Raw genomic sequence first — 57671 nt, 5'->3', positions numbered from 1 at the left:
CTGGCCGAGGCCCGCAAGCAGCGCAACACCGCGGCGGAGACCGCCCGCACCTCGGTGGCGGCCGCGCGGGACGCCGCACCTCAGAAGCCCAAGTACGCCGAGCAGGCATTGGACGGCCTCGCCGAGTACCAGGTGATGAACACCCACTTCGGCGGCGGCATCGCCAAGGGCACTGCGGGACTCCTCAACTTCGCGCGCAGCGTCAACCCGATGGACCCTTACAACCTCACCCACCCCGCCGAGTACGCCCTCTCACTCAACAACACCGCCGCCGGACTGGTCCAGGTCGCCAACGACCCCTGGGGCACCGGCAAACAGATGGTCACCACCTTCATGAAGGACCCCGCCGAAGGGTTCGGCCGCCTCATCCCCGACCTGGTCCTCACCGCCGCCACCGGCGGCGCCGGAGCCGGAATCAAGGGCGCCCGTACCGCCAAGGAGCTCGCGGACCTCGCAGGCGACGCGAACAAGGCCCGCCGCCTCGTGGACGACGCCCCCGAAGGCACCCACAACCGGCCCGACGGGGACCGCGCCACCCAGGGCACCGACCCCGTCGACCTCGCATCGGGACGCATGTTCCTGCCCCAGACCGACGTCGTGCTGCCCGGAGTGCTGCCCCTCGTCTTCACACGTCGAGTGGAGTCGGGCTACGCGGCCGGGCGATTCTTCGGCCCCTCCTGGGCCTCGACGGTCGACGAACACCTGGAGATCGACGCCAACGGCGTCGTCCACGTCACCGACGACGGGCTGCTGATCACCTATCCGCACCCGGCACCCGGCTCGCCGACCCGCCCGGAATCCGGCACATCACGCAGTGTCCTCAGCCGCGACGAGAGCGGTGACTACACGGTCACCGACCCCGACAACGGTCTCGTAAGACATTTCGACGCACCGTCCGGAGCGGAGCCGGGGGGTGACGGCGACGCCTGGCTCGGGCAGATCGGTGACCGAAACGGCAACTCCATCACCTTCGACCGTGCTGAGGACGGCGCGCCCAGGGCCCTGGTCCACTCAGCCGGTTACCACCTGGCGCTGGCGCTGGCGGGAGGACTCGTGACGGGCCTGGCGCTGCTCACCCCCGCGGCCCGCGGAGAGGCACCCAGGGCCGCCGACCGAAGGGCGGCCCTCCCACTGCGCACATACGGCTACACGGACGGCAACCTCACCAGCGTCACCAAACCGTCCGGCGCCGCCCTCACCTTCGCCTACGACGACCGCCGCCGGGTGACAGCCTGGACGGATTCCAACAACAGCCAATACAGCTATACCTACGACGAACTGGACCGCGTCGTCGCGGAGGGCGGTGAGGCGGGCCACTTCCAACTCACCCTGGCATACGGCGAAACCGATCCGTCCACGGGCAACCGAACCACTACCCTCACCACCGCCGACGGTCGCTCCACACGCCATCTCGTCGACGGCAGGTGCCGGGTCCTGGCCACCACCGACCCATTGGGCAACGCCACCCGCGACGCCTTCGACGCTGACGGGAACCGGCTGACGCACACCGACGCGCTGGGACACACCACCACGTTCGCGTACGACGCGCAGGGCAGAGCCTCCGGGGTCACCCAGGCGGACGGCACCCGACTGCGCGTCGCGCGGAACCGGCTGGGGCTCGTGACCGAGCTCGTGGAGCCGGACGGCTCCCGCCGCCTGCAGGAGTTCGACGACCACGGCAACCGCACAGCGGTCACCGAACCCGGCGGCAGCACCACCCGCTACACCTACGACGCGGCGGGCCGGGTCACCTCGGTCACCGACGCACTGGGGAACGTGACCAGGGTCCGCTGCGACCCTGCCGGATTGCCCGTGGAGATCACCGACCCGCTCGGGAACACCACCCGCTACGACCGGGACCCGCTGGGCCGCCCCGTGCGCGCCACCGATGCGCTGGGAGCGGTCACTCTCCTGCGCTGGTCCGTCGACGGTGAACTCGCGGAGCGCACCGGCCCGGACGGCGGCACGGATTCGTGGGCCTATGACGGTGAGGGCAACCGGCTCACCCATACCGATCCAGTCGGCGGAACAAGCCGTTTCGAGTACACCCACTTCGACCTGCTGGCGGCCCGGACCGATCCCGACGGATCCCGGTACGAGTTCACGCACGACGCGGACCTGCGCCTCACCCGGGTCACCAACCCGCAGGGCCTCACCTGGTCGTACGCCTACGACCGGGCCGGCCGGTTGGTCTCCGAGACCGATTTCGACGGTCGCACCGTGGGCTACACCGTCGACGCGGCCGGAAAGATGACAGCCTCCGTCACCCCTCTCGGGGAGACCGTCTCCTACGCTCACGACGCCCTCGGCCGCGTGATCCGCAAGGACGCCGTCGGCCGGATGACCACGTTCGCGTACGACCCCGCAGGACGGCTGGTGCAGGCGCGCGGCACCGACACCGAGCTGATCTACCAATACGACCGCGCCGGGCGCGTGAAGACGGAACTTGTGGACGGCCGTGCCACCACGTACGCGTACGACGCCCTGGGCCGACGCACCCGCCGGGTCACTCCCACCGGCCAGCGCACCACCTACGGATACGACGCGGCCGGCCGGCCAACTGAACTGACCGCCGGTGAACGGCGCATCACCTTCGCCCACGACTCTGTCGGCCGTGAACGGGAACGCACCTTCGGTGACGCCCTCACCCTCACCTCCACCTGGGACGCGGCGGGCCGCCTCAGCACCCAGCACCTAGTCGGCCGCGACCGCACCACCCTGAACGCGCGCGCCTACACCTACCGCGCCGACGGATACCTCACCGGCCTGGACGACACCCTGAACGGGGCCCACCGCTTCGACCTGGACGGCGCCGGCCGCGTCACCGGGGTCACGGCCGCCAACTGGAACGAGTCGTACGCCTACGACTCCGCCGGCAACCAGACCGCGGCCACGTGGCCCTCCTCCCACCCGGGACACGACGCCACCGGCCCCCGTTCGTACACCGGCACCACCATCACCCGTGCTGGAAACGCACGGTACGAGCACGACGACGCCGGCCGCATCACTCTGCGCCAAAAGACCAGGCTCTCCCGCAAGCCCGACACCTGGCGCTACGAGTGGGACGCGGAAGACCGCCTGGCCGCGGTCACCACCCCGGACGGCACCCGGTGGCGGTACCGCTACGACCCGCTGGGCCGCCGGGTCGCCAAGGAGCGCCTCGGTGACGACCACCGGACCGTGGTCGAGGAGACCCTCTTCACGTGGGACGGCACCACCCTCTGCGAACAGACCACCACCGCGACCGGACTGCCCCGGCCCATCGTCCTCACCTGGGACCACCAAGGGCTCCGGCCCCTGGCCCAGACCGAACGAATCCTCTCCGCCGATGCCTCCCAACACACGGTGGACGAACGCTTCTTCGCCATCGTCACCAACCTGGTCGGCGCGCCCACGGAACTCGTCGACGAATCGGGCTCCTTGGCCTGGCACACCAGAACCACCCTCTGGGGTACCACCACCTGGGCCAGGCGCAGCACCGCGTACACACCTCTCCGCTTCCCCGGCCAGTACTACGACCCCGAAACCGGCCTCCACCACAACCACCACCGTCATTACGACCCGGAGACCGCCCGCTACCTGACACCGGACCCACTGGGCCTGGCCCCGGCACCCAACCCGTCGGCATACGTACACAATCCGCACACCTGGTCCGACCCCCTGGGCCTGGCCCCTCGCTGCCTGAACGACACAGGCCGGGAGGGCAAGGACGTCAACGAGAACTTCGTGCCGGGCTCGGCCGAAGGACAGCGGCTCGCAGAACAACTGCGCAGGGAGTCGGGTGGCTCGATCTTCAATGAGAACGGCTGGCTCACGCCCGAGGCCATCGCCGACTCGCGGCGGGTGATCGATGGAGAAAAGATCGGCAACCCCGCGGTGCGTGAGGCCATGACGTCGGACGGAAGCAATCTCAGCGACTGGGGCAAATACACGACCAGGACGCACCAGTCACCTTACGGAGACTTCCAGGTGCACTATTATTACAATCCCGAAACGGGGCGAGTTTTGAACTACGATTACAAGGCAATCATGAACAGAAGGTAATTTGACATGCGTGTCCGCGTGAAAACCAGCAACACCACGGACCCCAAAGCTTTGCAAGGGATAACCGCCCTCACCGAGGGGCATGAGTACGTGGTGCTCGAAATTTCCGCACGTTTCAAAATGACCACCTCCTTTCGTGTCGAATTCAACGAGAGCGGGCTGAGGCAGTCCGCCCTCTTCGACACCCGAGTTTTCACCGTCACTTCCCACTCCCTGCCGCCGACCTGGCGATATTTTCAGCTCGAATCCGGCTCCTTCTCCCTGTGTCCGGAATCGTGGAACGAGTCCGGTTTTTGGGAGGCCTACTACGACGGGGATCCACGAGCAATCGCGTTGTACGAACACGAGCGGGCGGCGATCCTGTCCCATTCGTAGAAGTACGGTCGCGGGGCGGACGGTGACCCCGGGCAGGTCGGCCGGCGGTGACGGTGGGCCGGCACGCAGAGCCCCGATCTCGTCAAAACGATCAGTGATTCCCAAGCTCAGAGCGCGAGTTCGACTCTCGTGACTCGATCCATGACGAAGGCCATCGTCACTCACCAGGGCCTTGTTTTGTCATCCAGACCTCGGAGTTTTCAGGGGTTCCGCCCGCCCGAAGGCCGGGACATCAACGGCACCCTGCGCCGGACAAGCGTGGTGGTGTTGCCCGTTGCCCGCCTGTACTCAGGTTCCTTCGGTCCAGTACTGGTGGAGCCGAGCCACCGCGTCTTCCTTGGTCAGCTCGGCCACCATCTCCTCTGCAAGGCCGACCCGATGGATCAGCAAATACACCAGGTCCGCGGGCAGCGCTTCCTTCGGCACCGCTGGGGCCCCCGGACCGGGAGCCGGCCATCAAGCACGCAGCCCCAGAATTCGTCCTCGGCGACGTCGAGCTGGTCGCGCAGGATGTGACCCCCCATCCCCGCGCCGCAGACCGTACGGTCCACCGGGTGAGAGATCCTCGTGCGCAGGATCCGCGCGTCGTGCAGCGTCAGTTCGTAGGTGACGTGATGAGTACCAGTGCGCCCGCGCGCATCTCGAACCCGCTCCCATTTCTCAACGCCACAGAACTTCTCATGACGCTCACGGTCCGGCTGCGGTCGGTTCACCGGCCTGTTCCGACCAGCCAGTCGGCAAGCTGCTGGTCGTCGCTCAGAGCGATCAGCTGCACCAGACCCCAGTTGTCATGATGGTTGGGGGCTGTGCGCAGACGGTCCTGCCAATCCTCGGCATATTCACGTAGAGCGTCGACCATTTCACTGATGGCCTCGTCGAAGGATGCACCGTCCGCTGCTACCGGGAGCCCCGGGATGAAGATCGACCAGCCTCCGGACTCCGCGACTGCCTGCGCCTTCGCCGAGCAGACCAATGACAGATGATGACGCAGTCGCTCGACATCCACGACCGCCGCGCGGCCAGTATCCCGACGCACTGTCGCCACCCGGCCCTCACCAGCCGCGTCGAGGAGATCCTTGAGGTGCGTGCGCGCCTCGGTGTAGCTCTCGTACTGCACTGCGGACATAGTGCCCTCCTCCGGGTCCATGTCAGGATGCCTTCTCAGTAAGTACGTCAAGTACGTCACGTACTCACGACGCCTTGGGCTCGGCCGAGTCAACCGAGTACGCGACAGCCATCCGCTCGCCCGCGCCAGGCGCGAAGGTCCTCAAAGGCGGACTCCGATCGTTGCCGGATCATCGCCAGAGAAAATCGCTTCCACAGCCCTCACCCACAACCTGCCCGTGGCGGAGACCGATCCGCGCGGCACCAGCACTCCGTGCCACTACGTGCCACTACGTGCCACTCATAGGGGTATGCAGCGGTCACTACGGGCACCGTCCGGCCGCCGACCAGGAGCTCATCTGTACAGGCTTTCGCAGGTCAGGGGCCTTTCGGCAATAAAGTGCCGGGTGATTCCCAAGCTCAGAGCGCGAGTTCGATTCTCGTCACCCGCTCCACAGAAAGCCCAGGTCAGAGACCTGGGCTTGTTGCTATCCAGACCAGTTACTCCTCGCGAGCATTGAATTGCCCTTTACGTACCGTGCAGATGGGGCACGCGGAGGGCATGGATTCTTCGTTTGCAGGCGCGGGGAGATGCCCTCCCCTTTTGTGACCTCCCCGTTGGCGCCGGGTCTCTGTCTCAACGCTGGGTGCGGCCATGAGCACCAGCCGCTCCCTGGGACTGCGCCTGTGCCCACGGGGCAGGCGCAGAACGGGCAGGCGCAGAAGCGGGGGGTGCTCGGGGCCATTGGAACACTGGTTTATCAGCGGGGCGGGGACCGCCCAGCCGTAGAGTTCGTCGAGGCCGATGAGCAGGACACGGTCGTCGCCACGTGCCGCTTCGGTTCCCGGAAGAGCGCCGCCGTCCGCGACCCGCACACCCACTCGCCGACCGGCACCGCACCGGCGAGGACCGAGCGGCGTCGTGGCGGTCCCTGCCCGGCCCATACTGGCGCATCCTCGGGTGCTCACCTCCCTCCGCCTGTCGGGCCGTCCTCCACGCTGTCGCCGAGACTGTCCATCTCAGCGCGACAGGGGATGACAACCGGTGGCCAGCGGGGTTCTGGAGGACGTGATTGAGTGCCGGCGGGGCCCCGTACCCAATCGTTATGCGGGACTAATGGGGCGAGCAATGCGCTATATGGCATAAGCGTTTTGAGGTGCCTTGACGGGCTCCTGGGGGCGCAGGAAGCTGAGCCGCACCGCCCCCCACGGCAACCTTCCTCTTCCCCTATGGAATGCCCATGCGCCCGCTTGTTTCCGCAGGCACGCTCACGGCCGCCGTGGCTGCGGCCCTGCTGCTTCCCCCTTCCGCTTACGCCACCACCCCCGGCGACAACGGCACCGTGAAGATCCACGATGCCAAGACCGGTGAGGAGCTCCACAAGAACGAGCCCCACGTGTGCACCTTCTACGTCGACGCCTTCGGTTTCGATGGCGGTCAGCAGGTCGACTGGCACATCGAAGCCTGGGCCCCGACGGCCGACGTCAAGGGCGAGACCGTGAAGACCGGTTCCCTGACACTCGACGGCGAGGGACACGGCCGTACGCAGGACCTGTCCATACCCGACGGTCACTACAAGCTGTTCTGGAACTTTGACGGCGAGCACGGCCGGGCCAAGCACAAGGTTTTCTGGACCAACTGCGAGGACGACACCCAGCCGAGCGGCGGGGACCCGTCGGCGTCTGCCACTCCGTCCGGCCCAGCGCAACCAGGCGCTGCGCCCACGGCCTCCGCCCCCGCTGACACCGCCCCGACGTCCTCGCCCTCGTCGTCCCCGTCCCCGTCCGCACAAGGTGGTGACCTCGCCGAAACCGGCAACGGCGCGCCCGTCGGCCTGTTGTCCACGGCAGCTGCCGTGCTCGTCGCAGCCGGCGGATACCTGGTGTTCCGCCGCCGCAAGGCCCAGCAGAACTGAGCACCAGTGACCCTTCTGGATGTGCCCTCGGAGGCACATCCAGGCACAGCGCAACGGAGAACCCTGCGGACCAGTGAAACTACCGAGCGTAGTTTTCACTGGTCCGCAGTGATTTCGCGGTGAAGCCGCAGGTCAGGCCGCATTCCGCGCCATTTGACGCTCAGATGGAGAGAGGACGCGCCACAGAAGGCGTCCTGATCGGGGCGCGAGCGTGGCCACCAGCGCTCCTGACCATCTGTCGCGCCAGAGCGGGCTGGTCACTGGGAGGCGGGCGAGTTCCTACGGTGACCCAGAGCCGACGCCCAGCTCCACAGCTACGCAGCCAGCTCCGCCAGCACCTGCGCGACGCCGCCAGGCACCACAGTCGGAACACGACCGTTCCTGAGCAGGGAAACCTTGGTCCAGCAGGCTTGAGTAGAGCCCGCGAGCAGTACGACACGAGCGTTCGTCCCGCCTCCCACAGATCAAGTGCAACAGCCGCCCGTCCGGGGCCTTCACCGAACGGCCAGACGCCCTGCGGCACCTTCACCACGGCGTTCGCCTCCCGTCGAGCCACGGGGCGGAGCGCCAGCTTCCGCATCGCGCGGACCGCGTCATCCTTGTGCAGGTAGACCTCAACCCGGCCGAGATCCACAATGTTCTGCCCGGGTGCGGAAGCGCCTGCGGGCACTACCCCGTCGCAATGAATGAGTCAGCTTCCTCCGCCCTGCGGAGGCCGCGATCAACCCGCTCCGCTGACAGGCCGGGACATGGCGGTGGCGGCGGTAGTCGAGGGTGTCCCCGGAAGTTCGCCGTACCGGTAAGCATCATGGCCGGAATCCCCGCATTCCAGAAGGCCGCGTGGTCGCTGCGGCCTAGGTGGTTCACCGGTGGCAGTCCGAGTCCGACGAGGGCGCCCAGCAGACCGCCCGGACGCGGGTCGCGCAGTGTGATGCCTATCAGCGGGGGCTCCGCGGCCAGCGCTGCCCGGCGCCACAGCGAGGCCGCCGCCTCCGTCGAGCGCCGGTGGACCACAAGGGTGAAGTCGCCCCGTTTTCCGGCCGAGCGGACCGCGGAGGCCACGCCGGGGAAGGCCGCGCCGAACTCTGGGGGCAACAGCTGAGTTTCGCGCTCGGTCGCGAAGAAGCCGTTCGCGCCGGTCAGCCGCCGGTGCAGGCGGAGTTTGCTCCTTGACGCAGACTTGGCCCCTGCCGACCCGGGGAATGGCTCCCGATCGAGCAAGGTGCGCCGATACAGCCTGTGGTCGGCCAGACCTCGATGCCGCCGGACCTCGTGCCCCTTCCGTGCCCTTCAGTGCGGTCAACACCGGTCAGGAGAGGTGCGGCAAAGCACCTCCACTTGGACCCTTCCGCTGCTGTTTTCCCAGCTCAGATGCCATATCGGTCTTCTAGGCGCGTTGACTCCCAAGCTCAGAGCGCGAGTTCGATTCTCGTCACCCGCTCCATGAAAAAGCCCCAGGCCAGCGGCCGGGGGCTTTTTTGTTTGCAGCGCCTTGTCACCGGCCGGCCAGGTACCGGGCGGCCTCTTCCTGGATAATCGTCATATGGCATCACAGCCCAGTCTTTCCGATCTCCGCCGTGCCAGGTTCGCCCGGCGCGTGCCCGCAGCGCTCTCGGAGCTTGCCGGCCCCGAGCACGGCACGGTGAGCCTGCCGCTCCACCTGGCGTGGTCGGGACTGACCGCCTTCGACCTCGATCAACCCCGGCTGCGGATGAGCTACTACCGCATCGTCCTGGCCGAGGGCATGCACGACGATCTGGTCCGGTACCTCAACCGCGGCCTTCTCATCGCGCTGTGGCCCACACTGCGCACACTGATCAGCCCGGATGTCCGCGAAGTCTGGGAACGCTCCTTCGACGAGCTGGCTCACAGCGCACAGGCCGCTGCGTGAACCTCACGGATCTGCACCGCCGCTTGCTTACAGACGTGCTCGACGTAGGCGGTGCATACCCTCTGGCACTTACCGGTGGGTACGCAGTCCAGGCACACGGCCTGGTCGACCGGCTCAGCCAGGACCTCGACGTCGCGACCGAGAACCCCGACCGCATGGAGGACATTGCTGCTGCTGTGCGCACCGGCCTGGAGCAACGCGGGTGGCAGGTCAGCGCCCTGGAGACAGACCCGCTGTCCGCGCGCCTGATCGTCACCGATCCCGCCAGCCGTGAAGAGTGCGAGGTCGACATCCTCAAGGAAGCACTCTGGCGACCACCCGTGCACACCGAGCACGGCCTGGTCCTGTCCCTCGAAGATGTCGTCGGCACGAAGGTTCGCGCGCTGGCCGACCGCGGACTCGCCAGGGATCTGATCGATGTACAGGCTGCCGCGGACCGCTGGAGCCACATCGAACTCGAAGAGCTCGGTAGGCGCCATGCCCGCGACTCCTTCGACCTGAGCGAGCTACAAGCGCGACTGGGCGGAGCCGACTGGATCGACGACACGGAATTCGCCGCGTACGGGCTCGACGACCAAGCAATCACCGTACTGCGGCAGTGGGCACAGACTTGGGCCGACGACATCGGGGAACGGCTTCAGGAGCTTGAGGCTCCGCACGAAGACTGATGGCCTCACGATGCCGAACGCTCGACAAGGATGTGGCTGCCCACCTCCCGGTTGCCGTGCCCTTCCCGTGCCCTTCGGAGCGGACAACAGCGGTCAAGTACGGCCCACCGAGACCGCGCCAACCTCTTTCCTGCAAGGCAAACAAGCAGGTCAGAGGCATTTCAGTCGACCAGGCGCCGGTGATTCCCAAGCTCAGAGCGCGAGTTCGATTCTCGTCACCCGCTCCATGAAAAAGCCCCAGGCCAGCGGCCCGGGGCTTCTTTATTGTCCAGACCTCTTAGGGCTCGCATCCCAGACACTCACGTTCGCCGTGTTTTCCGTTCCGTTGACGTCCGGGTGTCACCGTGGTGCCGCTCGCGGTGACGCGCCACGGCGTCGTTGTTGGCGCAGCGCACCGAGCAGTAGGCGCGTCGGCCGTTGCGGGAGGTGTCGACGAATGCCAGACCGAAGTCGTGGCGCGCGCAGCGCCCCAGCCGTTCGGCTCCGGCGGAGCACACGACGTAGGCGAGTCCGGCTGCGGTGACGGCGGGGATGTGGGTTGCTGCGTCGGCGCCGGTGGCGCTGTAGTGCAGGTGAGGCCGGCCGTCGTGCAGCGAGATGCGGGGGCTGCTCGAGGCGTCGGCGAGCAGCATGTTGACCGTCTGGCACCGCTCTTCGAGGTCTTGTCGTCCGAAGCACGCGGCCAGGCGCCGGTTCCATGTCCAGATGGCCTCGGCCTGCGCGGCGGTGAGTGCGCGGTGCACCACGCCGTGCGTGGCAAGCAGCGGTTCCAGGTGCTCGGGTCGTGGTGGCGCGGTCAGGTTGACCAGGTCCGCGGCCAGCCGGGCGGCCTCTCCGCCGTAAGTCCGAGCCCGCTGAGGGCAAGCGCCTGAAGTCCGAGCTCGGCCACGGCCGCTGACCGGCTGTCCCGACCGGGCGTTCGCTGCGCATTTCGACGAATGCGCCGTGCCGTTCGGGTGACAACCGTTCGCGCCGCCCGTATCCGGCGCCCATGGGGTCCATACCTGACCCCATGGACAGGAAACTGCCGAGACGAACGGTGCGTGTTGCTGTGCGAGGAGAGAATTCCGGATCTTTTCGGCGTCGCGTTGTCGCCGGATGCTGTGCCCTGCTGCTCCTGGCCCTGACGTCGGGCGCGGCAGCCCAGGCGCCCTCGTTGCCCGACGGCGGCGGTCCCGACCGGCTCGACCCGCGGATCACGGAGATCATGCGGAAGCCGGACTACCCCAACGCCCAGTGGGGCCTGCTCCAGCGCGACCCGGACAGCGGGAGGGTGATCCACAGCCGGTTCGCCGAGCAGTTCTTCATCCCCGGGTCGGTGGCCAAGCTGTTCGGTGTGTCCGGGGCGTGGAACACCCTCGGCGGCGACCACCTCTTCCGGACCCCGGTCTACGCGGTCGGCGAGCGCCGCGGAAGCACACTCGACGGCGATCTCGACCTGGTCGCCCAGGGCGACCTCACCATGGGCGGAAGGACCCGCCCCGACGGCACGGTGGACTACACCGACCTCGACCACACGTACGCCAATTCCTTTCCCGGAGCCACGCTCACCCCGGAGAACCCGCTCGCCGGGATCAACCAGATCGCCCAGCAGGTACGGCGTTCCGGCATCACCCGCGTCGACGGCAACGTGATCGTCGACAACCGGCTCTTCCAGCCCGAGCCGGTCTTCGACCCGGTCCCGACCCCGCTGATCATCAACGACAATCTCATCGATTTGCTGACCACCCCCGGCCCTCGGCCCGGCGCGCCCGCGCGGCTGGACTGGCGGCCCAAGGTCGCCCCGTACCGCGTCACGTCGACGGTGCGGACCGTGGCAGCGGGCGAGCCGACCGACATCGAGGTGACGACCTCCGAGAACGGCACCCGGATCCAGCTGTCCGGCACCATCGCAGCCGACTCCGAACCGGCGCTGAAGGTCTCCGACATCGCCGACCCGGCGGCCTTCGGACGCACCGCGCTGATCGAGGCGCTCGGACGGGCCGGGGTGGAGGTCACCGCCAACCCGACGGGAGCCAACCCGGTCGACCGGCTGCCCGACGGGTACGAGGGCCGGCCGCGCGTGGCCCAGTACACATCCCCGCCCTACACCCAGTACGCCAAACTCATCTTCAAGGTCAGCCACAACCTTGGCGCCAACCTCGCCCTCTGCCTGATGGCCGTCGCGAAGGGCAGCCAGGACTGCATGGACGGCTTCCCGGTGCTGGCCGACTTCCTGGACCGCGCGGGCGTCGACCGCAAGCAGATCCAGCTCCTGGACGGCCGGGGCGGCAACCCCGTCGACCGGACCACGCCGAAGGCCGTGGTGCAGATGCTGACGTACTGGCATCGCACCCCCGAGGCGGAGGTCTTCCGGAACGCGCTGCCCATCCTCGGCGTCGACGGCCTGCTGGCCGACAACTGCACCGACTGCCCCGCGCGCGGAAAGGTGTTCGCCAAGACCGGCGCCGCCGTCGGTCTTGATGCCCTCAACAACCGCCTGGCCGTCGGCGCGATCACGATCGCCGGGTATCTCGACAAGGGCAACGGCAGCTTCGACGTCTTCTTCGCCGGCGTCAACGGCGCCTCCACCCCGACAACCGACGTCAACGGCGTACTGAGCATCGCCAACGACCTCGCCATGATCTCCGCGTACCTGCAGGAGGCAGCGGCGCGGCGAGAAGACTGAGAGCACTGCATCGCGGCCGATTGAGGGGATCCGCACACCGCGCGGTACAAGCGGCTGTAACACCCGCAAGACGGTGTTACAGCCGCTCGGCTTGCCAACCTCGGCAGCCGCAGGCCCATCCGGCGTCCTTCGGGATCGCCACGGTGATCTCGACGCTGTCCATCGGACCGTTCGCAATTCGCGTATCAGGGGCGCTCAAAGCACTGAAGCACCCCTCCGACGGAGAAACAGAGTGCTCCCGTGAGGGCGCCCCAGTTGGCGATTTCGGCGTTCACGATGCTTTACGTCGCAGGACGGGTGAAGTCGGCCAGTGCTGAATCCAGGAAGAGCACGGATCCGAGTTGATAGGCATTCGTCGCGTCGCCCGTGCCGAACTGGTCCACTGCGGCCCCGGAGGCGAATAGGCCCCCACCTACCGCAAACGCACCCGCCGCAATGGCGTTCAGCCTGCGGAGACGGCCAACCGATTCGCTGTCAGCTCTTCGGGAGCGGGGCTCGGTCTCGCCTGCGGCCCGCACGGGCAGCGGGCGACGCTTGTCCCGGACCGCGGTGCCCCCGTCGCTGAGGCGCCAGGTCAGCCGGGTCGTGAACGGCCCCACACCCTCTGGTGCACATTCATCCCATGCGCGGCTCGAGCCCCCACCGGTGGGCCGGTGCCGGGGTCAAGCTCTGGATGTCAGTGCAGGCGAGCCTCACTCATCGCACGGGGAAGCCGAAGGAGTACCCCTGCTGCTTCAGCCAGGGCAGCACCTCGCGCAGAGCGGCCAAGGTCTGAGAGCGATCCCCTCCCGCGTCGTGGAAGAGGACTGTCGGCCCGTTGGAGATCTCGCTCTTGACGGTGGCGACCATGGTGTCCACACCGGGATGCTCGAAGTCTTTGGTGTCGACGTTCCAGCCCAACGGTCGCATCCCCCGGGACGCGGCGAGCTGTCGGCTGTACGGGGTGAAAGCACCGCCCGGGGCCCGGTAATACTGCGAACGGACACCTCCGGACGCCTTGATGATCATGCGTTCGGCATCCAGGATCTGCTGGGACTGGTAAGCCTCGGACTGGGTGTCCATGGTGGTGTCGTGCGAGACAGTGTGGTTGCACAGCCGGTGCCCGTCTGCCACGACCGCCTTGACCAGGTCCGGGTACGCCTGGGCCTGCGTGCCCACCATGCAGAACGTAGCCTTCACCCCGCTGTCCTTCAGCAGTTGCAACACCTGCGGCGTCCAGACCGGGTCCGGACCGTCGTCGATGGTGATGTTGACGCCCCGCGCGCCGCGATCCGAGGCATGCGCGATGTCCGCCGCCACCTTGGCCACGGGCGGGGCGACACGCGCTTGCGGCTGCCGCCCTCCGGCGGGGTCGGCCTGCGCGGTCCACACCGAGGTGGCAGCGGCCACCGCCGTCACCCCGAGCGCCGCCGCGAGAAGCCGGCCGTGCCATCCCCTTCCCTTGTGCTTTGCCATGTCCGCCCGCCCCTTTGCTACCGCCGCCGATGCCGTGCCCCCATGAAGTCATACGAACGCCCGTACGCGATCTCTCTGTTACCGACCGCAGACGAATCCGCAGAGGGCCGGCGACAAACGCAGGAGTTCCGCGACAGATGAGGGGGCCCAACGGCCTCGAAACCGTACCGGCGAGGGCGGCAGGCGCTGATCCGCACGGATTCCGGCGGAGGCACCCACTCATTCGTCGAATGGCCCGCGAAGCAGATCCGATGGCCGTCCCACTCGGTCGGCATGACCATCACCGAGCCGATTCACCAGTCCGTGCCGGCAGTCCCGCCCTCCGCCTGGACGCCCGCTGTCGAACCCGGCTGCGAGATCCGCGACGGCGCCCAGGTCGCCAAGCTCGGCGGAGACTGCCTGACCGGCCGGCCGAAGGGCATGCCGCGGATCGTCCGCGAGGAACGGCGGCACCTCGGAAACCAGTTGCACGTCACCGACGCCGACGGCCTGCGACACACCCACTTCGCCACCAACACGAAAAGGAGCCCGTCAACAAGCTGACGGGCTCCCGCGAAAGATCAAGGCTCATCCTGCCATCAGGTCAGATCGTCGGTGTGTCGTCGACGATCTCCTTGTGCGGTTCGACAACGAACCTCCAGCCATCGCTGGGCTCCAGGAACCGCACTCGGGTCGGGAAGATGTCCAGGGCGCGGCGGTCGCGGTTCTGGCTGTTCGTGTTCTTCCGCCCCCGGGCCGGCTCCTCGTACAGGTCGACCTTGACGTCCGGCACCGCGACGGTTTCCTCGCTCCAGCGCTGAACGATCCCGGCGCCGAACGCCTCCCGTGCGGCGGAGTAGAGCGACTCCAGGGATTCCCTCTTCCCGTCGGGCACAAAGAGGGCGAGGTTCAGGAGGACGCCCGCACTCTGGAGAACCTCGATCTCTTCCCCCGCCTTGTCGGCAATCCAGATCCCGCGCTCTTCGACATTATCCGGAAGGACATGAATTTCCTCACCGAAGATCGTCATCGCGGTGAAGGACCCTCCCTCGAAATTCTTCCCCGGCTTCGTAAGGAAAGCCGGAGCGCAGCAGTCGAGAGGAAGGCCATCCATCTCCGCCGAGACGAAGATGGCGTCCTGGAGGCCCAATTCTGAGGCCTCTCCGGCCGTAAGACGTCGAGCCGCAACCTTCTCGGTATTCACGCCATTCCCCTTTTTTCGTGGCGTCCTGTAAATTCATTGGACTATATCACGAAAACGAACAGCCAGTCCCTTTACGCACACCTCCGCGCTCACAATTGCAAAATCAACCCTCCGAGAATTTTCCTCCGAAGAGCAGCAGTCAAATCCTCTCGCATCGCCGACGAAAACGCAGCCCCGTAGGGAAATATGGTGAGGCCCAAGGGGTGACTCACTGTTTCGGTGGTTTTCGGAACCAAGCCGGCCTCCAAGTGAAATGTGAGCGGCCTTGGCCGAATGGCAACCCAGCGACCCAATCGAGCGAACCACGGAGGTCGCCTCTCCGATCGGACATTTCACACCTCGCCCCGACGGTCGCCTTCACGGGGCCGCCATCTTTTGCCGCACCAGAAGGGCACCGGACGGAGCGGGGAACAGCGGTCAACAGCAGCCCGTCTCATGAGCCCATCGGGGGGTCCCTCAGGGGCATCCCGCCCGGTCAGGTCACCGAAGTACCTCAAACCCCCTTGATTCCCAAGCTGAGGCGCTGGTCCAGGATCTGACGGGCCTGACCCGCCCCCTGTGACGTTTCTTGATCCGGTTGCGCTCTTGTACTGGGGGCCGGAAGCGCCGGCTGCCCCAGGAGGGCTCAAGTGCTTTTCAAACGCGCCGTGCTGGCCGTAGGGATCGTCGTCGCTGCTGGTCTGCCGGTAGCAGGGACCGCCGCGGCGGAGCAGGGGACGGCGGCCGGCCGGATCACTGCCACTGACTATTCCTCCGGCTCTCCCGCTCTGGTCTCGCTCGACCCCGTGAGCGGCGACGTCATCGGGACCTTCGCGCAGAACGCCGAGGACGGCGTCCTCTCTCCGAAGGGCTCCACCGTGGCGTACATCCAGCGCGACGACACCTGCATTCCCCAGACCGAGGGCTGTATGTACGCCCGGAACCTGGTGGTCGCCGACGGCGACGGCAGTGACCAGCACGTTCTGGTCCGGGGTATCGCGCCCGAGACCAATGAGGCCCCGTACGTCGGGCACCCCGACTGGTCCCCGGACGGCAAGCGGATCGTCTACGACAGCCCGCGCGGTATGGAGTGGATCAAGAGCGACGGCACGGGACAAGAGGTGCTCACGACAACCGGCGGCGCAGGCACCTTCTCGCCCGACGGCCAGAGCATCGCCTTCGTGAGGACCACCACGTACGAGACGGCCGACGGCTGGGAGAACGGCAGGGACGTCTGGGTCATGGACATCGCCACCCGGCAGGTGCACCAGATCAGCACCGCTCGCAACGCGCTGTCCACGCCCGTCGACTGGTCCCCCGACGGGCAGCGCATCGTCTACGCCACCGAGAACGGCCTGAGCGCCGTCCACGTAGCAACCGGCACCGTCACCGAGCTGCAGAGCAGCTGGACGACCCCCCTCAGCAGCATCCAGGGCGGCCCCGTCTTCTCGCCCGACGGCACCCGGATCGCCTTCTCCGCCATGGACGACTTCGACCACACCCACAGCACCTACGTCGTCGACGCCGCCGACGGAAAGAACCTCCAGGTCCTCACGGACCAGGCTGTGACCCCCACCGACTGGCTGAACAGGTAGCCGGAACGCCGGCCGCGGGCCCGGGTGGTGCCTGCGGCCGGCCGTCCCGTGGTCGGCGGCCCAAGGGGTGCACAGTGGGCGCGACGGACGGCTGCGACAGCAGGAGCCCATGGACGCGTTGCTGCCGACCGCCCAACAACTACCGTGTCCGCGTGGATGAAGAACCGGTGGTCATCAAGCTCACGCGCGATCAAGCGTTCGTCCTGTCTGACTGGCTCTACGAGGCCATGTTCAAGTCCGACGACTTGAGCGCCATTGTGAACGACCGCTCGGTCTGGTCTGCGATCTACGCCATCTCCGGGACACTCGACACGACGCTCAGCGAGATCTTCACGCCCGACTACAGCGAACGCCTAGCTGCGGCGAAGCAGCGCCTTCGCGAGGCCATGGGCGGCGAGGAAGAGGAAGCGCCGGCCCAAGCCGTGTCGGAAAACTGACCCGGCCCACCAGGGGCGCACCGCAGCGCACCAGAACAGCCGGTCAACAGCGGTCCCTGCGAGATAGACCGAGGAGGTTCAGTAGAGCCAAGGAGGCACGGTTGTCGCAGATCAGCCCCTCGCGCACCCTCAAACGATCAGTGATTCCCAAGCTCAGAGCGCGAGTTCGATTCTCGTCACCGACTCAGACTCGTCTTCAGTGACTCGCGTCACCATCGGTGGCGACAGGGTAAATCTGGTGCCCCAGAACAACGAGACCGCCGAGGCCGCGAACGGCCTCGGCAGCGGACCGGGGCTGTGTCGGCTCTGGGACGCGGATCAGGCCGGGGCGGGCTCGCTCACGTGACTGGCCAGTCCTCGGTTGTACTGGCGCAGGAGCAGTACGGCGGTGGTGGCCAGGCCGGTGAGGAGGCCGAGCCAGATGCCGAGGGTGTCGAGGCCCAGAGGGTAGGCGAGGAGCCAAGAGGCGGGGAGGCCGACGGCCCAGTAGCCGATGAGGGTGATGCGGAAGCCGCTCTTGGTGTCGTCGAGGCCCCGTAGGAGTCCGACACCGATGTTCTGCGCGCAGTCGAAGAACTGGAGGAACGCGGTGACCATCAGCAGGTGGGTGGCGATGGTGAGCGCCTTGTCGGAGCCGGAGTCGAGGAACGGGGCGAGTACGAGCTGCGGCAGGGCGAGGTAGATGATGCCGACGACGGTCATGACGGCTGCCGCGCAGGCGAGTGCGGTGTTCTTGACCCGGCGAGCGTCGTCGGTGCGGCCGAGCGCCAGTTCGCGGCTGACGTGGATGGACGCGGCGTGGGAGAGGCCGACGGCCACCTGGAAGACGATGTAGACGAGCTGATTGACGGCGGTGTGCGCGGCGAGGGCGGCGGGGCCGAAGGATCCGGCCATCAGCGCGGTGAGGGAGAAGAAACCGGCTTCCGAGCCGTAGGTCGCCGCGATCGGCACGCCGAGGCCGATGAGCTGCTTGACGGTGGCCGGGTCGGCCTTGGCCACGTTCAGGGAGAGCAGGGGCGCCAGCTCGCTGTCCTTCTTCGCTGATATGTACAGCGCGAGGCAGGACAGCAGGTAGACGGTGGAGGTGGCGACGCCGATGCCGGTCAGGCCGAGGCGGGGCAGGCCCCACGTGCCGTGTATGAGGACCCAGTTCAGGCCGGCGTTGACGGCGATGGAGGCGATGGTTATCCGGAGCAGGGCCTGGGGGCGGCGCATTCCGACAGTGAACTGACGTATGACCTGGAACCACAGGCAGGGCAGCAGGCCGGGGGCCAGCGCCAGCAGCATGGTCTGGGTGCGTTCGACGACGGCGGCGTCCTGGCCGAGCCAGATCAGAGCCTGGCCTATGAGAATCATGAGGACCGCTCCGGCGATACCGGCGAGCGTGGCGACGGCCATACTCGCGCGGACGATCCCACGTACTTCCTCGTGCTCCCCTCCTTGTTCTTCGCCCTTGCCTGCGGTGGCTGCGGTCTGCTCGGCGCGGGCCGCAGCCGCGGCTATTCGGTTGCCGACGGAGGTGACCAGGCCGACGCCCATGGTGCGCAGCTGGTTGAAGATGACGATGGCCAGACCGCCCGCCGCCAGCTCCTGGGTGCCGAGGAGCCCCATCATCACCGTGTCGGTGGTGGTCAGGGCGACCTGGGCGAGCTGGGTGAGGACGAGCGGGACGGCGAGTGTGGCCAGGGCGCGGCTGTCGCGGAGGAGAGTGGTCAGCATGGGGACTATCGGTTCCTGCGGAGTTTGGTGAGGAGCTCGTCGATTTCCCGTTCCGCCTCGGGGTCGAGCAGGTCGCGGGCTTGCATCCATTCGTCGTTGAAGACGGTGTCCATGTACTTCTCTCCGCCGTCGTTGACGAGCGCGACCATAGTCGTGCCGGGGGGCAGGGAGGACAGGCGGGTCAGGGCCTCGTAGACGACGCCGCCTGCCGAGCCGCCGATGAGCAGTCCGGTGCGGGCGACCGCGCGGCAGGTGGCGAAGGCTTCGATGTCGCCGACCTTGACGCCTTCGTCGATGAGGTCGAAGTCGACCAGGGCACCGATCTCGGCTCCCTCGGGGGTACCGGTGCCGGACTGGTAGTAGTCGTGGGCCGGGCCGCCGAACGCGATGGACCCCTTGGGCTCGACGCCGATGGTGGTGAAGCGGGGTATGAGCTTGCGCAGTTCACGGGTTGTGCCGCACAGACAACCGCCGGTGCCGACTGCTCCGACGAGGACGTCGACGTCGCCCTCGAGAGCTTCGTTGAGTTCGTGGGCGACGGGGAAGTAGCCGACGCCGTTGCTGGGGTTGTTGTGCTGCTCGGTGAAGACGGTGTTGTCCTGGCCGCGAGCCATGTCCTCGGCGAGCTCTTCGCGGGCGGCTGTGGCCAGTTCTTCGGCGCCGTCGTCGACGACGTAGACGAGCTCGGTGCCCAGCGCCTTCATGCCGCGCAGCTTGTCGACGCAGGCGTGGTTGTCCACGACGGCAGTGAATGTGTAACCGCGTTCGGCGGCGATGACGGCGAGCCCGAGGCCGGTGTTGCCGGAGGTGGACTCGATGATCCGGCCGCCTGGCCGCAGCTCGCCGCGTTTTTCCGCGTCGACAACCATCTGGCGCGCCATGCGGATCTTCGCGGTGCCGGTGGGGTTGAACATCTCCAGCTTCAGCAGCAGGCGGCTGCCGGTTTCGGTTCCGGCGAGTTCGAGGAGGGGGGTGTAGCCGATCAGGTCGGATACGCGGGAGACCACGGCGGGGCGCTGGAGTGCTCCGGGCATCGAATGCTCCTGTGAGGGTTGGTCTGAAAGGCCGGGCGGGCGAGGGGCGGCAGCCCGCAGTCAGGTGAAGTGACGGTCCAGCCGCCAGCGGGGGCGCGGGCGTTCGGTGTGGTCGACGACGACCTTCGGCGGCAGGGCCAGGTCGTGGAAGGGGGACTCGTTGGAGTCCATCTGGTAGCCGGCCGTGTTGGGGTAGACCAGCAGGTCACCGGTGCGCGGCCGACTGGGGAAGGAAATCTTCCGCCAGGTGAGCATGTCCGACTCCAGGCAGGTCGCCGCCCCGATACTGGCGGGCCACGTACCGACCGGTGCGCCCGAGCCCTGCGAGAGCAGGTACGGGTCGGGCAGGTACTCGCTGTTGAACCACTGCTCCGACAGGCTCAGGCTGGTGCCGTCGACGGTCAACAGCTGGTAGCCCTCGCGGTCCTTGACGCCCTGGATCCGGAACACGGTCGCGCCGGCCCGGTCGAGCAGCGCGCGCCCGGGCTCCATCAGAAGTACGACGCCGGAGTTCTTCAGGAGCTCGGCGAGGCTCCGGCCGTGGCCGTCCGGTTGGGCTGCGAGCAGGGCCCGCAGCGCTCCGGATCCGGCTGCCGGGGAGTGATACGGGTAGAAGTCGCCGGTGTTGAACGACCTGCCCGCGTGGTAGTGGCTGCTCTTCTGCTCGCTGAGGAAGGTGTGCCAGCTGTCGGCGTCGGTGTAGCTGACGGCCAGACCGCCGCCGATGCTGATCCGGTCGGCTTCCAGGCCCAGGACGCGTGCCTTGAGGCACAGGTCGACGAGGTGGCCGGAGAGGTCGGCGCGCGGCTGGATGGCGTAGCCGGACAGGTGGAAGCTGAAGCCTTCCATGCGTACGGCGTCGCCCACCTGCACACAGCGGTCCATTGCGGTGCTCAACTCGGCGTCGTTCATGCCGAAGCGACTGTGCGGCTGGGACGGCGGCAGGCAGCGCAGCAGCAGCCGGGCGGGGCGCGCCGTTCCGGTCAGTACCGTCGTGATGAGTACGTCGAGCTCGTCGAGCGCGTCAACGGCGATCAGCGCGCCGTGCCGCACCGCGAGCTGCAGCAGATCCGTGCCCTTGGCCGGGCCGGTCACCACGATGTTCTCTCCGCGTACGCCGTGCCCCAGCGCCTCACGCAGCTCACCGACGGAGGCGGCATCGACGCCCGCGCCGTTCACGGCACAGCGCTCGATCCACACCGCCGCCTTGTTGGCCTTCTTCGCGAAGTACACGAAGCCGTCCACGCCCGCCTCTTCCAGGGCGGACCGCATCCCGTGAAGATTGGCGTCGAAAGCGTCGGGCAGCAGGAAGTGGAAGGGGCCGCCGAGGGCGTAGGACAGTTCCTCGATCAGTCCGCTCGCCAGGACCGCGTCTGTGGGCGGGTCGGGCAGGACGGGCAGCGTCGGCCAGGTGGGCCCGCTCACTGCCACAGCGGCACCTCGGTTCCCAGGCCCTGGGCGAGGGCAAGCTGCGCGAAGCGGTGGCCGAGGGCGATGTCGGTGACGACGAGCCCACTGTTGTAGGCGAAGATCCGCTCCTTGGGCGAGCGGCGTCCGGCGGCGACGCCCGCGATTACGGGCGGGAACTCGGCGTCGACAGCGGGGAGTTTGCCGTCGGCGTCGGCCATGTCGGTGCCTGTGACGTTCATCTGCGCTTCGCTCGTGGCGATGACGCGGTCGGCCTGGTGCAGGGTCGAGGGGGCGAGCCCGTGGCCGACGAGGATGGACAGCGCGCCGGGCTTCAGCCAACCCGCTTCGACTGCGGCCGGCGTATGGGCCCCGGCGGTGGCGACGATGACATCGGCGTCCGAGGCCGCTTCCCGCACACCGGTGACGATTTCGACGTCCCGGTCGGGAAAGTGGGCGCGCAGCTGCGCGCGGACGGCTCCGATGCCCTCGGCGTGGGTGCCGAACAGCATCAGCCTGTCGAGATCCGGCAGGGTGGTGAGCAGGAACGGCAGTGCAAGCCGGCCCTGGGTTCCCGTGCCGATGACCAGGGCGCTGCGGGCGCCGGGCGCCGCGCACTCGCGGGCCAGCAGCGCAGAGACGGCCGGGGTACGCAGCGAACCGATGCGCGAGCAGTCCATCATCGCCACCGGAAGGCCGGTGACATCGTCGTAGATGGTCAGCGCCGTGTAGTAGTGCTGCTCCTCGCGGCCCTTGTCCAGGCCGTGCTTGTACGAGGTCTTGATCGCGACGACGTTGCGGGAGCCGTCCCGACCGAGCATCGCGTACGAGACCGAGTGCCCGTCCTGCGGCTTGACGGTCAGTTTGCGGGGGTTGTCCGACTGGCCTGCCTGGAGGGTGCGGTAGGCGCCTTCCACGGTGGCGACCACGTCGGACAGGGATATCTCGATCCCGGCCAGGTCTGTTTTCGACAGTATGCGCAGGTGCTTGTCGTCGCCGGATGCGGCGGTGTCGGCGGGGGTGATCGAGGTTTCGGTCATGACGTGTCCTCCGGTCCGTGGGCGGGCGTTCAGGCGGCGTGGGCTTGGAGAGCGGCCTGACCGTAGCCGTGCTCGCCGGCCTCGGCCAGAGGGCGGGTGGGCCGCCCGGGGACGCGTACGGAGGCGCGCTTGAGCCAGCGGTCGGTGCCGTCGTAGCGGGCCTGGAAGGGCACTCGGCCGTGGACTACCAAGTCGTTGTCGACGACGAGGACTTCGCCGGGGTTGAGGCTGACGGAGACGGAGACGCGGGCGAGTTCGGCCTCCAGGCGCTGGTAGGCGGCCCGGTAGGTCTCGTCAGCTTCCTCCACCGGCGTGTACGCCGGGTCGAAGCGCAGCGTCATGCCGTCCTCGGAGGCGAACAGGGCGGGCACCGCTGGAGGCGCTTCGTCGGCGTAGCCCTGGGCTTCGGCGTAGGCGTCGTCGGGGAGGATCGGCAGCGCGGGCCGCGACAGGATCTCGATGTCCTCGTCCGCGAGCTGGACCTTACGGATGCTGGCGGCGGTGGTGGCGATGTTGTCGTGGTTGCGCATGCAGCCGAGCATCAGCAGGTGGGCGCGGCCGGGGTGGAAGGCGTCCTCGGTGTGGGGACTGAGGAGCACCGTGCTGCTGGCGCCGGTCTGCTCGGTCTCGTGCCCCGGCGAGGGCACGATGTTGTGGACGAAACGGCCGTTCTGCTGGCCTTCCCAGGCGATGGGGTTGCCCATCGCGGTGGCGAGCAGCAGCAGCGTGATGTCGTAGACGGCCCCACTGTCCCCGGCACCGGCCCAGCTCGCGGGCGTTGACCCGACGGCTCGGTCGTCGACATCAAGGCCACGCAGGACGAACAGACCGTCGGCGGTGTCGACGGGCCGGCAGTGGCGGCGCAGGGTGACACTGAACTCGTCGGCCGTCTGAGCAACCCGCTCCAGGAGCTCGGGAGATGTGGCCGAAGTGCCGAACTCGTCGAGTATCTTCTCGGCGGCTCGGCGGAGTTCACCCACCGTATGGGCATCCAGCTGGCGGACAGGTGCGGCTGCCATGCTCATGGCAAGAATCCGTTTCCGTCGGGCGACAAAGGGTGCATCAGATCTGCTGGGTGCCGGGCCATCACGCGCATGGGGGGCGCGGATCCGCAACGGGCAGGCCAGGACAGCCGCATGCGCGGCTGCAGGGGGACTGTCGCTGGCGAACGACCACACGCTATCAGGGAACTAAGGTAAGGCAAACCTTACTAATGGGTGTGCGATACACCCGATGGTGCATCAAGGAGGGGCACGGGGCGCACAGTTCAGGCCGGTGACGCGCTGGTCACCGTTGAGCCATCGGTTCGGGCGGGGCGCAGGGTCTTGCGGAAATGGTTGTCATTAGGGTAGGCAAACCTAAGCACCCCCAGTTGCCCTGAAGTGGATCGAGGACGTACGTGAATATCAACAGGCGCCAAGTTCTGTGGGCCGGCGGAGCGATAGGCACTGCGGCACTGCTTGCCGCTTGCTCCGGGGGCGATGACACTTCGGCCAGGTCCGCTGCCGCGGGCGCAAAGCCCAGGAAGGGCGGCACGCTGCGGGTCGGCGCACTCGGCCGCGCCTCGGCCATCACCCGCGACCCGCACGGCACTCAGGCCAACGAGAGCGACTACCTCGTCATCGCGCTGGTCCACGACACCCTCACAGCCCCCGGCGCCGAGACCAACACCGTCCCCCGCTTGGCTTCCAAGTGGCAGGCGTCCGACGATCTGAAGACCTGGCGCTTCACCGTCGCCAAGGGTGCGAAGTTCCACGACGGCACCCCGGTCACCGCCGACGACGTCGTCTGGTCCCTGAAGCGGCTGCGCAACACCCCCTCCGGCGCCTCCCGCCTGCCGGGCATCAAGGCCGACAACATCAAGGCCGAAGGCGCCGACACCGTCGTCCTCGTCTCCGACTACGCCAACGCCGAACTGCCCCTGCTCACTCGCCTGACGACCTTCGTGCTCAAGAAGGGCACCAAGGACAAGGAGCTCGACAAGGCGCCCGGCACCGGCCCGTTCAAGCTGGAGTGGTTCCGCTCCGGCAACGCCCGGCTCGTACGCAACGAGGACTGGCACGGCGGCGAGGTCCTCCTCGACGCCATCGAGGTCAAGATCTTCGAATCCCCGCAGGCGATGTCCAACGCCCTGCTCGCCGGACAGATCGACGTCGCCTCCAACGTCGGCGCGGTCGCGGCCCGTACGGCCGAGAAGCGCAAGGACATCCAGATCGTGCGCCGCCCCAACGACATGGCCATGCCGATCGTCATGCGTACCGCGTCCGGCCCCTTCGCGGACGCGAAGGTCCGCGAGGCGCTGCGCCTGGCGGTGGATCGGGAGGCCATGGTCAAGCAGGTCCTGTCCGGCTACGGGACCGTCGCCAACGACATCCTCGGCACCGGCGATCCCGCATACGCCAAGGACATCGTGCAGCGCACCCGCGACCTGACCAAGGCGAAGAAGCTGCTCAAGGAGGCGGGTTTCGACACCTCCAAGACGTACAAGCTCATGACCACCGAGGACATCTCCGGACTGGCCGAGTCCGCGACCCTGTTCGCCACCCAGGTCCGCGAGGCCGGCGTGAAGATCGAAGTGGTCAAGCAGGAGTCCGGCACCTTCTGGGACAAGACCTGGCTCAAGGGCGACCTCTACACCACCTACTGGGGCACCAACGACTCCGTCGTCTTCTTCGCGAGCAAGACGATGGTCTCCGACTCCGGGCAGAACGAGTCCGGTTGGAAGAGCCCCGCGTTCGACGCGGCGTACCGCAAGGCCATCGGCACCAAGGACCCGGCCGCACGCGCAAAGGTGCTGCACGACCTGCAGCAGATCGAGCACGACACATCGGGCTACGTGCTCTGGGGCATGGCCGACGGCATCGACCTGGCCGCCGCCCCGGTGCGCGGCCTGCCCACTCTGCCCGGCTACGGACGCGTGCAGCTCGAGCAGGCATGGCTGGCCCGCTGAGCCGTGTGGCGACACAGCCGACCCGTCCGGCCGGAGATATGCGTCTCCCGCCGGACCGGCCCATGCTGTCCCGGGTCGTGCGGCTGGGCGGACTCTTCGCCCTGCTCGCCCGCCGGGCGCTGCTGCTCGCCGTGCTGCTCGCCACCGTCTTCGCCGCCGTCGAACTGCTGCCGGGCGACGCCGCCACCGCCACCTCTGAACGCGGCGAGAGCGCCGCCGACCTCGACCGGCGCCGCGAACTGCTCGGCCTCGACCGCCCCGTCCTGACCCGTTTCACCGACTGGATGACCGGCCTGCCCACCGGCGACCTCGGCACCTCCGCCCACGGCGAGCCCGTCGCCGACCTGCTCTCCCGCCCCTTCCCCAACACACTGCTCCTCGGCGGCCTGGCGCTGCTCGTCACGCTCCTCGTCTCGCTCGCCCTCGGCTGCTGGGCGGCGCTCAAGCCTGACGGTAAGACCGACCGGACCGTCTCCTCGACAGCCACTGGCGTCCTGGCGCTACCCGAATTCGTCGTCGCGGTCGCCCTCGTTCTCGTCTTCGCCCTCTGGACCGACTGGCTGCCCGCCGTCACCCTCACCGACGCCGACGGCGAGCCCGCTTCCTGGCGGATGCTCGTCCTGCCCGTACTGGCCCTGGCGATCCCGCAGACCGGCTGGAACACGCGCATCGTGCGCGCCGCCCTCGCGGACGAGGCCAAGGCCCCGCACGTGGAGACCGCGGTGATCGACGGACTGCCGCGCCACCGCATCCTCACCCACCACTTGCTGCCCGGCGCGATGCCCACGATCGCGGCAGGCATCGCCACGTCGACCGGCATGCTGCTGGGCGGCGCCGTCGTGGTGGAGACCATCTTCAACTACCCCGGCATCGGCTCGGTGCTGGCCGGAGCCGTCACAGACCGGGACAGTCCCGTCATCGCCGGCGTCGTCGCCGTCACCGGAGCCGTCATCACCGGCGTACTCCTGCTCGCCGACCTCGTACGTGCCTGGGCTTCAGGAGGCCGTATATGACCGCCCTGGATACGACCGCTCCGAAGCAGCCCGTACGCCGCCGCCCCAGGCGAAGCGTCGTCCTGCGCATCCTGCCCGCACTGCTGCTGGTCGTCCTGGCCGTCGTCGGGCCGTGGCTCGCCCCGCACGCCATCGACGCACCGATCACCGCTCCGTACGCCGAACCGGGCGGCGGCGCACCGCTCGGCGGCGACCAGCTGGGCCGCGACGTGTTCACCCGCCTCCTCGCCGGTGGCCGCGAACTCATCGTCACGTCGCTGCTCGTGGCCGTCCTGGTCACTGCGGCAGCCGCCGTGCTCGGCGCGGTCAGCGCGCTGCGGCCGACGGTCGGGCGGATCGTCGAGCGGTCCGCCGACGTCCTCATGCTGCTGCCCCCCGTACTCGGCATCCTCCTTGTCGCCCTGTCCTGGCCGGGCGGCGGCCGGTTCGCTGTGATCGCCGCCGCCGTCGTGATGGGCGTGCCGTACGCGGTGCGTCTCGTCGCGGGCGCCGCGGCGCCCGTCGCGGCCTCCGGCTACATCGAGGCGGCAGCGGTCGGCGGCGAGCGGCTGTGGCATCTCGTCGTACGGGATGTCCTGCCAAACCTGCGAGCCACGCTGCTCGCCCTGTTCGGACTGCGCTTCGTCGCCGCCGTCTACGTCGTCGCCACCGCGGGATTCCTCCAGGTCGGCCCACAACCCCCTGCCGCTGACTGGGCGTTGATGATCCGCGAGAACGCCGCCGGCATTGTCCTCAACCCCTGGTCCGTCCTGGCCCCCAGCATCGCCATCGGCCTCCTCGCCATGAGCGTCAACCTGGCGGCCTCGGCACTCGTCCCACAAACCGGCCGGAAGGCGGTGAGCGCGCTGTGAACCACATGCCCGACTGGTACCCCGAGGGCCAAGTCCCCGCCTCCGAAATGGCGGTGCGTGTCACGGATCTGACCATCGCCGCCCCGGACGGCCGTCTGCTCCTGGACAGCGGAAACCTGGAGGTCCGACCCGGCCGCGTCACCGCCCTCACCGGCCCTTCCGGCTGTGGCAAGACCACGCTGCTACGGGCCGTGGCCGGCGTCCTGCCGCCCGGAACCCGGCGCACGTCCGGCCGCGTCGAGGTCCTCGGCCAGGACGTACTGACACTCAGCGCACCCGACCTGCGCGCTCTGCGCCGCCACCGACTCGCCTACGTCGGCCAGGACCCCGGCTCCGGCCTCAACCCCCGGATGAAGATACGCCGCCTACTGGCCGAAGTCGCCGTGGACCGCAGCCCCGAGGCACTGCACGCGCTGCTTGCCGAGGTCCAACTGCCCACGGACGACGGACTACCCGACCGTCGAACCGGAGAACTGTCCGGCGGCCAGCAGCGGCGCGTATCCCTGGCCAGGGCACTGGCCCGCCGCCCGGCCGTACTGCTCCTCGACGAACCCACCGCCGGACTCGACCCGGCGCTGCGCGACGAGATCGCCGAGCTCCTGCGCCATCTCGCCGCGAACCACCGGCTCGCCGTCGCCCTGTCCTGCCACGACACCGACCTGGTCTCCCGACTGGCCGACGACGTCGTGGACCTGTCCAACCTGTCCCAAGGCGCCGCCACACCGCTGCCGCCTGCCTCGCGTAACGCCGACCGGCCGCTCCCTGCCGGTAAACCGACGCTGGCAGTGTCCGGCCTTCACGCGGCCTTCGTACGACGCGGCCGACGCACACCCGTACTCCAGGACATCGACCTCACGGTCGCCCCCGGATCCAGCACAGGCATCGTAGGAGCCTCCGGCTCGGGCAAGACGACCCTGGTGCGCGCCATCGTCGGCCTCCACCGCCCCACCAGCGGAGCCGTCATTCTCGACGGAATACGCCTCGCCCCCTCGGCCCACGGCCGTACGCGCGAACAGCGCCGACGCCTCCAACTCGTACCGCAGAACCCCCTGGGCACCCTCAACCCGAGCCGCACCGTCGGTGCGACGATCGGCCGTCCCCTGCGCCTGCACCGACGCACCGACCGCGATCAAGCCCCCGCCCGTGTCCTGGAACTTCTGGAAAGCGTCGGCCTTCCCGCCGACTTCGCGGACCGCTACCCCCACGAACTCTCCGGCGGCCAGCGCCAACGCGCCTCCATAGCTCGCGCGCTGGCAGCAGACCCCGACGTACTGGTCTGCGACGAAGTCACCTCCGCCCTTGACGACGGGACAGCCACCGCGATCATGGACCTGCTCGAAGAGCTACGGATCAGCCGCGGCCTTGCCCAGATCCTCATCAGTCACGACCTCCGCCTCATCGCGAATCGGACCGACACCCTCCTCGTCCTGTCAGCCGGTGAAGCCGTCGAATCGGGCCTCACCGCGCAAATGTTCACATCCCCGGCTCACCCAGTGACCGCAGCGCTGGTGGCGGGAGCTGTTCAGACGGCCTGAGCCTCGCCGAAGGCCCATGTGGGCTGATTGCCAGCACAGACCTGGGCCCTCCACGAGCGGCACCCCGGAGCCGACGCCCGCGATGGTCAAGGCGCCGTGCCACTGCAGAGCGCGAGTTCGACTCTCGTCACCCGCTCCATGAAAGAGCCCCAGGCCAGCGGCCCGGGGCTTCTTTGTTGCCTGGACCATTAAGGGGTGTCGTGCCCAAGGCCCTAAGTCGCCTTGGAGGGCTGGTCAGAAACGGTGCGGCGGTATTCGGCGTTGATGCGCTGGGCTTCTTCGAGCTGGTCTTCGAGGATGACGATGCGGCAGGCGGCCTCGATGGGGGTGCCCTGGTCGACGAGTTCCCGGGCGCGGGCGGCGATGCGCAGCTGGTAGCGGGAGTAGCGGCGGTGTCCGCCCGCGGAGCGAAGCGGGGTGATCAGGCGGGCTTCACCGATGGCACGGAGAAATCCCTGGGTGGTGCCGAGCATCTCGGCGGCCCGGCCCATCGTGTAGGCGGGGTAGTCGTCGTCATCAAGACGACCGAACGAGTCGTCTGCTGTCATTGCACCTCTCTATGGAACGCGTGGAGGGGCCCTGGTGCCAATGGCACCAGGGCCCCGAAGGAACTGCTACACCATCTGCCGGCCCTGATACTGCGCCGGCCCTCTGTTTCCGCAGACCCGACCAAGATGCTGTCGGGTGTGCGGGGATCGCGGTTGCTTGACCGGAGACCACCTCACTATCGATGTCCTGCGGTACCCGGGCCCAGTCATTCCGCCCGGGCGATCCTGATGGCGCGGGGATCCTCCGTTCTTTCCCTCTGGATGAACTACTTACCGAACAGGACCTGCGTACTCCTGGTACTGCTCGTACTCCTGGTGATGCGAACTGCTGGTGACCTGAGTAAGCGCCACTCTCCGGCAGCCAGCCCCGTCGCCCGTCCTGCATCTGCTCTGGCTTAGAACCCCACTGCCGAACCTCCCGGCACGCGCGCCCGCAGCCGACGCCTTTACCGAGGAACCACTGACAACCGCACTGCTGGTACTGCGAACTGCACTTACTGAACTGCTACTGCGTGAACTGCGGTCCTGCTCACGGCGGCCCCTGATCACTGCGGGCCACCCAGTCCGGTCGTCAGTCCCGTCGCCGTCCTACAACAACCCTGGCTTCAGAACTCCACCACCGCACCGTCCTGCGAACTGCAACTGCGTGTACTGCTGCCTGGCAGTTCATCTCTGCCGGGCCTTGCTCGATCTCGGCTACGAGAGAAACCATAATCACCACACCACCCAATGTCTACTCTGGCCGCCATAGATTTCCATGCGCTAGGCAGAGAGACAGTCGACCTCGACCGCCGAAGGGGCGCGGGCGGACCATTCCAGCCGAGGACACGGCCTCCGACCAGCGCCGTTACGCCCGACTCGATGCCGCGAACAGCGCAACCTCCCCGCCTGACTGCATGGATGATCGGCCGGACACACTCCACAGCCGAAGCTTCGTACGATCCGCACGCCCCAGGCCGGGGCACAAGCACCGGGCAGACAGAACCGGGCGTGATCCAGAGACCGGGGTGACCTGATGGACACGATGAGCGTCAACGTCGCAACCGTCCGCTCCACGACATCAGTCGCCGGCGCACGCGAGAGCGCCCGGGATTTACCTCGAAGGGCTCGCACAGCCCGCGATCGCAACCGAGGCTGCCGACACACCGGCCGCACGAACCGCACACGTCGCCGGACCGATCAGCGAAGTCACCGAGCCCAGCGGGTCACGTGCGCCACCTCGTGCCCCAGCCGTGCCCACCAGACCGGAAAACTCCGGTCGACAGCGGTGCAATCAGGCTCCCCCAGGAGTCGCTTCGGCCTAAGTTTCTGCAGGTCAACGTACGTCACAGCTCCCAGGACCCATTGATTCTCCGCGTACCGATCAAGATGGCGGCGCGGCATCGGCCACTACTCGCCGATGCCGATCACCACGAGCGTGATGTTGTCAGGACCTCCCGCTTCGATGGCGGCCTTCCACAGCTCGAAAGCGGCCCTGCCGTCGCCATGGACCCGCAGCAAGTCACAGAGTGCGTCCTCCGGCACGGGGTCGGTCAGACCGTCGGTGCATACCAAGTAACGATCGCCGGCAGAGAGCGGCGACGTCGTGACGTGTGGCGTGATGGTGCTGAACCGGGGAGCGCCGCCGAGCGCCTGCGTGACGAGTGACGTGGTGCGCTGTCCCCACGGCAGCGGCGGACTGTCGTCCACGCTCACCTGGCGAAGTCCGTCCTGAGTCGCATCAAACACTCTGCTGTCGCCGACGTTGAATACCAACAGTGACTCGGCCAGCACGACGGCACCCGCGACCGTAGTGCCCATGGTGATCAGCGCCGGATCACGGTCGGCGGCCGCGTACACCGCGCGATTGCAGATGTTCAGAGCGTCACGGACAGCTTCCTCGCTGTCCAGTGAAGGGCCGAACGACGCCAGGTGCCGGACGATCAGTGAACTGGCCACCTCGCCGGCCGGCTGCCCGCCGATGCCGTCGGCGACCGCGACGACCAGCGGTTTGCCGAGAGGGAACACAAGCGTCTGCGGGTTCTCGGTCACGGTGCCGCACAGCGTCCACGGACCGGCCACAAGGCTGTCCTCATTATGATCACGAACCAGCCCGGTATGACTCAGGGCGGTCACCTTTATGTACGGCATCAAAGTGTCCCGCCTCTCCGCAACGACGGCGCGTCCCACACCACCCATTGTGGCGCCGCGAGCATGCGGATGTCGCGCACCCGCCGCATGAGGGACAAGAAGCGACAACACCACTGTTTCTCGTGCTCAGTTGGGCCCTTTGCCCCCCAGTGTGTGCCGCTGCATCAGCCGGGAGATGTCCTTCGCGGTGACGATCCCCACCAGATGCCCCGCGTCCGCGACGAGGATGTACATGCCGGTACGCAGGCTGAGCCTGTCGATGGCCTCACTCAGAAGATCGCCCGGAGCGGCAACCGCGCACTGGGACAGCGGGGTCGCCACCTCGCGCACGCGCAGCGTCTCCCGGCGCCCTCCCGGTATCGCTGCAAGCCTGCGTACCTGCACGATTCCGCTGGGACGGCCTTCGAAGTCGAGCAGCGGCAGAACGGAATGATGAGACTTCACTGCCACCTCGTCGATGAAGCGCTGGGCGGTCAGCCAGTCGGCACCGGTTGCCACCGGGCTCGACATGGCATCGGCCACTCGCACCCCCCGCACTGCGGTGTGGAGAGCGGCGCGCCGCCGTTCCGCCCCGGCGACGACCATGATGAAGAGGCCGACGAAGGCGAGCCACAGCCCGCCCGGCGCCCCGCGCAGGAGGGAGATCCAGCCGACAGCCACCAGCAGCATTCCCATGACCTGGCCGCTCCGGGAGGACGCCAGCTCCGCACGTTCCTGGTCTCCGGTGCGCCACCACAGCAGAGCCTGCAGCACCCTTCCGCCATCGAGCGGCGCGGCGGGCAGCAGATTGAAGACGCCCAGGAACAGATTCGCCCAGCCGAGCCACACCAGGACGGCGGCGGGCACTGCCCAGCCGGACAGGGCATGAAGCCCGATTCCCGCTCCGAGCGCTGCGCCTCCAACGGCCAGGCTGATGAGCGGCCCACTGACCGCCACCGCGAAAGCCGACGCGGCGGTCTGCGGTCGTCCCATCCGCGTCATGCCGCCCAGCGCCCACAGCGTCACGTCCTGGACCGAGATCTTCTTCCTTCGGGCAGTCGCGGCGTGTGCCGTCTCGTGAAGCAGCAGGCTGCCCATGAACAGTCCGGCTCCTACGACGCCGGCGAAGGCGTATACGGCATCCGAGCGCCCTGGAGTCCATACGGGGAGGGTCTGGCTGCCAAGTCCGTACGCGAACAGCGCCACCAGCAGCGGCACACTCCAGTGCATCCGCAGCGGTACCCCGACAACACGTCCGACACGGACCGAGCCGTTCATCGTCGTCTCCTGCCGGCTCAGCACCCGGTCCATCCGAGCAGGACCTCGCGACCTGCACTCCGTGACCGACCAGCGCGGCACTCACCACCATTGTCACTCTCGGAATCTCCCGCAGTCGGCCAGCGGGTCCAGGGGATGGATGTGCTGACCGGCGAACTGCCCGAGCAGCCGCCCGTCTATTCCGAGTACTGGTGCGTCCTATTCCGAGCACTTGTGCGTCAGCCGCGCCTCGTCCCGTCCCGGCCCAGATACACGCTGGAGCTGGACGCAGCGTGGACGCGGCGACCGGTCGCGACGCCGCTCACCGACCGGCCTCGTGGCCCGCAGGTGCGGGAGGACCCGCTGCCTGTGTCCTGCGGCCGGTCGCCGCCACCAGGGCGATCAGCGCCAGCACCGCCAGGAAGACGAGCACCAGCAGCAGCACCGTCAGGGCTGTGGGGTGGTTCCACAGGGCGAACAACAAGGCGAGTACCAGCAGGACGCCGATCGTGAGCCACCGCCGGTAGTCCGCCGTCCACGTACCCGCACGACCGGTGTGGATGCCGTGGGTGTCCGCCCATCGGGCCGCGGAGTCGGCGGTGCGTTCGGAGGTGGCCCGTACGGCGCGCGCCAATCCGCCCGGCCCGACGAGATAGGCACCGAGAGCGACGATCACGCCGAGGACGATCACGGTGCGCAGCGTGACCCGCAGGAAGTGCAGGAGGTGGTCGAAGACCGCTGCGGCGGCCGCTTCGGACTGCACCTGCGGAGGCAGATGGTCCAGGTAGTAGCGGCGGGCGACGACAAGACCGATGGCGACGATCAGGCAGGCCAGTGCGGCACCCAGGGCGGTCTTCGCCAGGGCACGTCTGCGCCGGAAGGCGAGGAGGACGCCCGCTGCCGCGATCAGAACCGTCAGCACCGGCATCCAGGTGCCGAGTACGTCGAGGGCGTGCGCAGCACCCTGCATGCGCTCCAGCTTGTCGGACTGGAAGAGCACCATCTGCTTGTCGACGTCCGGGATCTTCTCGGCCGGTGTCACGCCGGCGTCGACGAGCTCTTCCTTGACACGGTCGACAGCAGCACCGACATCGAGGGTCACGGTGCCTTCCTTCACGCCGACCGCGCCGCGTCCCTCTCCGGTCAGGGCGTGCACAACTGTCGTATGGGCGGCCCGGTTGGCGGTGGTCCACACCTTCTCGAACCTGTCGCTCTCGACGAAGCGCGTCGCCACCTTGTCCGCGGCGCCGGTCACGGCCGCGTCCAGCTGCGGGGCCAGCCCCTTCACCGCTTGGGCGGCGCGGGGCGGCAAGCCCTGCGACTGCAGCCAGGCCGCGAGCTCGGCGGTGACTTGCTTGGCATCGACCCGTACGTCGACGGCCCGGACGATCCGGTTGTGCGCGGCCTCCTCGATCGCGGGATCGGAGGCGAGCGGTTCCATCGTCTCGACGTAGCGGTCCGTGTCGAGGGCGATGTCGTGCACCCACACGGTCAGTACCGACACGGGGACCAGGATGCAGGCGAGGACGATCAGAACCGCCGAGGCCACCTTCCGCGCGATTCTGCCCGGGCCGGCCACGTGCGACTTGCCGCCCGACGGCGACGACCCCTGGGCAGGGTCATGCGAGGGTTCCATCGGGCTGGTCATCCGTCCTCCAGGATTGATGCACGGCCTGTCGTGACTGCCGTTGGTACCCATTCCTCCCGATCGCCACGGATACGGCATCCCGGGGGGCGCCATCCGGAGCGGGAACCCGGCGTCGGCGGGGCCGGGTCGGGCACGTGGCCCTGACCGCTTCAGAGCTCAGGCGACGCCTCGTGATGACTGGCTCCCCGCTCGGACCGGGCGACATGGGCGTCGCGCACACCGTGTTGATGTCGGGGACGGCGGAATCGGAGCCCGATCATGAGCAGATTGGCGCCCGGGTCGGTGAACAGGGGCACCGAGAGACCGTGCCGGGAGCACGCCGGAGCGCCCGTGCTTACGGTCCTGCTGATGGTGGTCATCCTCCTCGCCGTGCCGGCCGTACTCACGTTGCCGGCAGGAACGGCGAGCCGACCGGCCATGCCGGCAAGCCGTAGCTGCCGTTGGCCCTCGCGGTGTCACCCGGGCAGTTGTCGCATTTCGAGCACGCGCAGGCCCAGGGACTGAAAGCGCATGAGCAGCCCGTACAGGTGGGCCTCGTCGGTCACCGGACCGAGGAACAGGGTCTGTTCGGGCACGTGAACATGGTCGAGCTCGGGAAAGGTTTCGGCGAGCGTGCCGGGCACGACACCGTCGATGCGGAATTCGTAGCGCATGCGAGCACTTCCCTCGGAGCCGAGGTACGGGGTCGGGCCTCCCCTGCCATGATCGGCCCGCGCTCACCCTCGCGGCATCGCCCGGTTCGGGCGATGCTCCGTCCCCACTGCACACCGGGGCGGGTCACAGGACGTGAAGGTCCTGGGCCCGGTGGACCGCCTCGCTGCGCCGGGTGACGGAGAGTTTGCGGTAGATGCTCTTCAGGTGGGTCTTGACCGTGTTCGCTGAGACGTACAGTTCCGCCGCGATCTCCTCGGTCGACAGCATGCGCGCGGCCTCGCGCAGCACCTCGGTCTCCCGCCTGCTCAGCGGCTCCACCATCGCGGGCAGTTGCTCGTACGTTCCCGGGTGCGCGTACCCCAGGACGTGGGCGGCGGGCAACCAGCTGTGTGCTTGCGCAAGCTGCGGGTCGTGGCGGAGCAGTCTGCGTACCCAGGGACCGCTTTCGACGAACACCCGCCGCAGTTCCTCGGGCCGGGCGAACCCGAGCGCCTCACTCAGGAGGCCGCGTGCCTCCTCGGTGGAACCGTCCGCGGCGGCGACCTGCGCACGGAGCAGGCAGGACTGCGCCCGGATCGACCTCGTGGCGGATTCGTCGGCCGACAGGCCGGCCAGCGACTCCATCGCCTGGTCGCCGCGTCCTGCTGCCAGGAGCGCACGGTCCCTGGCCATGGTGTGCTCCGGCCGGTCGGAGGCCACGGCATCCAGGGCGACCAAGGCGGCACCGGTGTCACCGTGTGCCAGGTGCGCGGAGGATGCGGCGATCGCCAACTCGTCCAAGGCCCATTCGGACAGGGGAGCCGCGGCCGAGCCGACGGCGTGCACTGCGGCGAGCGCACCCTCCCAGTCGCCCTCGGCCGTCGCCAGCCTGGCGCCGATGACGGCGGCCTCGACCGCGGCGACGGGTTCCGTGAGCGATCCTGCGGGCAAAGTCATCCGGTCGAGATGGGTGCGGCCTGCCTTGAGATCGTCGTGCTCGACCGAGACGCCCGCCAGAACGAGGTGCTCCAGACCGGTGCGCCGCTCCGGCGGAAGCGCGGACCGCTCAACAGCGGCGAGAGATCCGCGAGCGTGCGCGTCCGCCTGCCGCAGGTCCCCTCGAAGCAGCTCGACCAGAGCCAGCGACCCCGCCGAGTCACAGAGCGGGTACTCCAGCCCCGGCCGGCCGCACGCCTCGACGGCGGCGGTGAGACTGGCCTCGGCTCGGTCGAGGTGTCCGGAGTCGAGCTCGACCGCGCCGAGACCGCCCAGCACCATCGCACGGATCTCGGGGTGCCGTCCCAGCACGGGCGGTGGAATCTCGTGCAGCAGACGCTCGGCGTCCGCCACCGCCTGCTCCGTGGCCGCCAGGTCGTGGGCCATCCGACCGGCGAGTACCCCGAGAAAGGCCCGGCTGAGCCGCTGCGCCGGGCCCGAAGCATCGGTCAGGTCCTCGTCGGCGCGTCGCAGCGCGGCTGAACATCCGAGGAGTTCCTGGTCGGCCAGCCCGCAGGCAGCCTCTACCAGTGCCGGGGCCGCCCCGGTGATGCCGGTCGGCATGGCGGCGAACGTACGGCGCAGCCGATCCGACTCCAATCCGGTGAAAAGCCGACCGATCGCCAGGTTGTCGACCACCTGCCCCGCCGCAAACCGCCAGTCACCGGCGGCAGCGGCCTGCGCCACGGCCTCGGTGAGGCGCCCGGTCCCGGCGAGCCAGCGTGCCGCCCGCCTGCGCAACTGCGGCTCGAGGCCCGGGCACCGCTGCCGCAGATGCGCGTGCAGGACTTCGGCGAACAGGGGATGCAGCCGGTACCAGTCGGATGTGCCGATCCGATCCAGGAACGCGTTGTCGCGGGCAAGTCCGGCGAGCGTCCGTTCGGCATCGCCGCGGCCGGTCAGCACGTCGGTGAGCTCGGGGTGGATGCGGTCGGTAATGCCGGCCCGCAGCAGCAGGTCCTGTGTATCCGGTGGCTGGGCGTCGAGCACTTCGGCGAGCAGGTAGTCGGCGATGGTGGTGTGGTCGGCGGCGAACTCGCGGACGAACCGCTCGGGGTCGTCGCTGCGCTGCATCGCCAGTGCGCACAGGCGCAGGCCGGCCGCCCAGCCCTCGGTCCGCTCGACCAGAAGCCGGATTCCCGCATCGGAGATCTCCAGCCTGTGCTCGCGCAGCAGTGCCTCGACGTCCTGGCGCGTGAACCTGAGGTCCGCGTGGCGGATCTCGGTGATCTCGCCGGCCGCCCGGTGCCGATGCAGCGGCAACACCGAGTCCGTTCGGCCGGTGAGCACGAGGCGCAGACCGTCGGCGGCGTGCCCGAGCACGAAGTGCAGCCCCTCGGCGATCTCGGGCGCGCGGGCCGCGTCGAACTGGTCCAGCACCAGAACCACCGGCTCCGTATGCGCGGCCAGCCCGTCTGCCAGACGCACCAGCAGAGACTGGCTCACTCCCTCGGGGCGCGTGGGTCCGCCGATCTCGGCCGGCAGCCGCACTCCCCGCCGTTGGAATGCCTCCAGCACGTACGCCCAGAAGGCGCCAGGAGCGTCCCCGGACTCCACGGTCAGCCACACAGCGTTACGCGGCGCCATGCCCTCGGTCACCCACTGGGCCGCGAGCACCGTCTTGCCGGCGCCGGCCGGGCCGTTGACGAGCGTGAGCGGCCCCCGTGCCCCGGCCGTCAGACGCTCCAGCAGCACAGGCCGGTCAACGAGGAGCTTCGGCACCAGTGGGACGGCGAACCTGGCGGTGAGCAGCGGGTCACGGGCGGGGTGATCAGGCTCTGCGGGGTTCTGCATAGGGCCACCGATGTTCACGGGATTCAAATCTGTGATCGGCCGACACCTTCCACTCAACCGCCGATCGGCGTTGATCACCAATCGCGGTCACCTGGTCCGGGTGGTGCAGCCGGCCACGTGATGCGCCGACGCTGAAGGGGGAACCGCTGTCACGGGCGGTGGAGGAGGCGGGATGAACGCTCTCGCGGCAGCCGGATGGGGTGCTCTCGCGGCGTTCTCACTGGTCATCGGCGCATGGCTGGCCTTGCGCTACCGCCCGTCGCCCCGGACGACCGGCCGGATTCTGGGCTTCGGAGCGGGAGCGCTGATCGCCGCCGTGGCGTACGAACTGGTCCCCAAGGGCCACGTGGAGAGCGCGTGGGACTTCCTTTTCGTCGGCATCGGCGCCGTTGTCTTCTTCGGTATCGACGGGGCCGTAGCCCGCAAGGACACCGCCCAGCGCACGGCCGGGACCCCGCACAGCGCGAACCGCTCCATCGTGCTCGGCGCGCTGCTCGACGGCATACCCGAGTCCCTGGTTCTGGGAATGGGCCTGTCCGTCGGCGGCACGATCAGCATCCCCTTCCTGGCCGCGGTGTTCCTCTCCAACCTCCCCGAGAGCCTCGGCGCCACCGCCGGTATGCGGGAGGAGGGGCAGCAACCGCGCGCGGTGTACCGGACCTGGTGGGGCATCACCGCCGTCGCGGCCGCGTGCGCCGCGCTCGGTTACAGCCTGGTGCAGCTGTTCCCCACGTCCGAGGGACGGTACGTGGAGGCGTTCGCGGCGGGGGCGGTCCTGACGATGCTGACGAACTCGATGATGCCGGAGTCCTTCAAGCTGGGCGGCAGAGTCACGGGACTGTGCACCGTGCTCGGCTTCGCGGCCGCCGGCGCGCTGTCGCTGCTGGAGTGACGATGACCGCCTCCGTGGACCGCTCCGTCCTGCGCTCCGTCCTGCGCCGACGGCGACGCCTGCGCGCGGGCCTCACCCAGCTGCTGTTCGTACTCGTCGGTCTGGGCCTCGGCCTCGCAGTACCGGGAATCACCCGCGGACCGGAAACACCGGCCCGGCCGGTGGTCGACATGCTGCTGGCGACCGGCCTCGGGGTACTGGGCGGGATTGCCGTCATCTTCTCGCTGCTGTTCCTGGTGGTGCAGTGGGCGGCCACCACCTTCACACCGCGTCTGACACTGTTCCGGGACGCGCCGATCGTATGGCGGACCTTCGCCTTCGCGGTCGGTCAGGCCGCCTTCTGCCTCACGGCGACCCTCGCCATCGGCAGTCGTCCCGAGGTCTCGGTGGCCGTCCCGGTCATCGCCGGACTTCTGCTGTTCACGATGCTGGCGCTGCTGCGGCAACTCCAGCTGCGGGCCTTCGCCGCGATCCAACTGGCACCGGTCCTCAACTCGATCACCGAACGCGGCCGCGCCATCCTCGATGCCCTCTACCCCCGAGTGGCCGACCCGACGACTCCACCCACCATGACCCCCTTGCCCCCACTGCGCTCGACGGTCACCTGGCCGAAGGCGCCGGCCGTGCTGCAACAGATCGACATGAACCTGCTGCTCACCACGGCACAGGCCGCGAACGCGGTCATCGTCCTGCGGGAGATCCCGGGCACCACTCTGCAGCACGGCACCGCCCTCGCCGACGTGCACGACGGGGAGTTGCCAGCCTCCGCTGTCCTCGACTGCCTGGTCACCGGGGACGAGCGCACCTTCGACCAGGACCCGGTGCTCGCCTTCCGGCTGCTGGCCGACATCGCCCTGAGGGCGCTCTCCCCGGCGGTCAACGATCCCGCCACAGCCGTCCAGGCGCTGGACAGCATGGAGGATCTGCTCAACCGGTCCTCAGGTGCGCGAACCGGGCTACGACACGTCACCGACCGCGCCGGCGCCGTGCGCGTCGTGATCCGGCTCCCCGGCTGGGAGGACTTCCTGCGGACCGGCCTGGACGATGTCATCCCTGCCGCCATGAATTCCCCGATGGCACTCATCCGCACCCGGACGCTGCTGGAGCACCTGCGGTCCCGGGGCGACGCCCACAGTCACCCACTGCTCACCCGTCGGCTGGCCTGGGTGGAGGAAGAACTGGCCGGCCGCTTCCCCCAGCTGTGGCAGGAAACGGCCGAGGACCCTCCCGCCTCCGGATGAGCCGATCTTCACCCGTGCAGGGTGAGGCGGCAGGGCGAGCGCAACCGCACTCTGGTCACAGGACTGGCATGGGCGCTCACGAACACGAGCGTTCGCGGCTGTCCCTGACTGAGCCCCGAGCAGGGCGGAATCCGCGAGAGAAGGCACCGCTCATGACTGACATCCAGCGCCAGCTCCTGCCGATCCCGGACGTGCCGCACTCGGGGCCTGTCACGTACGACGCGAAGGACCCCGATACGTCCTTCGAGCCCATCCGGCAGTTGCGCCCCCCGGAGGGCGCGCCGAACATCATGCTGATCATGCTCGACGACGTCGGCTTCGGCGCGCCCAGCGCCTTCGGCGGACCCTGCGCGACCCCCGTCTTCGAGCGCCTGGCCGAGGGCGGCCTGCGCTTCACCCGCTTCCACACCACCGCGCTGTGCTCACCGACCCGCCAGGCGCTGCTGACCGGCCGCAACCACCACTCCGTGGGGATGGGCGGCATCACCGAGATCGCCACCTCGGCCCCCGGCTACAACTCGCTGCGCCCCAACACCAAGGCGCCGGTCGCCGAGATACTCCGGCTCAACGGGTACTCCACGGCGCAGTTCGGCAAGTGCCACGAGGTGCCGGTGTGGCAGACCAGCCCGGCCGGACCTTTCGACGCGTGGCCGACCGGCGGCGGCGGGTTCGAGCACTTCTACGGCTTCGTCGGAGGCGAGACCAACCAGTACGACCCCGCGCTGTACGACGGAACGAGCCCGATCGACCCGCCGAAGACCGCCGAGGAGGGCTACCACCTCACCGAGGACCTCACCGACCGGGCCATCGCCTGGCTACGCCAGCAGAAGACCCTGATGCCCGACAGGCCCTTCTTCTGCTACTTCGTTCCCGGCGCCACGCACGCCCCGCATCATGTGCCCAAGGAGTGGTCAGACCGCTACCGGGGCCGCTTCGACCAGGGCTGGGACGCGATCCGCGAGGAGATCCTCGCCCGCCAGAAGGAGCTCGGAGTCGTAACGCAGAACACCGAGCTGACCACGCGCCATGCGGAGATCCCGGCCTGGGACGAGATCGAACCCGCGCTGCGGCCCGTGCTGGCGCGGCAGATGGAGGTCTACGCCGGCTTCCTCGAACACACCGACCACCACGTCGGCCGGCTCCTGGCCGCACTGGAGGAACTGGGCATCTTCGACGACACCCTCGTGTACGTGATCACCGGTGACAACGGCGCCTCCGCCGAGGGCGGTCTGCGCGGCAGCTTCAACGAGTTGCTCGCCTTCAACGGCATGGCCGCCATCGAGACGCCGGAGTTCATGACCTCCCGCATCGACAAATTCGGCACCCCGGAGGCGTTCAACCACTACGCGGTCGGCTGGGCGCACGCCATGGACACGCCGTACCAGTGGACCAAGCAGGTCGCCTCGCACTGGGGCGGCACCCGTAACGGCACCATCGTTCACTGGCCGGGCAGGAACCGGTCCAGTGGCGAGGTCCGCAGCCAGTTCTGCCATGTCATCGACGTCGCCCCGACAATCCTCGAAGCCGCGGGGATCCCCGAGCCGACCATGGTCAACGGCGTGCAGCAGTCGCCGATGGAGGGCACCTCGATGCTCTACGCCTTCGACGACGCCGACGCCGACGAGCGTCACGACCAGCAGTACTTCGAAATGTTCGGCAACCGGGGCATCTACCACAAGGGCTGGTCCGCCGTCACCAAGCATCGCACCCCGTGGGTGGTCGGCGGAGAGACGGTGGCCTTCGACGACGATGTGTGGGAGCTGTACGACGGCTCCACCGACCCGTCGCAGGCCCACGACCTGGCCGCCGAAATGCCGGACAAGCTGCACGAACTGCAGCGGCTCTGGCTGATCGAGGCCACGAGGTACAACGTCCTGCCCCTGGACGATCGTACGGCCGAGCGGTTCAACTCCGAGATCGCCGGACGGCCCCAACTCGTCACGGGCGACTCGCAGCTGCTGTACGGGGGTATGGGCCGGCTGTCCGAGAACAGTCTGGTCAACGTCAAGAACAAATCGTTCTCGGTCACCGCCGAGATCGCGTCCGCCGACGGTCCTGTCTCGGGCGTCATCCTCGCCCAGGGCGGAAAGTTCGGCGGCTGGAGCCTGTACGCCAAGCAGGGCCGGGCGAAGCTCGCGTACAACCTCTGCGCCGTGGAGACGGCCGAGATCGAGGCCGACCGGCAGCTGCCCGCCGGCGAACATCAGGTGCGGATGGAGTTCGACTACGACGGCGGCGGCCTCGGCAAGGGCGGCACCGTCTCGCTGTTCTACGACGGCGACAAGGTGGGCGAGGGGCACGTCGAGCACACCGTTCCGTTCATCTTCTCGGGGGACGAGACAGCCGACGTCGGACAGGACAGCGGCACCCCGGTCGCCCCCGACTACGACAGCGCCAACGGCGCCTTTACCGGCGACATCCACTGGGCCCAGGTCGATACCGGCCCGAACGACGCCGACCACTTCATCAAGCCCGAAGAGCGCATCCGTATCGCCATGGCGCGTCAATGACCTTGGCAGCCTCGGGCGTACGACACAGCCGACAGGAGAGCAGACATGAACGACGCGACGCTGAACCTGGCAGCGGACTACCCCCTGCTGAACGTGTTCTGGACCACGATGTGGATCTTCCTCTGGGTCCTCTGGCTCATGCTGCTCTTCCGCGTCATCGGCGACATCTTCCGCGACGACGCGATGAGCGGATGGGTCAAGTGCGGCTGGACGGTCTTCGTCGTCCTGCTGCCCTTCCTCGGCGTCTTCGTGTACCTGATCGCGCGTGGCCGCGCGATGGGTGAGCGCGAGCGGAAGCACGCCCAGCGCAGCGAGCAGGAGTTCCAGTCCTACATACGCGAGGCCGCCGGGCCCGCCGGCCATGCCGAGGAGCTGTCACGGCTCGCCGAACTGAAGAACCACGGCGACATCACAGCCGCGGAGTACGAGCAGGCCAAGGCCAAGGTTCTCGCAGCCTGACGGCCGCCCGATGAAGGGGCGAGGGAAATGGAGGCGGGACCTTGTCGCATACGTCGTCACAGCCTTCCCGGGCAACCGGTTCCGCGTGGCCGGAGATGCGGTCCGGGCACGGTGGTGACTCCTCCCGAGGAACGGCCTTCCATGAGAAGAATGATGGAGCGGCATGAATCCGGCATTTCCGGAGGAACACTGTGACGACCGACCGACCCCGCTGCTGCACCCCCGGCCGCGCCGCCGACCCGCCCCACTCCCATCGCGCCATCCCATCGCGGACCGGTCCCGCCGACGCGGCGACGCGGCTGGTCCAGCTGGAGGGCGGCTGGTTCCGGATGGGCAGCGACGACACCTACGCCTATCCGGAGGACGGTGAAGGGCCGGTGCGACGGGTCCGCGTCAGCCACTTCCGTCTGGACCCCCGCTGCGTCACCACCGCCCGCTTCGCCGCCTTCGTGAGCGACACCGGGCACGTCACCGACGCCGAGCGGTACGGCGCCTCCTTCGTCTTCGGCGGCCTGCTGCCCGACGACTTCCTGCCCACCCGGGGGGTGGCCGCCGCCCCCTGGTGGCGCGAGGTGCCCGGCGCCGACTGGCGACACCCCGAGGGCCCCGGTTCCACGCTGGACGGCCGCCAGGACCACCCGGCGGTCCATGTGTCCTGGTTCGACGCGACCGCGTACTGCGCCTGGGCCGGAGTCCGACTGCCCACCGAGGCGGAATGGGAGTACGCCGCCCGGGGCGGCCTGGAGGACGAGCCGTTCCCCTGGGGCAGCGAGCTCCAGCCCGGCGGACGGCACGCGATGAACGTCTGGAACGGCTCCTTCCCCGACCACAACACCCTTGAGGACGGCTACCTGGGCACCTGCCCGGCCGACGCATTCACCCCCAACCGCTATGGCCTGTACAACCTGACCGGCAACGTCTGGGAGTGGACCGCCGACTGGTTCCACCCCACCTGGCACGCCACCGGCCCCCGCGAAAACCCGGCAGGGCCGCCGACGGGTACGGCCCGCGCCCTGCGCGGCGGTTCCTACCTGTGCCACGCCTCGTACTGCCGCCGCTACCGGGTCTCGGCGCGGATGCAGAACACCCCGGATTCCTCGACCGGCAACATCGGCTTCCGCTGCGCGGCATCTGCCGGGCGTCCCGTCTGAGCTGCGGGCGCGGTACCGTGTCCCGCCCGTTCGTTGGCGCGCCTGTTCATGCCTGCCGTCCGTCGTCGGCCTCTCTGTGCATGCCCGTACACAGAGCCCAGACGATGAAGATGTTGACAGCGACCAACGTCAGGGCCCATAGGGGGTAATACGGCACCCACAGGAAGTTGGCGATCGCGCCGAGCCCTGCTACGGATACACCGAAGAAGCGTGCCCACAGCGCTCCGCTGAGCACGGCGCACCCCGCAACGACCATGACAATGCCCAGGATGAGGTGCACCCAGCCCCACCCCGCCAGACTGAACTCGAACACGTAGTGGCGCGTCGCAATGAACAGATCGTCCTTGGCGATGGCCGTGATTCCTTCAAAGATCGCCATCGCACCACCGAAGATCATCAGTGCTGCTGCGAAGACGGTGGTACCCGATACGGGCGCATGCCACGGGCGCGGGTTGCCATTGGCCGTTCCGGATGGGGCAGCGTCACTGGTCATGTCGGACTCCTTGGGTGCCAGGGCCATCCGGTCAGCCGAGATCTCGGAGCGGCGTGATCTCTCTCAGCGTGGCACGACGGCACTCCGTCGGCATCTCAAGCTGCGGCGCCGACTCCGTACTCGGGGAGCCCCGGACGGCCATCAAACCGACGGCTACGCACGACGCTGGCGGCCTGTGCGCGGACGGTTGCGGTGCTCACGGCGCTGACTATCGATCTGACTGGCCCGCAACCGATGTACAGGCGTGACCAGGGGCCCTACGGCAACCGGCGGCCGGGCGCTCTCCTCAGCCGTTCTTCTCCATGCCCGGGCGCAGGCGCTCCAGCAGGGCGTACAGGGTTGCGCTCTCGTCGGCGCCGAGCGTGTCGAGCGCGCCGTGCGTTGCCTGCATCTCCTCGCGTACGCGGCGGATGATCTCCCGGCCCTCGTCCGTCGCCATGACGTTCTTGACGCGGCGGTCGGCGGGGTCGGGCTCGCGGCGCACCAGGCCGCGGGCCTCCAGGCGGTCCACGATCCCGGTGACGTTCGAGGCGTCGCACACCAGCAGGGTGGCGAGCGCGCGCATCGGCAGCGGGCCGTTGAGCTGAGCGAGGAGCTTGGCCTGCGTGGACGTCAGACCATGGTGGGCCGCCGCGGCGGCGAAGTCGCGCCACTGGGCCGTGCCGATGGCGGCGAGAAGCTCAAGGAGCTGGAGCTTGGTGGGGGCCTCGGAGGACGTCGCGCTCATGCTTCGAGCGTACTCAAGATCCTTGACATTATCAATTGTTTACTTGACCACCTTAAGTATCGGGGTCTACGGTCGAGCAAGTACTTGACGAGGTCAAACATCTACGTTCTTAAGCATTGAGAGAGCAGCCCGAACATGAGCCCCGCCACCCCGCACTCCCTGGCCGATCGCCGGCGCGAGACGTCCATCATCTTCGCCCTGAGCCTCGCCGCCATGGTCGTGTCGATGATGCAGACCCTGCCGGTCCCGATCCTCGGTCTCATCCGCGCCGACCTCGGCACCTCGACGGCCAACGTCAGCTGGGTGACCACAGCCACGCTGCTCTCCGCCGCCGTCTTCACGCCGCTGCTCGGCCGCTTCGGCGACCAGCACGGCAAGAAGCCCACGCTGGTGGCCGTCCTCGGCGTCATGGTCGTCGGCTCCGTCGTCGCCGCCCTGGCGACCTCGCTCCCCCTGCTGATCCTGGGCCGGGTCCTCCAGGGGGCCGCCACCGCGATCTTCCCGCTCGCCCTGTCCGTCCTGCGCGAGGAGGTCCGCCCGCAGAAACTGCCCGGCGCGATGTCGCTCGTGAGCGGCACCCTCGCCTTCGGCAGCGGCCTCGCACTCGTCGCCACCGGCCTGCTCACCTCCGGGTCCGACGCCGACTACCGAAACGCCTTCTGGATGGCGACCGGCTTCGCCGCGCTCGCCCTGCTCGCGGTCGTCCTCCTGATCCCCGCGACCCGCCACAAGACCGGCGGACGCACCGACTTCCTCGGCGCGCTGACCCTCGGCATCACCCTTCTGCTGCTCCTGCTGCCCATCTCGCAGGGCCACGAGTGGGGCTGGACCTCAGCCCGCACGCTCGGCACCCTCGCCGGCGCCGCCGTCATGACCGCCGTCTGGGTCCTCACCGAACTCAAGGTCCGCGAGCCGCTCGTCGACATGCGGATGTTCATCCATCGGCCGGTGCTCATGGCCAACCTGGCGGGCATCCTCGTCGGCTTCGGCATGTTCGCGAACTTCCTCGGCGTCTCCTACCTCGTCCAGATGCCCGAGGCCCTCACCGGCTACGGCTTCGATGCGTCCATCCTGCGCGCCTCCGTGCAGTTCCTGCTGCCCGGCGCGATCGTCTCGCTGCTCGCCTCGCCCATCGGCGGTCAGCTCGTCCGCCACCGCGGCCCGCGCACGGCGCTGACCCTCGCCGCCGGGCTCGGCGCCGTGGGCTTCGGCTGGCTCGCCCTGGACCACGGCCACACTGCCTCGGTGATCGGCGCCGGTGTGGTCGTCGGTGCGGCCGTCAGCTTCGGTTACGCGGCCATGCCCGCCGTCATCATGGCGAGCGTCCCGCACCACCAGAGCGGCATCGCCAACGGCATCAACTCCATCTCGCGTTCCACCGGCAGTGCGATCGGCAGCGCCGTCGTCACCACGATCCTGGCCTCCAAGACCATCGAGCACCTGCCCGCCGGCGCCCCGGCCCTGCCCGCCGAGTCCGGCTTCACCCTCACCTTCTGGCTCGGTGCGGTGGCCTTCGCCCTCGTCGCGGTCATCGGGCGGCTCGGCCTGAGGGGCCGCCAGGAGCCTCGTACCGCCTCGGTGGCGAACACTCCCTCCGTCGCGAAGGTCGCCGAACCAGCAGCCTGAGGGCGATCCGCACCGACGTAGGTCCTCACGCCTCGTGGGCCACCGCCGCGGGGCGCGGTGGCCCCCAGGGCTCCTGACGGCCTCCACGCTGTTCGCGCGGGTTGTGCTCATCACCGCTAGCGCGGCGCGGTGTCGTCGGCCGGGAATGCGGGGCCGTGGCCGGGCACGATCAGGTCCGCGGCGGCGAGTACCCGGAGCCGGGATGCCAGCAGCATCTCGTGGTCCGGGGCCACCGGGTCGTCCACCGGGCCGTTGGGGCGCCACCACAAGTCGCCCACGAAGGCCACGACACCCGAGTCCGTGCCTGCCAGCAGGGTGATGTCCTCGCGGCTGTGTCCCGGTGTGCGGATCAGTCTGAGCGAGGGGGTCAGTTCGTAGCCCTCGGCGTCGCGGTCGGTCCACTGGTCGTTCCGGTAGATCGCCTTGTGGTCGTGGACGCGAGCTTGGCCGAAGAGGCCGACGTTCATGGTGTTGTCCGGATGGTGGTGGCTGAGCACCACATCGGTGATGTCATCGGGGCCGATCCCCGACTCCGCGAGCGGGCCGAGGATCCGCTCGCGGCCGGCCACCATCCCCGGGTCGACGATGATGCGGCGTTCCCCGTCACTGATGTAGGAGACGGTGGCGGCCACCCCGGGGCCGGTGGAGAGGGTGTAGCCGGTGGTCAGGATCGTGTAGCCGGCGCTGCGGCCGAGCGGTGCGTCTGTCATGGCCCCAAGTCTTCGGTGCAGAAGCCTCGTTCACGAGTGGCCGTGCTGCCACTGATCGCAGGATTCGTGCCACACTGCCCGCATGCCGCCCTTCGTGACCGTCGCCGCCTACGCCCCGCCCGGTGTCGGGATACTCGGAGCCGGCATCGTCTCCGAGGTGTTCGACGCGCGTGGCCAGGACCTGCCCCGCTTCGACTTCGTCCTGTGCACCGACCGGCCCGGACGGATCCGCAGCGATGTCGGGCTGCCGATCGTGGTCGAGCACGGCCTGGACCGGCTGGCCGCGGCCGACCTGGTGATCGCCCTCCCCTGGGCGGACTTCCGTACACCGCCGGGACCCGCCGCGCTCGAAGCGCTGACCGCCGCGCATGAGCGCGGCGCGCTGGTCGCGGGACATTGCGTCGGCGCCTTCGCGCTCGCTGCGGCCGGCCTGCTCGACGGGCGGCGCGCCACCACCCACTGGCGGTTCGCCGGCCTGCTGGCCGACCGCCACCCGGACGTCACCGTCGAAGCCGACGCCCTGTACATAGACGAAGGCCGGATCGCCACAGGCGCGGGAGCCGCTGCCGGCTTCGACCTGTGCCTGCACCTCCTGCGGCGGGAGTACGGCGCCGCCACGGCCAACGCCATCGCCCGGGACCTGGTCCTGCCGTCCCACCGCGACGGGGGACAAGCCCAGTACCTGGCCGCTCCGGCCCCCGAGGACTGCCATGACGATCGCCTTGCCGACGTACTCGTCTGGGCCCGCGAGCACCTCCACGAGTCGCTCACCGTGGTGGAGTTGGCCCGCCGGTCCCTGATGAGCAGGCGCTCCTTCGCCCGCCGCTTCGCCGCCTCGACCGGCACTACCCCGCACGCCTGGGTGCTCGGCCTGCGGATCAACCGTGCCGAGGAACTCCTGGAGACCACGGACTTCCCTGTCGAGGAGATCGCCCGCATGGTCGGCTTCGGAAGCGCGGCCGTCCTGCGCTCACAGTTCGTACGGCGTCGGGGAGTGCCGCCCCGCTCCTACCGCCGGTCCTTCACCCGCACGCCGTAGCCGACGAGGACATGCTCAACCTGCTTACTGGCCGCGCCCCTCGGCGAGGGTGTGGGCGACCAAGGCGCCGGCGTGGCCGTGGCCCAGGCCGTGCTCGGACTTGAGCCAGGTGACCAGCTCCATGTGCTTGGTCAGCGGGGAAGAGCGGATGAGGTCCTTCCACTCGGAGATCGGGCGGCCGTACTTCTTCTCGATCGAGGGGAAGTAGGCGGCAGGGCCCTTAACGGTGTCGGCCATGGGATGTCCCGTCTGTCGAGCGAAATGGTCTTGCTGTCCCCGAGCCGGCCGCTGGAGCGTACGGCTCATGGCGGGCCTCCCTCGTTCGACTGTTGTCGCATGTATGACTGATGGCGCACGGTGAAGTCATCGATTCGACACGCATGACCTGAATCACAGAGTGCCGCGAAGCCGGGCGCGACCGGCTACGTCGCACAGGGCGCTTCGATCTTCGTCACCCGTTCCCTCCACGGTCCGCACCTGAAGGCCCAGGCCCCAGGCCAACGTCCTTCCGTGGCACCTTCGTTGTGCGCTCGCGCCCTGCGTCGACCAAGCGAACAGCACCGGTCGTCACGCGTGCCCCTCTGCCGAATCTCGCTGGTGGAGCCGGGAATCCCGCCGTTAGCATCCGCTGATGATGATGTCGGCAGACGAGCCCTTCCACGATGCCGTACGCCGAGCTGACGTCGGTTGGTTGTCCGGTCACCTCGACGCGCGGGCCTGTCCGCCGGCCGTCTTCGGGCGTCTGATCCGGCACGGGGATTCCCATGTGCGGCATCTGGGGTTGGTCCTTCTTTCCGAACGAGTCGCGTCGGGCCCGGTCGTCGACGGTCCCGGGACGGCCGAACTCGCGGCGCTGCTGCCGGAGTCCGTGGCTGGGCCGCCGGAGACGGCGCTCGTGCTGGCGGGGCTCTACGAACAGCTCGGTCCGTTTCTCGGAGGGCGCTCCTGGCCGCGGTGGCGTACGGCCGAGTTGCCGGTGCGGGTGCGGATCGCCTGGCTGCGTGCTGAGCTCCTCAACAAGCCGTCGGTAATCCGTGACGAACCTCCGGGTGAACTGCTCTACCAGGCCGTGCGGGAGGCGAGTGCCGTCGGCGCACACCGGCCTGCGGAGCTTGTGGACGAGCTGGTGGACAGCGGTGACCCCGTGTTGCAGGGCGAGGCGCTGCGGCTGGCCCGGCAGGGTCTGGAGGCGGGGCTCCTGGCACCGGTTCGGGTCCGCCACGTCGTGATCAGCCTGCTGGGCGGCGACAGCGCTGTCGTCGCAGCCGCGCTGGGTGAACTCACCGAGCCCTGGGCGGCGTTGGACCCACTACCGGCGGGGCGCCTGTCTCCGCTATTTGCCACCGACTCGGTGAGCGCAAGGCCTCGGGTTGCTGACGCGGCCCTCGCCGTCGCCGCCCACCACGGGCATGGCGACCTGCTGCGGCAGGTCATCGGTGATCCTGATCTGCCGCCCGGGCTCCGCCGGAGAGGGCTGGAACTGCTCGGTGACCTGGCGGTCCGCAGTGACATCGGTGACCTGACAGCCCTTGCCGCGCGCGACCCGTTGCTGCTCGGCGGAGCCCTCGTGACCTGCCTGCGCGGGCTGCACCGGCGCGGGCACTTTCCGGAGGCTGCGCATGCGCCGTCCGTTGTCGGCCTGGCGCTGGAAGACCACTCGATTCCGCCTGTCGAGGTCGCGACGATCCTCTTCACCTGCCGCGAGGTGATGTTCCGCGTACTGGTGGACACGGCCGCCGACGATCCGAGCTGGCCCCGGCGGCTCGCTCTGCTGGTCGCCCTGGACGGGCAGGGTACGGGGGCGGCGCGGGGCGGGCACGGCACGGGGGAGCTCCCGATCGGGGCCGCGATTACTCGCGTACTGCCCCTGGCCCCTGCGCCGAGGCCGTTCCTGGACGCGCTCCGTGCGATCCGCCATGCGGACGCCGAAGAGGCCGTGATCGCTCTCCTGCCGTCGGCGCCCGCCGCAGCCCTGGATGCTCTGGAGGCCATCGGAGGGCACCGGACGGTGTCGGCGCTGAGGGAAGGGCTCGGGCTGGGTGCGCAGGAGAACGTGGGCGTGAACGGGGGTGTGAACGAGGGCGTGAACGGGAGTTTGATCGCGCCCCATCTCCGTGCCGTACGAAACCGGGCTCTTGAGCTCCTGTGGCATCTGACCGGGGACGCGGGAGGCGCAGGGGACGCCAGGGATGCCGGGGATGCCGGGGATGCCGGGAATTCGGCACAGCGGCGTGACCTCCTTGTCCGCCTCGACCCCGCCGACCTGCCGCCGCGCATCGCTGCCGACCTCGGCGGCCCGGACGAGCAGGAACTCGCTCTTCTCAGCGCGCATCCGGACCTGGGCAACCCGGTAGCGGCCCTGTGCCGACTCGCGGCCCACGGCAGCGCCGGCCCGCTGCCGGTCATCGCAGACCTGCTCGCGCGCATCGTGACCGAGCTGGCGACGTCCTGGGAATCCGGCACAGCCGCCCCAGAGCCCGAGAGCAGATATGGCGGACCCACGGGCGGCGAACCCGTGGTGCCCCAGGAGGTGTTGGACGCCCTGCACGCTCTTGGTCGCCGTCTCTACAAGCGGGGAAAGATCAGACCGCCCTGCCTGCTCGACGTGGTGGACGCACAAGCGGCCGGCCACGCACTCGTCGCGACGACAGCGCTGGATCTGCTGGACCGGGCGGGGCTGTCCGGCGGCGAGCAGGCGATCCTGCTCGAACTCCTGCTCCGGGCCCCCTACTTGCGTACCCGCGCACGAGTACACCGCATGCTGCGGCACCGCGACCGGCATGTACGCAAGCACGTGATCGCGCTACTCGCCCGCGACACCCGGGGGGACGATGCGCAGGCGCTGTCGGCAACCTTGATCGCACTGACCACCGCCCGGGACATTCAGACCGTCCGGCAGTCGCTCCTCGCCCTCGGTCACGCGGAGGCCCGCTGGGCCTCTCCCGCGATCGCGGCATGTCTCGACCATCCGAACATGAACATCAAGAAGACCGCCGCCGCGGTTCTGGTCCGTGTCGGCACACCCGCAGCGGTGCCGAAACTGCTCTTCTGGCTCGGACACCACGACAATCCCGGACTGCGCGCCACGCTCATCAAAGCTCTCCGTACCGTCCTCGGCACGGCGTATGCGGCGACCCTGATCGCCGCCGCCGAGCACAGTGACAGCAGCCGCGCCGTCGAACTGCTGCTGGAGGCGCTCGACAACGAGCTGCCGGCGCGCTCGGTCCTCGCGTTGGACGCCCAGGCCTCACCGATCGCACCGCCCCTGCTCACCCTGGTGGCGACCGGCCGGGTCGGCCTCACCGAGGGGACGGTCGGGGACTTGGCCACACCGCTGGCCAAGCACGGCATCACCACGCCGCCCGCCTGCCGGCCGACGGGCGGCGAAGGCGACAGGTCCGACCTCGACGTCAGGTCGCTGTTGGCTGAAGGCTGGAATCCGTCCATCGCGCTGCGCATCGCCGAGAGGGACGACCCCCCGCACCTCGACCGGATGCGCATGCTGCGGCCCCTGCTGGCGGACTGGCTCCGACTTACCGACACCGAACCCTCCGCGCGAAACCGGGTGGTGCGGTTCGCGCTGCGGCTGTGCCCCGCACCGTGGACGGCCGAGGAACTGACGACGTTCACCCGGTTCACTCAGGTCCTGATCGACGAACTCGCCGAAGCCGCGGGCCAGGACCGTCAGGACCTCATCGCGGTACTCGACGCGTCCGCACCGACACTGACACCGGTCAAGAAGCCGGCTGTCGCCGACGCCGTACGGGCACTGCCTCCCGCGCCTGCGGGTGGCACGTCCACGCTGACGCTGCTGCGCCGGCTCGGCGCCGTACTGGTCCGCACCGATCTCGAACAGGCACTCGCCGCGGCTCGGCTCGACGCCGACCCCTGGCTGGCCGAGGTCGCCGTCCTACGGGAAGCATTCGCCGTACCGGAGTCCCCCGCACACTCCGTACCCGCCGAGACGCGAGCGTGGCGTACGGCGCTGGACGCAGCAGTACGCACACCGAGCGCCTTGGCGGAATTTGGCCGTACGACCACTCCCCGTACGGCCAACAGCACAGCCGGCTCCCGGGACCGTCTGACCGCCCTGGTCGAGGTGTACTCCTCGGCCGCCCCGGAGGTCCGTACGGCACTCATCGACTGGATGACGGATCTCCAGCCCCTCGACGCACCGCCCTGGACCATCACGGAGACCGCCCACGCGGCGGCGCCGACAGCACGCACCATCACCATCGACGATCTCGATCAGCCACGTTCGACCGCGCTACGGGAGCGGCTGCTGGCCATGCTGCGGGGACCGGCTCCGGACCGCAGAGAGACCGCGGCCCGGGCACTGCTGAAGTGGCCCGAGCCCGAAGCCAGGTTGCCGGTACTTCGAGCGTTTCTCCACGGCCACATCGACCTGCCCGTCGACGCCGCTCTGTCCAGCACGTTCGGCGCCCTCGACGAAACAGAACTCCGGGCCGACGGCATCCAGCACACCAAGGTGGCTCTCGTGGCCTCGACGCTCGACCCGTGGGACCTGGAGCCGCTGATTCCGCTGCTGCTCGAATGGTGGGAGCACGACCCGCCCGCCACCGGCTCGGCAGCCGGACACGCACTGCGCAGGGTCCCCGCCGATGTACTGGCGGAGCACCTTGGCGACCGCCTGGACGGCGGGGCCTGGGGATACCTCGACCTGCTCATCGACCGTCCGCTGCTACGCACCTCTGCGCTTGCCAAGACCTGCCAACGGCTGCGGGCCGAGGGGCGTGACAATCTGGCGGACCGACTTCGTCTCGTCGAGGGTCCACTGCGCGACCCGCACGCCACGCAGGCAGCGCCCGACGACCACACCCGAACCACACCCACCGGAGACCGGCACCGCCCGTCCCGGCGCGAGTTGCTGGACCTGGTCCGAACCGGTGCCCCCGAGCAGATACGCCGAGCACTCACCCGACTGACCGAGGCGCACCCCGGCCCGAACGCGGACCAGGACCCCGAACTACCGGACCTGATCGACGAGTTGTTGCTCCACCCCAAGCCCGGAATCCGCCTGCACGCCCACCGGACCTCACGGGCGATGCTGGACCGGCAGACCTACCTGCGCCACACGTCGGTGCTGCTGAAGGACACCCAGCCCACCATCGTACGAACGGCTGCCCGAATCCTCTGCCGCGCCGCCTGGGCACCCGCGATCCCCACCATGACCGCACTGCTCGAACACGCACACCCCGTGGTCCGCAAGGCGGCGGCAGAGGGGCTCATCGATATGGGAACACCAACGATCCCCACCCTCAGACGCGCAGCCGACCACGCCCGCCCCGACAGACGGTCCCTCTATACGGATGTCCTCCACCGGATCGCGTCCGCCCAGGAATGACAGCCGAACCCCGGAGTCAGCCGGCCGGGGGTGGTGTTTCTTCGGGGGAACGGAGCGCGCCGGCGGAGGTGCCGTTCCAGCTGGCGAGTATGGAGAGGGCTTCGGCGGAGGAGGAGGCGGGTTCGGGGGTCAGGATGACGAGGGACTGGTCCGGGTCGCCCTCGACGGCCAGGGTCACGTAGTCGAGGGTGAGCTCGCCGACGAGCGGGTGGACCAGGTATTTGGTGCCGGTGGTGTGAGCGAGGACGTCGTGGTCGGCCCACATACGGCGGAAGATGTCGCTGTGCAGAGACAACTCACCGATTAGTTCGGTGAGTTGGGGGTCATCGGCGTGGCGTCCGGCGTACAGGTGCAGCGTGGCCACGCACTCGCCGGCGGCCCTCTCCCAGTTGGCGTACAGCGCGTGGGCGGCCTCGTCGAGGAAGACGAAGCGGGCGAAATTCCGCTCGCGGCGGGGCCGTGCCTCGAAGTCGGCGAAGAGGGCGTAGCCGAGCCGGTTGGCGGCCAGGACGTCCATGCGCCGGCCCATGACCATCGCGGGGACGGTGAGCGCGTCCAGGGCCCGGTACACGGTGGGGCCGACCCTTTGCGGGGCGAGCGGCCGCTTACGGCGGGGGCGGGCAGTACTGGGCTGGGCAAGGTCGAAGAGATGAGCGCGTTCGGTGTCGTCCAGGTGCAGGGCGCGGGCAACGGCGTCCAGCACGGTCTCGGAGACACCTTGGGTGCGGCCCCGCTCCAGGCGGATGTAGTAGTCGACGCTGACCCCGGCGAGCTGGGCAACTTCCTCGCGGCGCAGCCCCGGGACCCGGCGGGCGCCAGGGTGCGGGGGGAGCCCGGCCTGTTCGGGGGCGATCCGGGCCCGGCGGGTGCGCAGGAACTCGCGGATCTCGGCGCTGCGGTCCATGACTCCACCGTACGGCGGCCCTGGGCCGGTCGGCGTCCTGGAAAGGGGTACTGCCGGACCCCCGGAAGAGCGGTGCCCTTTACGGGCGCCCGGACGGGGCCTGCGGGTGGTTGTCTGGGTATCGGGCCGATTGAAGCCCTTTCGAGAAGAATGCGCAGTACGGGCAGAGAAAAGCTGCCACCGCCGGGATCACCAGGCATCGCCGACTCGTCCGGCATCTGATGTGACACCTCGTGCCGCCTGCGCAGTTCGTCCACAGAAGAGGACCACCGTCATGGCATCGAAACTCACCGGCACCGTCGCGCTCGTCACCGGCGCGAGCAGCGGTATCGGCGCCGCGACCGCTCGTCGGCTCGCCGAGCAGGGGGCGAGCGTCGTGCTCGTGGCCCGCCGCAAGGACCGCCTGGCCGACCTGGCCGCCGGGATCGAGCAGGCGGGCGGCACCGCGCTGGCGGTGGAGGCGGATATCGCCGACCGCGCGCAGGCCGAGGCCGCCGTCCAGCAGGCCGTCGAGCGGTTCGGGCGTCTGGACACGCTGGTCAACAACGCCGGCCTGATGCTGCTCGGCCCGGTCGTCGGCGCCGACGCCGACGAGTGGGAGCGCATGATCGCCGTCAACGTGCAGGGCCTGCTCTACAGCACCCGCGCTGCCCTTCCGCACCTGCTCAAGGCCGCCGAGGACGGGCCCCGCCGGGTCGCTGACATCGTCAACATCAGCTCGATCGCGGGCCGTGTGGCCTGGAACGGCTACGGCGTCTACAACCTGACCAAGTTCGGTGTGAACGGCTTCACCGAGTCGCTGCGCCAGGAGGTCACCCAGCGGCACGTGCGGGTCGGCGTTCTGGAACCGGGCGGCGTGGACACCGAATTGGGCTCGCACAACGACCACAAGCCCGAGGTCCGCGAAGCGATCGGCACCTTCTACGAGCAGACCGAGGTTCTGGCTCCCGAGGACATCGCCGACGGCGTCGCCTACATGGTCACCCGGCCCCGGCACGTCGCCGTCGGCGAGCTGTGGATCATGCCCACCGACCAAGCCTGACACCCGCCACACACCATCCCCCATCCCGCGAGGTGCCGGACCGCGGCGCCCGGAAGGAAACCCCTCATGAGCAAGGTCATCTTCGTCACCGGTGCCGGCCGCGGTCTGGGCACGGACATCGCCCGCCAGGCCCTCGCAGCCGGCCACCAGGTCGTCGCCACCGGCCGTCGCCCCGAACAGGTCGAGAAGACCCTCGGCGGCCCGCAGGACAACCTGCTGGTCACCAAGCTGGACATCACCGACCTGGACGACGCCCAGGCGGCGGCAAAGGCCGCCGTCGACCGCTTCGGCCGCATCGACGTTCTGATCAACAACGCCGGGAACTTCTTCGCCGGTTACTTCGAAGAGATCACGCCCGACCAGATGCGCCAGCAGATCGAGACCAACCTCTTCGGCCCGATGAACGTCACCCGCGCCATCCTGCCCGTCATGCGGGGGCAGCGCGCCGGCCACGTCATCACCCTCTCCTCCTCCGCCGGGCTGATCGGCCAGGAGTTCTGCGTCGCGTACGCCGCCTCGAAGTTCGGCGTCGAGGGCTGGATGGAATCGCTGCGCTACGACGTCGAGCCGTACAACATCAACACCACGGTCGTGGAGCCCGGCTTCTTCCGCACCGAGCTGCTCGTCGACGGCTCCACCATCTGGCCCGAGCCGACCATCGGCGACTACTCCGAGCGCACCAACGCCACCATCGCGGCCTGGAAGAGCATGAACGGCCGGCAGACCGGCGACCCCGCCAAACTCGCCCAGGCCCTGCTGACCATCGCCGGCCAGGAGAAGCCGCTGCTGCGCTTCGTCGCCGGCGCCGACGCCATCGAGGGCGTCAAGGTCAAGGCCCAGGAACTCCTGGCCCAGGCCGAAGCCTCCCGCGAGCTGGGCGGCAACCTCGGCCACGACGACACCGCCACGGCCTGACCCTCGCCACGCGACGCCATGGTGTTCATGGTCATGAACACGAATCACGTACGCGACCGTTGACGCGGTCACGACAGCGCTCTACGGTCCATAGAAAGCGCTTGTTGCCCCTGGATGCAAGGCTTCGGACACGCAGCCCGTTCATGCACCGGAACGGGCCGTTGCCACCGTCGCTCGATCGAATGCTGCATTCACCGCCACCCCCCATCAGACGTACCAACCCCCTGGAGACGAACGATGCAACTGAGACCTCTCATCGCGTGCGTCAGCCTGTTGGCCGGCACGCTCGTCGCGTTATCCGGTAACTCCGCGCAGGCAGCGGCCGTCCGTTACGAGGCCGAGCGCTCGCCCGCAGTCTGTAGCGGCGCCATCGAGTCCGAGTGGGGCGGCTACTCCGACAGCGGCTTCTGCAATGCCAGCAACGCGGTCGGCGCGTATGTGCAGTTCACGGTGAACGCCGCCACCGCGGGCACCGCGACGGTTCAGGTGCGCTTCGCCAACGGCACCACCACCGCGCGGCCCGCGAATGTCACGGTCAACGGCTCGGCGGCCGGGTCCGTGTCGTTCGAGGGCACCGGGGCCTGGGCGACCTGGGTGACCAAGACGGTCACCGTGCCGGTGCGGGCGGGGAGCAACACGATCCAGCTCAGCCCGACCACCGCCAACGGGCTGCCCAATATCGACTACGTCGACGTCGACGCGGGCGGCACCACGCCTCCCCCGACCGGCACCGCGCTGTACGCGGCGC

General features: G+C 68.8%; 44 protein-coding genes and 2 pseudogenes (2 of these 46 running past the window's edge). 24 read left to right on the top strand and 22 right to left on the bottom strand.

Annotation, left to right across the window (positions count from 1 at the left end; genetic code table 11):
* Window positions 1-4044 carry the 3' portion of a putative T7SS-secreted protein gene (locus tag ACFT7S_RS03545; RefSeq protein ID WP_382726388.1) on the top strand. It extends 705 nt beyond the left edge of the window, so the window shows 4044 of its 4749 coding nt (coding positions 706-4749); its start codon lies off the left edge, out of view; the stop codon is at window positions 4042-4044.
* A 6-nt stretch (window positions 4045-4050) separates the two neighbouring features.
* On the top strand, window positions 4051-4419 hold the full coding sequence (locus ACFT7S_RS03540) for a hypothetical protein (protein WP_382726385.1): 369 nt from the start codon (window positions 4051-4053) through the stop codon (window positions 4417-4419).
* A 288-nt stretch (window positions 4420-4707) separates the two neighbouring features.
* Here the strand turns inward: ACFT7S_RS03540 and ACFT7S_RS03535 are convergent, their stop codons facing one another.
* The gene (locus ACFT7S_RS03535) at window positions 4708-4845 is read right to left on the bottom strand and encodes a hypothetical protein (protein ID WP_382726383.1); all 138 of its coding nucleotides are present in this window, start codon (window positions 4843-4845) and stop codon (window positions 4708-4710) included.
* A gap of 283 nt (window positions 4846-5128) precedes the next feature.
* The gene (locus ACFT7S_RS03530) at window positions 5129-5545 is read right to left on the bottom strand and encodes a prevent-host-death protein (protein WP_382726380.1); all 417 of its coding nucleotides are present in this window, start codon (window positions 5543-5545) and stop codon (window positions 5129-5131) included.
* Between the two features lie 1219 nt (window positions 5546-6764).
* Here ACFT7S_RS03530 and ACFT7S_RS03525 point away from each other — a divergent pair.
* The 3 genes from ACFT7S_RS03525 to ACFT7S_RS03515 all read left to right on the top strand — a co-directional run bounded on the left by ACFT7S_RS03525 (window position 6765) and on the right by ACFT7S_RS03515 (window position 9998).
* On the top strand, window positions 6765-7439 hold the full coding sequence (locus ACFT7S_RS03525) for an LPXTG cell wall anchor domain-containing protein (protein WP_382726377.1): 675 nt from the start codon (window positions 6765-6767) through the stop codon (window positions 7437-7439).
* A gap of 1543 nt (window positions 7440-8982) precedes the next feature.
* On the top strand, window positions 8983-9330 hold the full coding sequence (locus ACFT7S_RS03520) for a transcriptional regulator (RefSeq protein ID WP_382726375.1): 348 nt from the start codon (window positions 8983-8985) through the stop codon (window positions 9328-9330).
* Window positions 9327-9998: a nucleotidyl transferase AbiEii/AbiGii toxin family protein gene (locus ACFT7S_RS03515; protein WP_382726372.1), complete on the top strand. Its 672-nt coding sequence runs from the start codon at window positions 9327-9329 to the stop codon at window positions 9996-9998. The genes ACFT7S_RS03520 and ACFT7S_RS03515 overlap by 4 nt, the downstream gene beginning before the upstream one ends.
* 299 nt (window positions 9999-10297) lie before the next feature.
* Here the strand turns inward: ACFT7S_RS03515 and ACFT7S_RS03510 are convergent, their stop codons facing one another.
* Window positions 10298-10741 (bottom strand): CGNR zinc finger domain-containing protein, encoded by a 444-nt coding sequence (locus tag ACFT7S_RS03510; protein ID WP_382726369.1) that lies wholly within the window; start codon window positions 10739-10741, stop codon window positions 10298-10300.
* Between the two features lie 413 nt (window positions 10742-11154).
* Here ACFT7S_RS03510 and dacB point away from each other — a divergent pair, with 413 nt between their 5' ends.
* Window positions 11155-12666, top strand: coding sequence for a D-alanyl-D-alanine carboxypeptidase/D-alanyl-D-alanine-endopeptidase (dacB, locus tag ACFT7S_RS03505; RefSeq protein ID WP_382726366.1), 1512 nt, complete (start codon window positions 11155-11157; stop codon window positions 12664-12666).
* Window positions 12667-12851: 185 nt separating this feature from the next.
* Here dacB and ACFT7S_RS03500 read toward each other — a convergent pair.
* Together ACFT7S_RS03500 and ACFT7S_RS03495 are read right to left on the bottom strand one after the other, a co-directional pair.
* Window positions 12852-13265: pseudogene (locus ACFT7S_RS03500) on the bottom strand (hypothetical protein).
* A 97-nt stretch (window positions 13266-13362) separates the two neighbouring features.
* Window positions 13363-14121 (bottom strand): polysaccharide deacetylase family protein, encoded by a 759-nt coding sequence (locus tag ACFT7S_RS03495; RefSeq protein WP_382726363.1) that lies wholly within the window; start codon window positions 14119-14121, stop codon window positions 13363-13365.
* A 159-nt stretch (window positions 14122-14280) separates the two neighbouring features.
* Between ACFT7S_RS03495 and ACFT7S_RS03490 the strand changes: the two are divergent.
* Window positions 14281-14652 (top strand): annotated as a pseudogene (locus ACFT7S_RS03490) (IS1380 family transposase); the annotation flags it as partial.
* Between the two features lie 52 nt (window positions 14653-14704).
* Here ACFT7S_RS03490 and ACFT7S_RS03485 read toward each other — a convergent pair.
* A complete protein-coding gene (locus tag ACFT7S_RS03485) occupies window positions 14705-15304 on the bottom strand; it encodes a hypothetical protein (protein ID WP_382726360.1) in 600 nt (199 codons plus the stop codon).
* Window positions 15305-15933: 629 nt separating this feature from the next.
* Between ACFT7S_RS03485 and ACFT7S_RS03480 the strand changes: the two genes are divergently transcribed.
* Complete coding sequence (locus tag ACFT7S_RS03480; protein WP_382726358.1) at window positions 15934-16878, top strand: hypothetical protein; 945 nt, start codon at window positions 15934-15936, stop codon at window positions 16876-16878.
* A gap of 152 nt (window positions 16879-17030) precedes the next feature.
* Window positions 17031-17315, top strand: coding sequence for a hypothetical protein (locus ACFT7S_RS03475; RefSeq protein ID WP_382726356.1), 285 nt, complete (start codon window positions 17031-17033; stop codon window positions 17313-17315).
* A gap of 318 nt (window positions 17316-17633) precedes the next feature.
* Here ACFT7S_RS03475 and ACFT7S_RS03470 read toward each other — a convergent pair whose 3' ends face one another.
* The 5 genes from ACFT7S_RS03470 to ACFT7S_RS03450 are packed head-to-tail and all read right to left on the bottom strand — an operon-like array spanning window position 17634 to window position 23540.
* Entirely contained in the window at window positions 17634-19034 is a 1401-nt protein-coding gene (locus tag ACFT7S_RS03470) for an MATE family efflux transporter (protein WP_382726353.1), read from the bottom strand.
* A 5-nt stretch (window positions 19035-19039) separates the two neighbouring features.
* On the bottom strand, window positions 19040-20068 hold the full coding sequence (locus tag ACFT7S_RS03465; protein ID WP_382726352.1) for a cysteine synthase family protein: 1029 nt from the start codon (window positions 20066-20068) through the stop codon (window positions 19040-19042).
* A 60-nt stretch (window positions 20069-20128) separates the two neighbouring features.
* Entirely contained in the window at window positions 20129-21499 is a 1371-nt protein-coding gene (locus ACFT7S_RS03460) for a Y4yA family PLP-dependent enzyme (protein WP_382726350.1), read from the bottom strand.
* A complete protein-coding gene (locus ACFT7S_RS03455) occupies window positions 21490-22515 on the bottom strand; it encodes an ornithine cyclodeaminase family protein (RefSeq protein ID WP_382726347.1) in 1026 nt (341 codons plus the stop codon). The genes ACFT7S_RS03460 and ACFT7S_RS03455 overlap by 10 nt, the downstream gene beginning before the upstream one ends.
* Window positions 22516-22544: 29 nt before the next feature.
* Complete coding sequence (locus ACFT7S_RS03450) at window positions 22545-23540, bottom strand: TauD/TfdA family dioxygenase (RefSeq protein ID WP_382726345.1); 996 nt, start codon at window positions 23538-23540, stop codon at window positions 22545-22547.
* Between the two features lie 374 nt (window positions 23541-23914).
* Between ACFT7S_RS03450 and ACFT7S_RS03445 the strand changes: the two genes are divergently transcribed.
* Genes ACFT7S_RS03445 through ACFT7S_RS03430 form a run of 4 tightly spaced genes read left to right on the top strand, consistent with a single transcriptional unit; the run spans window position 23915 to window position 28864 of the window.
* Complete coding sequence (locus ACFT7S_RS03445) at window positions 23915-25465, top strand: ABC transporter substrate-binding protein (RefSeq protein ID WP_382726342.1); 1551 nt, start codon at window positions 23915-23917, stop codon at window positions 25463-25465.
* A 38-nt stretch (window positions 25466-25503) separates the two neighbouring features.
* The gene (locus ACFT7S_RS03440; RefSeq protein WP_382726339.1) at window positions 25504-26478 is read left to right on the top strand and encodes an ABC transporter permease; all 975 of its coding nucleotides are present in this window, start codon (window positions 25504-25506) and stop codon (window positions 26476-26478) included.
* Window positions 26475-27329, top strand: a complete 855-nt coding sequence (locus ACFT7S_RS03435) for an ABC transporter permease (RefSeq protein WP_382726338.1) — start codon at window positions 26475-26477, stop codon at window positions 27327-27329. The genes ACFT7S_RS03440 and ACFT7S_RS03435 overlap by 4 nt, the downstream gene beginning before the upstream one ends.
* A complete protein-coding gene (locus tag ACFT7S_RS03430) occupies window positions 27326-28864 on the top strand; it encodes an ABC transporter ATP-binding protein (RefSeq protein ID WP_382726336.1) in 1539 nt (512 codons plus the stop codon). The genes ACFT7S_RS03435 and ACFT7S_RS03430 overlap by 4 nt, the downstream gene beginning before the upstream one ends.
* A 212-nt stretch (window positions 28865-29076) precedes the next feature.
* Here the strand turns inward: ACFT7S_RS03430 and ACFT7S_RS03425 are convergent, their stop codons facing one another.
* The 6 genes from ACFT7S_RS03425 to ACFT7S_RS03400 all read right to left on the bottom strand — a co-directional run bounded on the left by ACFT7S_RS03425 (window position 29077) and on the right by ACFT7S_RS03400 (window position 37849).
* Entirely contained in the window at window positions 29077-29412 is a 336-nt protein-coding gene (locus ACFT7S_RS03425; protein WP_382726334.1) for a MerR family transcriptional regulator, read from the bottom strand.
* A gap of 1389 nt (window positions 29413-30801) precedes the next feature.
* Window positions 30802-31542, bottom strand: a complete 741-nt coding sequence (locus ACFT7S_RS03420; RefSeq protein WP_382726809.1) for a PP2C family protein-serine/threonine phosphatase — start codon at window positions 31540-31542, stop codon at window positions 30802-30804.
* A gap of 126 nt (window positions 31543-31668) precedes the next feature.
* On the bottom strand, window positions 31669-32799 hold the full coding sequence (locus ACFT7S_RS03415; protein WP_382726807.1) for a site-2 protease family protein: 1131 nt from the start codon (window positions 32797-32799) through the stop codon (window positions 31669-31671).
* 301 nt (window positions 32800-33100) lie between these two features.
* On the bottom strand, window positions 33101-34426 hold the full coding sequence (locus ACFT7S_RS03410) for a hypothetical protein (RefSeq protein ID WP_382726331.1): 1326 nt from the start codon (window positions 34424-34426) through the stop codon (window positions 33101-33103).
* Window positions 34427-34881: 455 nt separating this feature from the next.
* Window positions 34882-35079, bottom strand: coding sequence for a hypothetical protein (locus tag ACFT7S_RS03405; RefSeq protein WP_382726329.1), 198 nt, complete (start codon window positions 35077-35079; stop codon window positions 34882-34884).
* A gap of 124 nt (window positions 35080-35203) precedes the next feature.
* Window positions 35204-37849 carry a LuxR C-terminal-related transcriptional regulator gene (locus tag ACFT7S_RS03400; protein ID WP_382726328.1) on the bottom strand — a complete coding sequence of 882 codons (2646 nt, stop codon included), beginning with the start codon at window positions 37847-37849 and terminating at the stop codon, window positions 35204-35206.
* Window positions 37850-38021: 172 nt separating this feature from the next.
* On the opposite strand from ACFT7S_RS03400, the gene ACFT7S_RS03395 reads away from it, so the two are divergent.
* The 5 genes from ACFT7S_RS03395 to ACFT7S_RS03375 all read left to right on the top strand — a co-directional run bounded on the left by ACFT7S_RS03395 (window position 38022) and on the right by ACFT7S_RS03375 (window position 44102).
* Window positions 38022-38741 carry a ZIP family metal transporter gene (locus ACFT7S_RS03395; protein WP_382726325.1) on the top strand — a complete coding sequence of 240 codons (720 nt, stop codon included), beginning with the start codon at window positions 38022-38024 and terminating at the stop codon, window positions 38739-38741.
* Between the two features lie 2 nt (window positions 38742-38743).
* Entirely contained in the window at window positions 38744-39982 is a 1239-nt protein-coding gene (locus ACFT7S_RS03390; RefSeq protein ID WP_382726323.1) for a DUF2254 family protein, read from the top strand.
* 152 nt (window positions 39983-40134) lie between these two features.
* Complete coding sequence (locus ACFT7S_RS03385; protein ID WP_382726320.1) at window positions 40135-42492, top strand: arylsulfatase; 2358 nt, start codon at window positions 40135-40137, stop codon at window positions 42490-42492.
* A gap of 45 nt (window positions 42493-42537) precedes the next feature.
* The gene (locus ACFT7S_RS03380) at window positions 42538-42951 is read left to right on the top strand and encodes an SHOCT domain-containing protein (protein ID WP_382726318.1); all 414 of its coding nucleotides are present in this window, start codon (window positions 42538-42540) and stop codon (window positions 42949-42951) included.
* Window positions 42952-43259: 308 nt separating this feature from the next.
* Window positions 43260-44102: a formylglycine-generating enzyme family protein gene (locus ACFT7S_RS03375; RefSeq protein ID WP_382726804.1), complete on the top strand. Its 843-nt coding sequence runs from the start codon at window positions 43260-43262 to the stop codon at window positions 44100-44102.
* A 46-nt stretch (window positions 44103-44148) separates the two neighbouring features.
* On the opposite strand, the gene ACFT7S_RS03370 is transcribed toward ACFT7S_RS03375, so the two are convergent.
* Both ACFT7S_RS03370 and ACFT7S_RS03365 read right to left on the bottom strand, forming a co-directional pair.
* Window positions 44149-44595, bottom strand: coding sequence for a hypothetical protein (locus ACFT7S_RS03370; RefSeq protein ID WP_382726315.1), 447 nt, complete (start codon window positions 44593-44595; stop codon window positions 44149-44151).
* A 286-nt stretch (window positions 44596-44881) separates the two neighbouring features.
* On the bottom strand, window positions 44882-45322 hold the full coding sequence (locus ACFT7S_RS03365; RefSeq protein WP_382726313.1) for a MarR family winged helix-turn-helix transcriptional regulator: 441 nt from the start codon (window positions 45320-45322) through the stop codon (window positions 44882-44884).
* 135 nt (window positions 45323-45457) lie between these two features.
* Between ACFT7S_RS03365 and ACFT7S_RS03360 the strand changes: the two genes are divergently transcribed.
* On the top strand, window positions 45458-46948 hold the full coding sequence (locus ACFT7S_RS03360; protein WP_382726310.1) for an MFS transporter: 1491 nt from the start codon (window positions 45458-45460) through the stop codon (window positions 46946-46948).
* Window positions 46949-47064: 116 nt separating this feature from the next.
* On the opposite strand, the gene ACFT7S_RS03355 is transcribed toward ACFT7S_RS03360, so the two are convergent.
* Window positions 47065-47658: an MBL fold metallo-hydrolase gene (locus ACFT7S_RS03355; RefSeq protein ID WP_382726308.1), complete on the bottom strand. Its 594-nt coding sequence runs from the start codon at window positions 47656-47658 to the stop codon at window positions 47065-47067.
* A gap of 82 nt (window positions 47659-47740) precedes the next feature.
* Here ACFT7S_RS03355 and ACFT7S_RS03350 point away from each other — a divergent pair, with 82 nt between their 5' ends.
* On the top strand, window positions 47741-48697 hold the full coding sequence (locus ACFT7S_RS03350; RefSeq protein ID WP_382726305.1) for a GlxA family transcriptional regulator: 957 nt from the start codon (window positions 47741-47743) through the stop codon (window positions 48695-48697).
* 24 nt (window positions 48698-48721) lie between these two features.
* Here ACFT7S_RS03350 and ACFT7S_RS03345 read toward each other — a convergent pair whose 3' ends face one another.
* Window positions 48722-48934, bottom strand: a complete 213-nt coding sequence (locus tag ACFT7S_RS03345; RefSeq protein WP_382726302.1) for a DUF4287 domain-containing protein — start codon at window positions 48932-48934, stop codon at window positions 48722-48724.
* A 394-nt stretch (window positions 48935-49328) separates the two neighbouring features.
* Between ACFT7S_RS03345 and ACFT7S_RS03340 the strand changes: the two genes are divergently transcribed.
* Window positions 49329-54062, top strand: coding sequence for a HEAT repeat domain-containing protein (locus ACFT7S_RS03340; protein ID WP_382726299.1), 4734 nt, complete (start codon window positions 49329-49331; stop codon window positions 54060-54062).
* A 16-nt stretch (window positions 54063-54078) separates the two neighbouring features.
* On the opposite strand, the gene ACFT7S_RS03335 is transcribed toward ACFT7S_RS03340, so the two are convergent.
* Window positions 54079-54966, bottom strand: coding sequence for a helix-turn-helix transcriptional regulator (locus tag ACFT7S_RS03335; RefSeq protein ID WP_382726296.1), 888 nt, complete (start codon window positions 54964-54966; stop codon window positions 54079-54081).
* A gap of 274 nt (window positions 54967-55240) precedes the next feature.
* Between ACFT7S_RS03335 and ACFT7S_RS03330 the strand changes: the two genes are divergently transcribed.
* The 3 genes from ACFT7S_RS03330 to ACFT7S_RS03320 all read left to right on the top strand — a co-directional run.
* Window positions 55241-56008, top strand: a complete 768-nt coding sequence (locus ACFT7S_RS03330; protein WP_382726293.1) for an SDR family NAD(P)-dependent oxidoreductase — start codon at window positions 55241-55243, stop codon at window positions 56006-56008.
* A gap of 66 nt (window positions 56009-56074) precedes the next feature.
* Window positions 56075-56923, top strand: coding sequence for an SDR family oxidoreductase (locus ACFT7S_RS03325; RefSeq protein ID WP_382726290.1), 849 nt, complete (start codon window positions 56075-56077; stop codon window positions 56921-56923).
* Between the two features lie 237 nt (window positions 56924-57160).
* Window positions 57161-57671 carry the beginning of a carbohydrate-binding protein gene (locus tag ACFT7S_RS03320; RefSeq protein WP_382726288.1) on the top strand. Its footprint extends 1064 nt past the window's final position, so only the first 511 of its 1575 coding nucleotides appear in the window; its start codon is at window positions 57161-57163; its stop codon lies off the right edge, out of view.

The organism is Streptomyces sp. NPDC057136 (assembly GCF_042670885.1).
Taxonomy (GTDB): domain Bacteria; phylum Actinomycetota; class Actinomycetes; order Streptomycetales; family Streptomycetaceae; genus Streptomyces.
This window is presented reverse-complemented; position numbering and strand designations above follow the sequence as displayed.

Excerpts from the sequence above, each read along its gene's own strand:
- ACFT7S_RS03415 (WP_382726807.1), bottom strand. The coding sequence starts at position 32,799 with ATGAACGGCTCGGTCCGTGTCGGACGTGTTGTCGGGGTACCGCTGCGG.
- ACFT7S_RS03530 (WP_382726380.1), bottom strand. The coding sequence starts at position 5,545 with ATGTCCGCAGTGCAGTACGAGAGCTACACCGAGGCGCGCACGCACCTC.
- ACFT7S_RS03395 (WP_382726325.1), top strand. The coding sequence starts at position 38,022 with ATGAACGCTCTCGCGGCAGCCGGATGGGGTGCTCTCGCGGCGTTCTCA.
- ACFT7S_RS03540 (WP_382726385.1), top strand. The coding sequence starts at position 4,051 with ATGCGTGTCCGCGTGAAAACCAGCAACACCACGGACCCCAAAGCTTTG.
- ACFT7S_RS03465 (WP_382726352.1), bottom strand. The coding sequence starts at position 20,068 with ATGCCCGGAGCACTCCAGCGCCCCGCCGTGGTCTCCCGCGTATCCGAC.
- ACFT7S_RS03380 (WP_382726318.1), top strand. The coding sequence starts at position 42,538 with ATGAACGACGCGACGCTGAACCTGGCAGCGGACTACCCCCTGCTGAAC.
- ACFT7S_RS03470 (WP_382726353.1), bottom strand. The coding sequence starts at position 19,034 with ATGCTGACCACTCTCCTCCGCGACAGCCGCGCCCTGGCCACACTCGCC.
- ACFT7S_RS03450 (WP_382726345.1), bottom strand. The coding sequence starts at position 23,540 with ATGAGCATGGCAGCCGCACCTGTCCGCCAGCTGGATGCCCATACGGTG.
- ACFT7S_RS03405 (WP_382726329.1), bottom strand. The coding sequence starts at position 35,079 with ATGCGCTACGAATTCCGCATCGACGGTGTCGTGCCCGGCACGCTCGCC.
- ACFT7S_RS03435 (WP_382726338.1), top strand. The coding sequence starts at position 26,475 with ATGACCGCCCTGGATACGACCGCTCCGAAGCAGCCCGTACGCCGCCGC.
- ACFT7S_RS03440 (WP_382726339.1), top strand. The coding sequence starts at position 25,504 with ATGCGTCTCCCGCCGGACCGGCCCATGCTGTCCCGGGTCGTGCGGCTG.
- ACFT7S_RS03385 (WP_382726320.1), top strand. The coding sequence starts at position 40,135 with ATGACTGACATCCAGCGCCAGCTCCTGCCGATCCCGGACGTGCCGCAC.
- ACFT7S_RS03495 (WP_382726363.1), bottom strand. The coding sequence starts at position 14,121 with ATGGCAAAGCACAAGGGAAGGGGATGGCACGGCCGGCTTCTCGCGGCG.
- ACFT7S_RS03355 (WP_382726308.1), bottom strand. The coding sequence starts at position 47,658 with ATGACAGACGCACCGCTCGGCCGCAGCGCCGGCTACACGATCCTGACC.
- ACFT7S_RS03360 (WP_382726310.1), top strand. The coding sequence starts at position 45,458 with ATGAGCCCCGCCACCCCGCACTCCCTGGCCGATCGCCGGCGCGAGACG.
- ACFT7S_RS03335 (WP_382726296.1), bottom strand. The coding sequence starts at position 54,966 with ATGGACCGCAGCGCCGAGATCCGCGAGTTCCTGCGCACCCGCCGGGCC.
- ACFT7S_RS03365 (WP_382726313.1), bottom strand. The coding sequence starts at position 45,322 with ATGAGCGCGACGTCCTCCGAGGCCCCCACCAAGCTCCAGCTCCTTGAG.
- ACFT7S_RS03370 (WP_382726315.1), bottom strand. The coding sequence starts at position 44,595 with ATGACCAGTGACGCTGCCCCATCCGGAACGGCCAATGGCAACCCGCGC.
- ACFT7S_RS03455 (WP_382726347.1), bottom strand. The coding sequence starts at position 22,515 with ATGACCGAAACCTCGATCACCCCCGCCGACACCGCCGCATCCGGCGAC.
- ACFT7S_RS03410 (WP_382726331.1), bottom strand. The coding sequence starts at position 34,426 with ATGACCAGCCCGATGGAACCCTCGCATGACCCTGCCCAGGGGTCGTCG.
- ACFT7S_RS03330 (WP_382726293.1), top strand. The coding sequence starts at position 55,241 with ATGGCATCGAAACTCACCGGCACCGTCGCGCTCGTCACCGGCGCGAGC.
- ACFT7S_RS03400 (WP_382726328.1), bottom strand. The coding sequence starts at position 37,849 with ATGCAGAACCCCGCAGAGCCTGATCACCCCGCCCGTGACCCGCTGCTC.
- ACFT7S_RS03425 (WP_382726334.1), bottom strand. The coding sequence starts at position 29,412 with ATGACAGCAGACGACTCGTTCGGTCGTCTTGATGACGACGACTACCCC.
- ACFT7S_RS03390 (WP_382726323.1), top strand. The coding sequence starts at position 38,744 with ATGACCGCCTCCGTGGACCGCTCCGTCCTGCGCTCCGTCCTGCGCCGA.
- ACFT7S_RS03420 (WP_382726809.1), bottom strand. The coding sequence starts at position 31,542 with ATGCCGTACATAAAGGTGACCGCCCTGAGTCATACCGGGCTGGTTCGT.
- ACFT7S_RS03340 (WP_382726299.1), top strand. The coding sequence starts at position 49,329 with ATGATGATGTCGGCAGACGAGCCCTTCCACGATGCCGTACGCCGAGCT.
- ACFT7S_RS03525 (WP_382726377.1), top strand. The coding sequence starts at position 6,765 with ATGCGCCCGCTTGTTTCCGCAGGCACGCTCACGGCCGCCGTGGCTGCG.
- ACFT7S_RS03325 (WP_382726290.1), top strand. The coding sequence starts at position 56,075 with ATGAGCAAGGTCATCTTCGTCACCGGTGCCGGCCGCGGTCTGGGCACG.
- ACFT7S_RS03350 (WP_382726305.1), top strand. The coding sequence starts at position 47,741 with ATGCCGCCCTTCGTGACCGTCGCCGCCTACGCCCCGCCCGGTGTCGGG.
- ACFT7S_RS03345 (WP_382726302.1), bottom strand. The coding sequence starts at position 48,934 with ATGGCCGACACCGTTAAGGGCCCTGCCGCCTACTTCCCCTCGATCGAG.
- ACFT7S_RS03520 (WP_382726375.1), top strand. The coding sequence starts at position 8,983 with ATGGCATCACAGCCCAGTCTTTCCGATCTCCGCCGTGCCAGGTTCGCC.